The sequence below is a fragment of the Elusimicrobiota bacterium genome (assembly GCA_016788905.1).
GTDB lineage: Bacteria > Elusimicrobiota > Elusimicrobia > FEN-1173 > FEN-1173 > JADKHR01.
This window is the reverse complement of sequence record JAEURZ010000022.1, coordinates 1-48,631: the sequence shown is the minus strand read 5'-3', so window position 1 is coordinate 48,631 and position 48,631 is coordinate 1. Positions and strand designations below refer to the sequence as shown.

General features: G+C 51.3%; 44 protein-coding genes and 1 pseudogene. 26 read left to right on the top strand and 19 right to left on the bottom strand.

Translation table 11 applies throughout. The features are described from left to right. Positions 1-23: 23 nt before the first annotated feature. The 11 genes from JNK54_09350 to JNK54_09300 all read left to right on the top strand — a co-directional run bounded on the left by JNK54_09350 (position 24) and on the right by JNK54_09300 (position 11,218). The gene (locus JNK54_09350; GenBank protein ID MBL8024468.1) at positions 24-1,127 is read left to right on the top strand and encodes an RHS repeat-associated core domain-containing protein; all 1,104 of its coding nucleotides are present in this window, start codon (positions 24-26) and stop codon (positions 1,125-1,127) included. Next, positions 1,124-1,447, top strand: coding sequence for a hypothetical protein (locus JNK54_09345; GenBank protein MBL8024467.1), 324 nt, complete (start codon positions 1,124-1,126; stop codon positions 1,445-1,447). Before JNK54_09350 ends, JNK54_09345 begins: the two co-directional genes overlap by 4 nt. Positions 1,448-1,692: 245 nt before the next feature. Then, a complete protein-coding gene (locus tag JNK54_09340) occupies positions 1,693-2,109 on the top strand; it encodes a hypothetical protein (GenBank protein ID MBL8024466.1) in 417 nt (138 codons plus the stop codon). Between the two features lie 31 nt (positions 2,110-2,140). Continuing rightward, positions 2,141-3,139, top strand: coding sequence for a transposase (locus JNK54_09335; protein ID MBL8024465.1), 999 nt, complete (start codon positions 2,141-2,143; stop codon positions 3,137-3,139). 149 nt (positions 3,140-3,288) lie between these two features. Further along, positions 3,289-5,028, top strand: a complete 1,740-nt coding sequence (gene thrS, locus JNK54_09330; protein MBL8024464.1) for a threonine--tRNA ligase — start codon at positions 3,289-3,291, stop codon at positions 5,026-5,028. 29 nt (positions 5,029-5,057) lie between these two features. Then, the gene (locus JNK54_09325) at positions 5,058-5,666 is read left to right on the top strand and encodes a peroxiredoxin (protein MBL8024463.1); all 609 of its coding nucleotides are present in this window, start codon (positions 5,058-5,060) and stop codon (positions 5,664-5,666) included. A 61-nt stretch (positions 5,667-5,727) separates the two neighbouring features. Next, complete coding sequence (locus JNK54_09320; GenBank protein MBL8024462.1) at positions 5,728-7,161, top strand: FAD-dependent oxidoreductase; 1,434 nt, start codon at positions 5,728-5,730, stop codon at positions 7,159-7,161. After that, positions 7,155-7,847, top strand: a complete 693-nt coding sequence (locus JNK54_09315) for an HAD family phosphatase (GenBank protein MBL8024461.1) — start codon at positions 7,155-7,157, stop codon at positions 7,845-7,847. The genes JNK54_09320 and JNK54_09315 overlap by 7 nt, the downstream gene beginning before the upstream one ends. Then, complete coding sequence (locus JNK54_09310) at positions 7,844-8,677, top strand: transglutaminase family protein (GenBank protein MBL8024460.1); 834 nt, start codon at positions 7,844-7,846, stop codon at positions 8,675-8,677. Before JNK54_09315 ends, JNK54_09310 begins: the two co-directional genes overlap by 4 nt. Before the next feature lie 11 nt (positions 8,678-8,688). After that, positions 8,689-10,392: a dihydroxy-acid dehydratase gene (gene ilvD, locus JNK54_09305; protein MBL8024459.1), complete on the top strand. Its 1,704-nt coding sequence runs from the start codon at positions 8,689-8,691 to the stop codon at positions 10,390-10,392. Between the two features lie 40 nt (positions 10,393-10,432). Further along, positions 10,433-11,218, top strand: a complete 786-nt coding sequence (locus tag JNK54_09300) for a hypothetical protein (GenBank protein MBL8024458.1) — start codon at positions 10,433-10,435, stop codon at positions 11,216-11,218. Positions 11,219-11,249: 31 nt separating this feature from the next. On the opposite strand, the gene JNK54_09295 is transcribed toward JNK54_09300, so the two are convergent. Then, on the bottom strand, positions 11,250-11,798 hold the full coding sequence (locus JNK54_09295; GenBank protein ID MBL8024457.1) for a cob(I)yrinic acid a,c-diamide adenosyltransferase: 549 nt from the start codon (positions 11,796-11,798) through the stop codon (positions 11,250-11,252). A 57-nt stretch (positions 11,799-11,855) separates the two neighbouring features. Between JNK54_09295 and nth the strand changes: the two genes are divergently transcribed. Genes nth through JNK54_09280 form a run of 3 tightly spaced genes read left to right on the top strand, consistent with a single transcriptional unit; the run spans position 11,856 to position 13,496 of the window. Beyond that, a complete protein-coding gene (gene nth / locus JNK54_09290) occupies positions 11,856-12,485 on the top strand; it encodes an endonuclease III (GenBank protein MBL8024456.1) in 630 nt (209 codons plus the stop codon). Then, entirely contained in the window at positions 12,482-12,898 is a 417-nt protein-coding gene (locus JNK54_09285) for a DUF309 domain-containing protein (protein ID MBL8024455.1), read from the top strand. The genes nth and JNK54_09285 overlap by 4 nt, the downstream gene beginning before the upstream one ends. Before the next feature lie 43 nt (positions 12,899-12,941). Next, complete coding sequence (locus tag JNK54_09280; GenBank protein MBL8024454.1) at positions 12,942-13,496, top strand: NUDIX domain-containing protein; 555 nt, start codon at positions 12,942-12,944, stop codon at positions 13,494-13,496. A 300-nt stretch (positions 13,497-13,796) separates the two neighbouring features. On the opposite strand, the gene lexA is transcribed toward JNK54_09280, so the two are convergent. Both lexA and JNK54_09270 read right to left on the bottom strand, forming a co-directional pair. Further along, a complete protein-coding gene (gene lexA, locus JNK54_09275) occupies positions 13,797-14,393 on the bottom strand; it encodes a transcriptional repressor LexA (protein MBL8024453.1) in 597 nt (198 codons plus the stop codon). Positions 14,394-14,418: 25 nt separating this feature from the next. Then, positions 14,419-16,683 (bottom strand): hypothetical protein, encoded by a 2,265-nt coding sequence (locus tag JNK54_09270; GenBank protein ID MBL8024452.1) that lies wholly within the window; start codon positions 16,681-16,683, stop codon positions 14,419-14,421. 73 nt (positions 16,684-16,756) lie between these two features. Here JNK54_09270 and JNK54_09265 point away from each other — a divergent pair, with 73 nt between their 5' ends. Then, positions 16,757-16,939, top strand: coding sequence for a hypothetical protein (locus JNK54_09265; protein MBL8024451.1), 183 nt, complete (start codon positions 16,757-16,759; stop codon positions 16,937-16,939). After that, positions 16,926-17,273, top strand: coding sequence for a type II toxin-antitoxin system PemK/MazF family toxin (locus tag JNK54_09260; protein ID MBL8024450.1), 348 nt, complete (start codon positions 16,926-16,928; stop codon positions 17,271-17,273). The genes JNK54_09265 and JNK54_09260 overlap by 14 nt, the downstream gene beginning before the upstream one ends. Here JNK54_09260 and JNK54_09255 read toward each other — a convergent pair. Together JNK54_09255 and JNK54_09250 are read right to left on the bottom strand one after the other, a co-directional pair. Beyond that, complete coding sequence (locus tag JNK54_09255) at positions 17,270-17,539, bottom strand: hypothetical protein (protein MBL8024449.1); 270 nt, start codon at positions 17,537-17,539, stop codon at positions 17,270-17,272. The genes JNK54_09260 and JNK54_09255 overlap by 4 nt on opposite strands. Continuing rightward, positions 17,539-18,099, bottom strand: coding sequence for a hypothetical protein (locus JNK54_09250; protein ID MBL8024448.1), 561 nt, complete (start codon positions 18,097-18,099; stop codon positions 17,539-17,541). Before JNK54_09250 ends, JNK54_09255 begins: the two co-directional genes overlap by 1 nt. Before the next feature lie 228 nt (positions 18,100-18,327). On the opposite strand from JNK54_09250, the gene JNK54_09245 reads away from it, so the two are divergent. From JNK54_09245 to JNK54_09220, 6 genes and pseudogenes are all read left to right on the top strand, one after another. After that, complete coding sequence (locus tag JNK54_09245) at positions 18,328-19,089, top strand: nucleotidyl transferase AbiEii/AbiGii toxin family protein (protein ID MBL8024447.1); 762 nt, start codon at positions 18,328-18,330, stop codon at positions 19,087-19,089. Continuing rightward, complete coding sequence (locus JNK54_09240; protein MBL8024446.1) at positions 19,086-19,700, top strand: type IV toxin-antitoxin system AbiEi family antitoxin domain-containing protein; 615 nt, start codon at positions 19,086-19,088, stop codon at positions 19,698-19,700. Before JNK54_09245 ends, JNK54_09240 begins: the two co-directional genes overlap by 4 nt. Before the next feature lie 103 nt (positions 19,701-19,803). Then, positions 19,804-19,932 (top strand): annotated as a pseudogene (locus tag JNK54_09235) (VapC toxin family PIN domain ribonuclease). Positions 19,933-20,053: 121 nt separating this feature from the next. After that, positions 20,054-22,432: a carbohydrate binding domain-containing protein gene (locus tag JNK54_09230; protein ID MBL8024445.1), complete on the top strand. Its 2,379-nt coding sequence runs from the start codon at positions 20,054-20,056 to the stop codon at positions 22,430-22,432. A 177-nt stretch (positions 22,433-22,609) separates the two neighbouring features. Further along, a complete protein-coding gene (cysD, locus tag JNK54_09225; protein MBL8024444.1) occupies positions 22,610-23,512 on the top strand; it encodes a sulfate adenylyltransferase subunit CysD in 903 nt (300 codons plus the stop codon). 17 nt (positions 23,513-23,529) lie between these two features. After that, complete coding sequence (locus JNK54_09220) at positions 23,530-25,329, top strand: adenylyl-sulfate kinase (GenBank protein MBL8024443.1); 1,800 nt, start codon at positions 23,530-23,532, stop codon at positions 25,327-25,329. A gap of 60 nt (positions 25,330-25,389) precedes the next feature. On the opposite strand, the gene JNK54_09215 is transcribed toward JNK54_09220, so the two are convergent. Further along, positions 25,390-30,663 (bottom strand): HD domain-containing protein, encoded by a 5,274-nt coding sequence (locus tag JNK54_09215; protein ID MBL8024442.1) that lies wholly within the window; start codon positions 30,661-30,663, stop codon positions 25,390-25,392. A 482-nt stretch (positions 30,664-31,145) separates the two neighbouring features. Here JNK54_09215 and JNK54_09210 point away from each other — a divergent pair, with 482 nt between their 5' ends. Both JNK54_09210 and JNK54_09205 read left to right on the top strand, forming a co-directional pair. Beyond that, entirely contained in the window at positions 31,146-31,655 is a 510-nt protein-coding gene (locus JNK54_09210) for a hypothetical protein (GenBank protein MBL8024441.1), read from the top strand. Positions 31,656-32,115: 460 nt separating this feature from the next. Next, complete coding sequence (locus JNK54_09205) at positions 32,116-32,307, top strand: hypothetical protein (protein MBL8024440.1); 192 nt, start codon at positions 32,116-32,118, stop codon at positions 32,305-32,307. A gap of 2 nt (positions 32,308-32,309) precedes the next feature. On the opposite strand, the gene miaA is transcribed toward JNK54_09205, so the two are convergent. Further along, complete coding sequence (gene miaA, locus JNK54_09200; GenBank protein MBL8024439.1) at positions 32,310-33,305, bottom strand: tRNA (adenosine(37)-N6)-dimethylallyltransferase MiaA; 996 nt, start codon at positions 33,303-33,305, stop codon at positions 32,310-32,312. After that, the gene (locus JNK54_09195; protein MBL8024438.1) at positions 33,302-33,703 is read right to left on the bottom strand and encodes a DUF393 domain-containing protein; all 402 of its coding nucleotides are present in this window, start codon (positions 33,701-33,703) and stop codon (positions 33,302-33,304) included. Before JNK54_09195 ends, miaA begins: the two co-directional genes overlap by 4 nt. A 43-nt stretch (positions 33,704-33,746) precedes the next feature. Here JNK54_09195 and JNK54_09190 point away from each other — a divergent pair, with 43 nt between their 5' ends. Continuing rightward, on the top strand, positions 33,747-33,905 hold the full coding sequence (locus JNK54_09190; GenBank protein ID MBL8024437.1) for a phage DNA packaging protein J: 159 nt from the start codon (positions 33,747-33,749) through the stop codon (positions 33,903-33,905). Positions 33,906-34,326: 421 nt separating this feature from the next. Here the strand turns inward: JNK54_09190 and JNK54_09185 are convergent, their stop codons facing one another. The 4 genes from JNK54_09185 to JNK54_09170 are packed head-to-tail and all read right to left on the bottom strand — an operon-like array spanning position 34,327 to position 39,336. Next, positions 34,327-35,136 (bottom strand): ABC transporter permease, encoded by an 810-nt coding sequence (locus JNK54_09185; protein ID MBL8024436.1) that lies wholly within the window; start codon positions 35,134-35,136, stop codon positions 34,327-34,329. Beyond that, positions 35,126-35,881 carry an ABC transporter ATP-binding protein gene (locus tag JNK54_09180; GenBank protein ID MBL8024435.1) on the bottom strand — a complete coding sequence of 252 codons (756 nt, stop codon included), beginning with the start codon at positions 35,879-35,881 and terminating at the stop codon, positions 35,126-35,128. The genes JNK54_09185 and JNK54_09180 overlap by 11 nt, the downstream gene beginning before the upstream one ends. A gap of 12 nt (positions 35,882-35,893) precedes the next feature. Beyond that, entirely contained in the window at positions 35,894-36,898 is a 1,005-nt protein-coding gene (locus JNK54_09175) for an HD domain-containing protein (GenBank protein ID MBL8024434.1), read from the bottom strand. Further along, the gene (locus tag JNK54_09170; protein MBL8024433.1) at positions 36,895-39,336 is read right to left on the bottom strand and encodes a glycosyl transferase family 36; all 2,442 of its coding nucleotides are present in this window, start codon (positions 39,334-39,336) and stop codon (positions 36,895-36,897) included. The genes JNK54_09175 and JNK54_09170 overlap by 4 nt, the downstream gene beginning before the upstream one ends. A 262-nt stretch (positions 39,337-39,598) precedes the next feature. Here JNK54_09170 and cls point away from each other — a divergent pair, with 262 nt between their 5' ends. Next, positions 39,599-41,023 carry a cardiolipin synthase gene (gene cls, locus JNK54_09165; protein ID MBL8024432.1) on the top strand — a complete coding sequence of 475 codons (1,425 nt, stop codon included), beginning with the start codon at positions 39,599-39,601 and terminating at the stop codon, positions 41,021-41,023. 5 nt (positions 41,024-41,028) lie between these two features. Here the strand turns inward: cls and JNK54_09160 are convergent, their stop codons facing one another. The 7 genes from JNK54_09160 to JNK54_09130 all read right to left on the bottom strand — a co-directional run. Continuing rightward, positions 41,029-41,826 carry a rhomboid family intramembrane serine protease gene (locus JNK54_09160; GenBank protein ID MBL8024431.1) on the bottom strand — a complete coding sequence of 266 codons (798 nt, stop codon included), beginning with the start codon at positions 41,824-41,826 and terminating at the stop codon, positions 41,029-41,031. A 3-nt stretch (positions 41,827-41,829) separates the two neighbouring features. Further along, positions 41,830-42,660: a chemotaxis protein gene (locus JNK54_09155; protein MBL8024430.1), complete on the bottom strand. Its 831-nt coding sequence runs from the start codon at positions 42,658-42,660 to the stop codon at positions 41,830-41,832. An 11-nt stretch (positions 42,661-42,671) separates the two neighbouring features. After that, entirely contained in the window at positions 42,672-44,225 is a 1,554-nt protein-coding gene (locus tag JNK54_09150; protein MBL8024429.1) for a DUF4301 family protein, read from the bottom strand. Between the two features lie 228 nt (positions 44,226-44,453). Next, positions 44,454-44,768: a septum formation initiator family protein gene (locus tag JNK54_09145; GenBank protein ID MBL8024428.1), complete on the bottom strand. Its 315-nt coding sequence runs from the start codon at positions 44,766-44,768 to the stop codon at positions 44,454-44,456. A gap of 2 nt (positions 44,769-44,770) precedes the next feature. Further along, entirely contained in the window at positions 44,771-46,105 is a 1,335-nt protein-coding gene (gene eno / locus JNK54_09140; GenBank protein MBL8024427.1) for a phosphopyruvate hydratase, read from the bottom strand. A 55-nt stretch (positions 46,106-46,160) separates the two neighbouring features. Then, positions 46,161-47,624, bottom strand: coding sequence for a phosphoglucomutase/phosphomannomutase family protein (locus JNK54_09135; GenBank protein ID MBL8024426.1), 1,464 nt, complete (start codon positions 47,622-47,624; stop codon positions 46,161-46,163). A 105-nt stretch (positions 47,625-47,729) separates the two neighbouring features. Beyond that, positions 47,730-48,631: hypothetical protein (locus JNK54_09130; protein MBL8024425.1), on the bottom strand; the 902-nt coding region annotated here is incomplete at its 5' end.

Genomic DNA, 48,631 nt, shown 5'->3' with positions numbered 1-48,631 from the left:
ACCATCTTGGCAGTGTGTCGCTCATGACAAACACGACCGGTGATCAAACACAAAGTATGGAATACCTCCCGTTTGGAGGGCTTTTTAAGAGAGAGGGAACCGCCAGCACCGATTGGCAGTACACGGGCCAAAGGCAAGATGACTCGACAGGTCTATATTTCTACAATGCGCGATATTACGATCCTGGTCTAGGAAAGTTTGTCAGCCCGGATCCCATCATTAGTAACCCTTACAATCCTCAAAACCTAAACCGCTACAGTTATGTCGAGAACAATCCAATCAACTACATCGATCCAACAGGGCATTGGAAGTTCAAGAACTTCTTTAAATCGTTTATTCAGGTCGCCGCTGTCGTCGCTGTGATAGCGATAGGTCCTCAAGCCTCATGGTGGGCTTACGCGGCGGTGGGGGGTGTCACAGCGGCAGCGACAACGGCACTGACGAGTGGATCAAATTTTGGTGATATATTAAAAGCGGGAGCTGTGGGGTTTGCCGCTGGAGCTGCAGCCGGTGTTGTGGCATCTGACTTTAACAGTGCGATTGGTGGCGCCGCATCCAATGCTTTTGGCTCAGGGGTTGGTGGTTTTATGGGGGCAGTTTCAGGTGGTGCTGCGGGAGGATATGCGGCTGGAGTGACGGCGGCTGAATTGTATGGTGGAACTTTTGCGGAGGCAAACAGCCTGGGCCTAAAGGGGGCTGCGATTGGTGCGGCTATGGCAGGGACTGGGAAATTATTTGAATATGCCTACACAGAAATGAGAGGCGGGCCACCTGATCCGCGCCCTGGACTAAACTCGGGAGATGGAACTTACGATTTTCGTGCGAATTCAAATCATCAACCGCCATTTGGAAAGAACGTTTTTGGTTTAAATCAGAAACTCACTGGAAATTATTGGCAAGATTTTGGGTCACAGGGAGGTGCCTTGAGTAGATTTGCAAACCAGATTCCGGGGATGAATGCTGTGGCGGCATTGCATGACGCATGGATGAATAATGTTACTTTCACACTTACCTCGAACCTTACAACAATGCCATTTGCAGCTGCGTATACATACATCCCTCTTCTGGGTGGGGGGTCCACTTCCATCATAAATCAGATGATGGTGGAAGAAGCGGGACGAAAATGAAGAAAATCATTTTTTATATTTTGATCGTTACTATTGTGGGGGTATTGGGGTGCCGGGTTCTTTCCCCACGACAGAACTTCATTGAACACATTGACAGTAAAATTGGCAGAGATATCTCTTCGATTAAAGATTATGAGTTCGGTTATAGGGATGATTTAATTGAGGAGAGAATTCTCCCTAATGGAAATTTAGAGAATAAATATTTGGGGTCAAGCCACTTAGGAGATTGTATTTATATTTTTGAAATTGATCCCAAAACGAACAAAATCCTTTCCTGGCGGATAGAAGGTGATCCAAACGCCTGTATCGTTAATCCATAAAGGGGGATAATAGTCGAGTATCCCCAGCCACGATGGGGGGTATGACAACGGCAGCGACAACGGCACTGACGAAGGGATTGCCGTTCCGGCTCGTGGCGAAAGTTATCTGTTTTCGTCAAATTTTGGATGGAACAATAATTGTACAGCCCGATAGGGTCTTGGTTACAATCACCCGGGAGATTATGTAACGAATAACTCATTCAACTATGGATATTCTTGGACATGGGACTGGTAAGTAGACAAAGATGAAAAAAATACCCGCTATATTGTTCATTGGTTTTTTTTCAATTGTTAATTCTCTGGCGATGGGGAGGGGACCTGATGAACAAGAAAATTTCGATAAAAACGGGGGATTTGACGAAAAGAAAAGTTGGGAGGATGCTTCTTTGGTTGTAGTTGGAACTCTTACTAATATTGTTAAACACCAACAAAACAATGATCCATCAAGGTTTGATTTTATCGAATTCGATTTTAACGTACAAAAGTGTGAAAAGGGGAAGATAAAGGGACCTCTAATTACGCATCTTCGTATTTTTCCGTCAACAATGGAGTGGCCTTCTGATACAGAGGGTTTGTTCAGAGCTTATATTTACAAAGCAATTCTCTACAACAAACCCTATAAAGACGATAGGGGGACGTTCTCAACTAATCAACTAAGTTGACTGTGTGCGTTGAAATGTTTATTATTGGGCCATGCCTCGACGCGCACGCCTTGTGATTCCTGGTGGTCTCTTTCATGTCATTGCGCGGGGAAACGAACGGCGCAAGATATTTCTTGATGCCGCTGATTATTCTGAATTCCTTGAACGTCTGCGAATTGGTTTGGAAAAGTCGAAATGCCGATGTCTCGCCTGGGTCTTGATGCCAAATCATTTTCACCTTCTGATTCAGTCGGGCCCCCAGGGAACCGCTGCCCCCCTGATGCGGAGGCTAATGACTGGGTATGTGGGGTATTTTAACCGGCGGTATCGTCGATCTGGACATCTTTTCCAAAACCGATACAAATCGATTCTTTGCGATCGAGATTCCTACCTCATTGAACTTGTCCGATACATTCATCTGAACCCCGTGCGAGCTGGAATTGTTAAGACCCTGGATAACCTGAAATTATTTCCCTGGGCTGGCCATGGGACCCTGATGGACCACAAACCGCGGAAGTGGCAAGAGGTTGATGATGTTCTTCGAAGCTTTGGTTCGACACGACGTGAGTCACAAAAGCGTTACCTGGCATTTGTCAAAGAAGGCCTTGGTCAAGGGAAAAGGGAAGATCTGATAGGCGGAGGCCTCTTGCGTAGTTTAGGGAGGAAACCAGGACAGTGGGGGGGCCTGCAAAGAGAACCCAAGATGGCCTATGACGATCGAATATTGGGGAGTGGTGATTTTGTGGAATCTGTATTGAAAGAGGCGGAAAAAGAGTCGTTGGTAAAGGTAAATCTAACGATCGAGGACCTTACGGAAAAGGTTGCGAAAGCGATGAATATTGACAAGAGGGACCTGTTGAGAAAAGGGCGCCGCTCAGCCGTGAGCGAAGCGAAGGCCCTATTAATATACCTCGGGACAGGGTATAAGGGTATGTCATGTAAATCCATGGCGGAGATGACTGGAATGAGTGTGCAGGCGGCATCGAAAGCAAAGGAACGAGGAAGAGATTTTCTCGAATCGATCCCAGAGCTCAGTAAGTTGATTAGTTGAGAACGTCCCCCAATACGGTATGCATCCCGAAATTTATGTGCTATATTTGGGAAAGTTAATAAAATTTCCGTGTTTAGCTCCGGGGTGTCCTCAATTTTCGGGCCCAATGAGAGAACCCCACCATTTTTATTCCAAGGAAGATACCGAAAATGTCCACTGAAACCTCGAAAGTTGATATGGACGCCTTGCGTCATTCGACCACTCACGTCATGGCTCAAGCTGTCCAAGAACTTTTCCCAGGGACAAAAATCACCATTGGCCCGCCTGTGGAAGATGGCTTTTATTATGATTTTGATAGTCCCCAATCTTTCACCCCAGAAGACCTACCCAAGATTGAAGCACGCATGCGTGAAATCGTTAAGGGAAACCATCCCTTCATCATGAGCACCCATACCTCCGAAGAAGCGAAAAAGTTTTGGGCCGGGAAAGGCGAAAAATACAAGGTTGAGCTGATTGAGGACCTGGGCTCACCAACCGTCACCTATTGCTCCCATGGTGACTTCACAGATCTTTGCCGTGGTGGCCACGTGGAAACAACGGGATCCATTCGACATTTTAAACTCACAAAGATAGCAGGCTCGTATTGGCGGGGGGATGAAAAACGGGAGCGGTTGCAACGTATTTACGGAACCGCCTGGCCCACCCAAGAAGAACTGGACGCTTACCTGACTCGTGTGGAAGAGGCTAAAAAGAGGGATCACCGGGACCTGGGCCCGAAACTCGGTCTTTTCAGCATTGAACATGAAGAGGGGGGATCTGGGTTTGTTTATTGGCTCCCCAAAGGAGCGGTTCTCCGCCGAATCGTTGAAGACACGCTGAAGGACTATTTGAGCGCCCATGGCTACGATTTTGTTTATACTCCCCACGTGGCTCGCTCGGCTCTTTGGAAAACGTCCGGGCATTTGGATTATTACCGGGACAACATGTACCCGGCCATGGACTTGGAAAACCAAGAGTTTTTGCTCAAACCCATGAACTGTCCGGGCCACATCCTCATTTACAAATCGGCTCTTCATTCTTACCGGGAACTCCCCATACGATACGCTGAATTTGGCACAGTGTATCGGTTCGAACGGAGCGGTGTTCTTCACGGTCTCATGCGCGTCCGTGGTTTTACGCAGGATGATGCCCATATTTTTTGTCGACCGGATCAGGTGGAACAGGAAGTCATTGACACATTAAAGATCATCACAGAAATTCTCTCCATGTTTGGATTCAAAGAATACGAGGTCAAACTCTCGACACGTCCTGATAAATATTCGGGCACCTTAGAGGGATGGGCCCATGCGGAAGGCGCTTTAAAAAAAGCATTAGAAACCGTTGGATTGCCCTACACCATTGATCCGGGTGAGGGAGTCTTTTATGGCCCTAAAATTGATCTCAAAATCAAAGATTCCTTGGGCCGACAATGGCAGTGTTCAACTGTGCAAGTGGACTTTAATAACCCGGAACGATTCCATATTAACTATCGAGACGAAAAGGGTGGGGAAACTCAGGTGTTCATGATCCATCGGGCGCTTTTGGGGTCGCTGGAACGGTTCTTTGGGGTTCTCATCGAGCATTACGCGGGAGCGTTCCCTGCTTGGTTGGCACCGGTCCAAGCCATGGTTCTTCCCATTTCTGATAAGTTTTTGCCTTACGCGGATCAGGTCTATACCGAATTAAAAAAGGCCGGTTTACGGGTTCAAGTCAATACGGCGGCGGATAAGATTGGCGCTAAGATTCGTGAGACGACCCTACAAAAAGTTCCGTTCATGCTTGTGGTCGGGGGACGGGAAGCTGAATCACGATCCGTTTCCGTTCGAACGCGGGAGGGGAAAGATTTAGGTTCCATGCCCCTGGAAGAATTTATGAATCTCATAAAGACCCTCGTTACAGATAAATCTTAAATTTATATTCATTAAAAAAGGAGAATTCCATGAGTGACATCGTTCGAGTTGGTCAGCAGGTTCCAGACTTTGAGATGGAATCATATAACCCCAAGAGCCACGCCTTTGAAAAAGTTTCTTTGGCTGAACTCAAGAAGAAGAAAAAGTGGACTGTGTTGGTGTTCTACCCCGCCGATTACACCTTCGTTTGCCCAACCGAGTTGGCCGACGTGGCCACGAAATACGAAGAAATGGAAAAAGCTGGCGCCGAAATCGTCTCCGTTTCCACAGACACCAAGTTCGTTCATTTGGCTTGGCAACGGGAAGAGAAGCTTTTGGCTGGGTTAAAATTCCCCATGGCCGCGGATCCAACAGGGAAAGTTTCTCGCCTTTTCGGCGTCTACGATGAGGCCACAGGTTTGGCCCTTCGTGGAACGTTCATCATCAGCCCTGATGGCAAGCTGGCTTCCAGTGAAGTCAACTTCTATAACGTGGGCCGGAACGCCGCGGAACTACTCCGAAAAGCCCAAGCCAACGCCTATCTCGCCACCCACCCTGAAGAGGCGTGTCCTGCCAACTGGAGTCAAGGGGGGAAAACCCTGAAAACCGCCAAGAACGAAGCGACCCTCGTCGGCCGCGTGGCGGAAGCGCTGAAGTAGCCTTATTTAATTAAACACCCCCACTCTCCTACACCAAACGGGGAGTGGGGGTGTTTCCATTATGGTGGAAACGAGACGAAAGCAACCAACATTTAATAACACGGCCCACTCCGAAGATTCAGGTGGGGAGCGGTTTCATGCCGTCGTCATCGGGGGAGGATTCGCTGGAGCCAGTGCGGCTTCAGCGCTGGCAGAAGCCGGTGTGGCCGTGACACTCATTGAAGAACGGGCCACCTTGGGTGGTCGGACGTCATCATTTAAAGATGGTGTCACCAAACAGGACGTGGACAATGGCCAACATCTCCTCATGGGGGCCTATCGTGACACCCGGACATTCCTCCGTCGGTTGCGCGTGGAAAACCGAATTCGATTTTCAAAATCATTACGAATACCTTTTATCAATCGGTTAGGAAAAAAGTCTATTTTAGAACCCCGATTATTTTCTGGAAACATCGGATTGGCGGGAGGAGTAGTTTTTTTTAGCGAATTGACAGTGAAAGACCGCCTGTCCTTACTCTGGGGCTTGACGCGCTCGCGCATCGCTTCCACCCGACGTGTAAGCGACTTGACCGTTTCACAATGGCTTTCCTATTTGGGACAAACCCCAGGTGCCCGACGAGCGTTTTGGGACCCTCTCTGCCTAGCGACCTTGAACGAACACACCGATCAGGCCGCGGCCGCTTCCCTGCTCATTGTCTTAAAAGAATGCCTTTTCGCTAAAGGAGATTCCCGATCCCTAGGACACGCCACCCTCTCGCTCAATCGGCTTTGGTCGATGGAATTGGGTCCCTACCTTCAGCGAGCGGAAGGCAGACTGGCCTTGAGACAAAAAGCGACAGGGTTTAACGTTGAGGGGAATCGGGTGACCTCGGTTGGGATTTATGGGGATGAACCTGTGAAGGCTGACATTTTCATCCTCGCCACATCGCTTCACGCCGCGCTGCGAATCATCCCTGTCCCTCTATCCGCTGCTATGGCTCCTTTGATCAATCATCCCCATTCGCCCATTGTGGCGATCAACTTTTGGTTTAAAAAGACGCCTTTTCAAGAACCTCTCATTGGACTCTTGGACCTGAATCTCCAGTGGGTGTTTAACCGCGAAACTCTTTGGGGCCCTACGGCCAGTGGACAGATCTCTGCGGTGATCAGCGCGGCAAATTCCTATGAAAACAGATCTTCGACAGAGTTAATCGAGATGGCCCGGGAAGACCTCCGGCGGGCGTTTCCAGACTTCAAAGAAGAACCGTTTCACGCCTCTGTCCTATGGGAACGACACGCCACCCCGACCCCAACCCCGTTGTTTCATCGCTCCCGTCCCAAGGTCCAAACGTCTTTAACCAATTTTTTTCTTGCTGGAGATTGGGTGGATGTGGGCCTTCCACCCACCATTGAAGCCGCCACACGAAGCGGTCACCAAGCCGCCGCGCTCGCCTTGGCCCACCTGACCCCATCGGGTTCCGCACGACATGAAGCAAAGGAGTGTGTCCCATGTTAAAAGCAATTATTTTTGATTGCGATGGAGTGATTGCCGATTCAGAACATTTGCACTTTTCTCTATTTCAAAAGGTCCTTGAAGAGGAAGGCGTTCCCTTATCACAAACCGAATATGTAGAAAAATATCTGGCCATGGATGATCGCGGCTGTTTTAACGCGGTGTATGCGTCACGGGGGAAACCACTAAGCGAACGGGATCGCGATCGATTGATTGCTAAAAAAACAGCTCTATACAAAAAAACAGCCGCGCAGAATCTCGTAATCCTTCCGGGTGTCGTTGAATTTGTGATGGCGGTTTCTCAAAAGTATCCGCTGGCCATGGCCTCGGGGGCGTTGCGGGAAGAAGTTCTCCTCATGATCGAAGCGGCTGGAATACGGCATTACTTTGACGTGGTGGTGGCCGCTGAAGATGTCCTAAGGGGAAAACCCGCTCCGGACGCGTATCTGAAAGCACTGGAAGGATTGAACCTCAAATACCCCCAAAAAAACATTCAACCGGAAGAATGTTTAGTGGTTGAAGATTCCAAACATGGGCTCCTTTCCGCTCAGGGGGCTGGAATGAAAGTCGTCGCGGTGACAACCACCTACCCCGCAGAGGAATTGGCCACTGCCGATCGCGTGGCCCCTGTCCTAACCGCGCTCCGACTGAAAGATCTCGAGAGTCTCTTTTCCACTTCCATCCCGTGACCGAAACCGGCCGCACCCCACGCGAGGAACTCTCCCACCTGATCAAAGGGAACGAAACCACCATTGATCTAGCTCGAGCGGCCCTGCTCATGGCCCAAGACGAGTATCCCACGCTCGCACCACAACCCTATCTGGACAAGTTGGCCGCCTACTCTTCCCGCGTAACAGAACGCCTCAGCCTCGGGCGTGACCCCATTGGGACCATTGCCGCACTGAACGGAGTCCTCTTTGACGAGGAAGGTTTTAAAGGAAATTCAGAAGAATATTACGATCCACGGAACAGTTTTTTGAACGAAGTGTTGGACAGACGCGTAGGCATTCCCATTACCCTTTCGCTCCTCTATATGGAAGTGGCTCGACGGGCTGACATCCCCCTCGTGGGGATAGGGCTTCCCGGTCATTTTATAACGGGCCTGGTCACGCCTGGACGAACATTTTATGTGGACCCGTTCCACCAAGGCCAGCTTTTGAATGAAAAAGAATGTGCCGAGCGGGTTGCTAAAATCTTCGATGGTAAAATGCCCCTCACGCCAGCTCATTTTACGCCCATTGGCCCGCGCGGGATCCTTTTGCGCGTGCTTATTAATTTAAAGAACATTTATATGGAATCCCGTTCTTTTGCGAAGGGCCACGCGGTCATAGACAAAATGGTCCTTCTCGCGCCCGAGGATTGGTCACAGATTCGTGACCGCGGGTTAGTGCGATATCATCTCAAACACCTCCAACCGGCCTTAGCCGACTTGGAACTCTATTTAAGGAAAGCCCCGAACACCACAGACCGTTCGGAAATTCTAAAATTACAAAAAATTATAATGAAAGAGTTAAAGTGAGGAGAAACCCCATGCCCCCATTATCCCAATCCCAAGATTTGCGAGCTCAAAGTCGTGCCATTACGGAGGGCATTTACCGCGCTCCGAACCGTGCCATGTTGAGAGACGTGGGCTTCACGGACGAGGATTTCAACAAACCCTTGATTGGGGTGGCCAGCACCTGGAGTGAGATTACGCCATGCAACATTCACATCAATAAGCTCGCGGAAAGTGCCAAAGCTGGGGCCAAGGCCGGCGGTGGTTCTCCCCAAATTTTCAATACGATCACCGTATCCGATGGGATATCCATGGGCACCCCTGGAATGAGGTATTCCCTCCCCAGCCGCGAAATTATTGCCGACTCCATTGAAACCGTGGTCGGCGCTCAACGAATGGATGGGTTCGTGGCGATTGGGGGATGCGACAAAAACATGCCTGGGTGCCTCATGGCCATGGGGCGCCTAAATTTACCTTCCGTGTTCGTTTATGGAGGATCGATCCTTCCTGGAAAGTTCCAAGGAAAAGACGTGGACATCGTCAGTATCTTTGAAGCCGTTGGGCAATTCAACAACAATCTCATTGACGAAAAAACCGTAAAGGGGATTGAATGCGCCGCTTGCCCCGGCCCCGGATCCTGTGGCGGAATGTACACCGCAAACACCATGGCCTCCGCCATAGAAACCTTGGGAATGAGTCTTCCTGGAAGCTCCTCCCATCCCGCGGAGTCCAATGAAAAAACCGAAGAATGCAAATCAGCGGGGAAAGCCGTGGTCGACCTGATCAAGAAAGGGATCCGACCCAGGGACATCGTAACGAAAACATCCCTTGAAAACGCCATCGCTCTCGTGATGGTTTTGGGCGGGTCCACCAACGCCGTCCTTCACCTCTTGGCCATTGCCAACGCTTTTGGTCTCAAACTTGAACTGGCGGACTTTAATAGAATTGCCAAACGGACGCCACACCTGGCGGACCTAAAACCCTCCGGTCAGTATGTGATGTACGACCTCCATAAAGCGGGAGGGGTTCCCGCCATATTAAAACTCATGTTGAAACATGGAATGATTGATGGGAAAACCATGACCGTCACTGGAAAAACATTGGCCCAAAACCTGGCCTCTTATCCCAACTTAACGGCGGGGCAAAAAGTTATCCGGGACCCAAAGAATCCCCTCCGACCCACAGGACCACTCGTGGTCTTAAAGGGAAATTTGGCGCCAGAAGGGGCCGTTGCCAAAGTGGGGGGACTGACAAATACACATATCACTGGTCCAGCCAAAGTTTACGATGGAGAAGAAGCGGCGACGGCCGCCGCCCTGAAAGGATCCATTAAACCGGGCGATGTCGTGGTCGTCCGTTACGAAGGCCCCAAGGGTGGTCCGGGAATGAGGGAAATGCTGTCGTTAACAGCGATCCTTTCTGGGAAAGGAATGGGGGACAAGGTCGGCTTGTTAACAGACGGAAGGTTTTCTGGGGGGAGCCACGGCCGCGTGGTGGGTCATGTTTGCCCCGAAGCCGCCGTGGGTGGTCCTATTGCTTTATTAAAGAATGGAGACCTTATAACCATCAATGCTGAAAAACAGGAACTTTCTGTCGCACTCTCCCACAAAGAATTGATGAAACGAAAGAAAGCCTGGAAGCCCCGAAAATCAACAGATAACCCGGGAGGCTGGCTTGCCCGTTACGCCGCCCTGGTCACCTCTGGCTCCGAAGGAGCGGTGCTTCGGGTCCCTCGCTAACCCACCCCCAATGCCCGTCCTTTCAAACCCTCGGACTCCGATGAAAGACGATCGGCGACTGGGAACGGTTTCGGGAATAATTGTTCCCCAATGGCCTGTGGTATTCGAAGGAGAGCTCGACAACCCCTCCGCGGTTCTAAAGTCACTTCGCGAAGTGGGAAAAACCGTTCGCCAAAACAAAGTAGACACGGTCATCGTCCTCTCACCCTTTTGGATCGCCCGTTCAGGGTTCTATGTGGAACCCAGTGCATTTCATTCAGCCCAAAATGATTTTTCCGGTTACCCGGTGGATCTCCGTTACAATTGCCCCGGGGATCCAGCACTGGCCCAACAATTAATTGAGGCGGGGAAAAAGGACGGGCTTCCCGTTCAAGCTTGCCACCATTGGGCCGACGTGGCGGCCGCGGTCCCGCTCAAAGTTCTCTTTCCAAATGGAGAAAAACCAATCGTACCGCTCTCTTCTTCCGAACTCTCTTTAGAAACATGCCTCAAGTGGGGAAGCGTCATTCGCCAAGCCATTGAAAAATCAGGAAAGAACGTGTTGATCCTTGGGGGAGGAGGGCTCTCCCATAACCTCACCGCCTGCCTCCATTTGGAAGACGGAATGGCGGCCGTCATCTTCGACCAAAAAGTGTTGAATTGTTTGCGAGATGGCAAGGGACCTGAGATAAAGAAAATGGACCCCTATTGGATCCGAGTCGGAAACCCCGCCGCCGATTTAAGCGATCTCTACGTCATGCTCGGAGTCCTCGGCCCTACCACCCGCTTCGCCCTCCACGCTTATGATGGAGCCCCCGGCCAAGGCTGGGCCGTCCTGACGACGTAGGAGGCTCCTTTCGTTAGCATCTGTGATTATTTTAAGTTGGTTTCCATATTTTCTCAGGCGAACGAGCCTTTTGGTTCCCGGTCCGGGCCAACAAAAAAAGACAGTCGGAAAGACGATTGAGATAGATTTGAGCGTGTAAAAAAGATTGGTCCCTTTTTAAGAGAACGACTAAACTCCTTTCGGCCCTTCGACAAACCGCCCGGGCGAGATGAAGCAAGGCACCACCCCCGGCCCCCCCAGGAAGAATAAAGTTTCTAAGTTCTGGTAAATGGCGCGAAAGGGTATCCATTTCCCGTTCCAAACGTTCAATCTGAACGGGTCCAATTCGGGGAATTTTCTTGGAGTCAGGGGCATCCCGTGGGGTCGAGAGATCAGCCCCCAAAACAAAAAGCTCTTCTTGAATGATGGAAATGGATCGACGGACGGACAGCGCTTTTGTTTCCGTTTCGGCCCACCCAAGAACAGAGTTCAACTCATCCACCACCCCATAGGCCTTCACACGGGGGGAATCTTTTCGAAGCTTCCGACCTCCAAACAAATAGGTGTCTCCACCGTCGCCAACCTTTGTGTAAATTTTCATGGGATCATTTTACCCTTTCCGACCACTTGATTAAAGCCGAATTGCTAAAATTTCACCATGAGTTTATCTCTCGCGCCGATCCTGCGGTCCCTTAAAAAAGAATATCCAAAACCTCACTGCGCCTTAACCCACGCCAACCCCTTTCAACTGTTAATCGCAACCATTCTTTCGGCCCAGTGCACCGATGAGCGAGTGAACCAAGTGACCCCGAACCTTTTTAAAACGTTCGGATCGCCCGAAGAGCTCGCCCAGGCGTCTCTATCAGAGGTGGAAGAGATTATTCGATCAACGGGCTTCTACCGTCAAAAGGCTAAATCCCTAATCCACTCCTCACGTTTATTGATGGCCCACTATGGAGGAGTTGTTCCTCAAACCATGAACGAATTACTGCAATTGCGCGGGGTGGCCAGAAAAACAGCCAATGTGGTTTTGGGGACAGGGTATGGAATTGCCTGTGGCGTGGTCGTGGATACCCATGTTAAACGACTCTCCAAACGACTGGGACTGACAAAAGAGATCGAGCCGGAAAAGGTTGAAACCGATCTTATGAAAATGATCCCTCAAAAGGATTGGATTTGGTTTTCTCATGCCCTCATTACACACGGCCGGAAGTATTGTAGAGCCCTTCGGCCGGATTGCCCGACCTGCCCCCTGCGAAAATATTGTCCTTCCGTGGGCACCTTATGAGCACCCTGGATCCTCGCTTTGAAATGGGGATTTCCCTCTTTAATCGGGAAGAGTTTTTCGAAGCCCATGAAGTGTGGGAAGAACTTTGGCACGACACCCGCGGGTCGAACAAGGACTTTTTTCAGGGGCTCATTCAGGTCACCAGTGCCATGCACCATCTTCAGATTGGAAACATGCGTGGGGCCCGAATTCTTTATGGCTCCGGGATAGAACTCCTTACTCCCTACGGAACCCACCATCTAGGATTGAACCTGACTCTCCTCCGAACGAAATTCACTCAAGCCTTAACAGGGATATTGGACGCACCCATTGATCAATTAGCTGGAAGAGGCCTTTCAGGTCCAATCAAAATATCCTATTCATCCCAACTTGCTTTCCAGTTAAAACGAGCGAATTCCGATGCCCCCGAATAAACTCAAAACCCCCAAAATAATCACTCCCCGAATTGAACGTGAAATGGAAAAACGTTTCGCGGATGGGGGACTTCCTAAATCCTGGTGGAAAACCTTTTCAAACGATATTCGCCATTGCCTCCGTTGCGGAGAAACGCTCCAATGGACTTATGTTCATATTGAAAGAAGAAAACGATTTGTCTGTGTCGAGTGTAAAGGGATCGCCTACCAAAACCCTAAAATAGTGGGAGCCACCCTCCCCATTCATAACGGGAAAATCTACTTACTAAGAAGGGCCATTGAACCCGCCTACGGCCTTTGGAGTCATCCAGCCGGTTACATGGAAATGGGGGAAACCGTGGAACAAGCGGCCCTGCGAGAAACCTGGGAAGAAATCCGTACTCGGGTCCGCGTTCTGGGACCACCCAAGATTTATTCCTACGAAGATTCTCCAATTGTTACGGTCATTTATCCAACTGAAGTCATTGGTCCCACCCCTTGCCCAGGGGCCGAATCTCTCGAAGTAAAAGCCTTCCTACCCAACGAAATTCCATGGAAAGAACTGGCGTTTCGAAGCACTTTTCATGCTTTAAGAGATTGGGTGTCTGAAACTCAATGATACGATGAGTTAACCCGGAATCCCCAGTTGAGCGCGAGGACCGGCCAGGCTCAGAGAGCCTGGCACTTGAGGCGGCAGAGCCGCTGATGCGAGACGAAAAAAGCGGGCTTTTTTACGAACAAAAAAGTGCAGGTCGTAGGCCGCTCCCACGCGGCACTTCCGCTAGCGCGGTCGCGGGGACTACGGACAAACTTTTTTGGAAAGGAAAAAAGCCCGATTTTTTTGTCGAATCCCGTGATTCAACTGGGGATTTCGGGTTACCAGCGGGGAACTGGATTGATTAAATCCGCGGCAAATCTGTTAAAAATAGGTTCGGATGACGCTTGTCACTTTTCCAATAACAGAAACTTTTCGACCTCGAATGAGGGGATAAGCAGAATTTATCGGTTCCAAAAAGATTTCCCGGTTCACGCGCCGCAATCGTTTGACCGTCGCCTCTTCATCATCCACGGTGGCCACAACAATAGCCCGGTCTTCCGCCACAGTCGTATTTTGAACCAAGACCATATCCCCATCCAAAAGTTCCGGACTCATACTGTCGCCCTTCACACGCAAAACGAAGTTAGCGCGTTTGGCGATGGCCTCATCCACAGCCAAATAATCCTCCACCTCCGCAATCGCTTCAAGGGGAACTCCAGCGGAAACTCGCCCCAGGATGGGGAGTCGGGACTGGGCTTCCACCAACCGCCTGGCCCCCAACAAAAGACCACGAGCCGTCTCTTTAGCCCGACGCAAAACACCTTTTCGTTCCAACGCTGAAATATGATCCTGAATCGCCTTTGGAAAAACATCAAAATGTTTGGCGATCTCCCTTACCGTGGGGGGAATACCACTTTTCTCAATTTGATTGACAATGAACGTATAGATTTCTTTTTGGCGTGCCGTGAGTTGGTCCATAGGAATACTATACAAAAGAATATGCTTATTTTTCAAAAAAATAAAATTCCTGTTGGTGTTCATTTTCAGTTTTTCTGCGCTGAGGGGAAAATGGCGCCGGGATTTCTCGAACCTGAAAGACGGGAGATTCCTCTTCCAAACCCTCCATAATTTCATCCCGACACCGTTGCCAAAGTTCTAGATATTTTTGGGTGTCCACTTCTGGAGCCTCGCTCACGAAGGCCAAGGGCGTCGCACGAAAATCAACCACCTTGTCCCCTGAAGAAGTGATGATGTAGCGCACGGTTTCCCCCGCATGCAAAGGAACTCCAGACGCCGCCAAACGTTTCGCGGCCACGGAGGAAGGTCCATTCGAAACGTATTCCGAGGGGTCCTTTGATAACGTAAAAGTGACGGCCAACTCCACGGCATCCACCCGGCCTTCCGCGATCCGTTCGCGAACCGTATCCGCGATCACGGACACACGTCCGACCCGAGCCCGACATCCCGCCACGTCGTCAGCCTCGGCCAAAACCGCCAACATATTTTTCTGCATTTTCTTAAAGATCTCCGGTGTGTCCCGACGGCGCAGGGCCAACCCCCGTATTTTGAGCTCTCCGTTCGTGAACGCCCCGAAGTAACGGTTCGGCACGCCCGAGAGCGGAACGGTTTTGGAAGGGCAAAACCGTAGCCACTTATAGACGCCTTCCAACCCCACAGAGCAATCGCCTGCCGTTTCGATCTCCCGCCGAAGATGTTCGTAATCCATTCCCGCCTGCCCTTGAACCCAAACACAGTCCACATTTGCATGAAGAACATGAAATCCCCGGCTTTCCACAAAATCCTTGGCTCGCAGGAGAGTCTCACGCCCCCAAGCCGTCACCGACTCATGCGCCTCGATCTTCCCGAACCGCGCGTTCTTGAATCCGAGATAGCCAAAGCTTGTCACTAGGGACCACTTGTGGGCATCGGCGCGAGCCTTGAAAGCGGCGGCTTGGGGATCCCCCGCCTTATAGCGACGTTTGTATTCGACGCGTTTCTTTAAGATCGGCGCTAAAACTTCCGGAACGATTCCTTGGCGACGACGGCAAAGGTGGTGGCCTATTTCTGGGACAGGAAGAACCTCTCGGCAACAATCACAATTCACTGTTTCGGGTGAAATGTTGTGTTTCACCATCAGCGTGGGGTACATGGAGACGAAATCATACTCGGCCACGTTTTCGAACCAGCCGATATCGGGCTCGTAGACCAAACCGCCCTTGTCCGCCACCACCAGCTCTGACGCCGGGCGAAAGTCCTCCGCCTGGGCCTTGTCCATGGGCACCCACAGGCCCCGACGAAGGGCTACGTCCAACTGCATGGAGGACAGGGACGTCCCGATCGTCGTTCGGGCCGCCCGTTGAACTGGAATCTTAGCGATGCGGGCAATTTCGTAGAGGCCCTCCCAGCCACATTCCTTAAAATAGAAACTGTTCTTCAGATCCAGATGCCAACGACCGAAAAGATATTGGGCACCCGATTGATAGATCATTTGGCCGTAAGTCATGAAGCTCCGGCCCTGTTGACCGCTCACCCCACGAGCGTGATCCCGGGACAGAGAAAGGGGGTGTCTCGTTTTGATCGACCACTCCAAAAGGTGCGGAATCAAATAACTGTCACCCCAGTCAGTCGAGAGGACGTCGGGATCCCACTCCCGAATCCGCCGATCCAAACTCTCCATTTGCTGAGCGGGGTCCCCTTCCAACACATGGGTCAATCCTTCATACTGTAAAACCAGTCCACCACGGGACGCGTGGGTGGGATTCACCGCACCGGAAAATTCGGACCCCGCGAGAGCCACATGCAAGAACCGAAGGGGGGGAAGTGAAAAATCCACAGACCAAGGATCGTCTTGGAGCGAAAACGAGGTCAATCGATCACCGTCAAAATCAAACATGCCAAAGGCCAGGGGGAAATGACGCCGCTCGTAGTGATAATGTTGAACAAGATGAAAGTCCGCGTTGTAAAGGAGAACCCCCGCCCGCTTTAATTTTTTGACCAGGGGACCATGAACCGGCGGGGCAACGCGAACTTCCCACCCCGGTCGACATTTTTCGGAATAAAGGTCCGCTCCTTGTCGGGGAGAGATCTCTAGGGGGGTATGCGACGAGACCAAGAGAGGGCGAGCCCGACCCCAAGAATCCCCGTCCACGATAAAAGGGGCCCGCCAGGGGTCAACAAAGGTGACCCGCCGCCCATCCACCAACACCGCCCACACCCGAATTCCTTCAAAAACAGGATACGCGTCAAAGATCCATCCGTTGCAGTGCATAAGATCCCTCATTCACTAAAAACGCCGTCGAAAAACCCTTGATTTCCTCCCTCCGCCTAAGTAGACTATCCCCATGACACTCAAAACTCTTAAAAAATGTGTCCGGGCCCTGAAACCGGAAGATCAGAGAAAATTTCTCCGGGATCTACCCGCACTCATTCGCCTTCCCAAAGAAGATTGGGCTCGCCTCAAAGTAGCGGAAACCTCTTTTGCTTTTTGGAATAACTCACAAGACGATATATATGACAACCTTTAAGCGAGGCGACGTCGTTCTCATTGCTTTCCCGTTTACGGATTTAACAACAACAAAAATGCGCCCAGCGCTGATCCTGTCGTCGAACACATTCAATCAAACCCATTTAGATGTGGTTTTAGTCGCCATAACGTCTCAAGTTTCAAAAAAAGTCCCTCGCTACGATCATCTTCTGTCCCAGGAGGATCAAAAGTCGGCTGGTCTTCCGAAACCATCCCTCGTGAAACTTGGGAAAATCGTGACAATCGATCAACGCTTAATCCGAAAAAAACTGGGGCATATTTCAAACCCAACCCTCGGATACTTGACCACCGAACTCCACAAAATCCTTTCTTAACGCCCTTCACTGACAGAATCCCGCACCTCCAAACGTCTTTCCAGTTCCTGAACGCGCGCGGCAAGGCCAAGGAGCATGGCCAGGGTGATTCCCTCCATAGGGACGGGCCGGCTGGCCATGGAAAGCGGTGCCGCATGCCGACGGGCAAATCGCCACAACGTGTCTAAAACCTCCTGATCCTCTTTGCGAAGCGCCCGGCGGAAATCTTTCCACAGGGCTTCTTCCTGGTGAAGCGTTTGAACGATGGTGGGGAGCGTCCGGCCCATTAGTTTTCCAAGGCCACAGGTCCCACCCGGGTGACACTTTGGGCCAATTTCAAAAATCCCTGGGAAAAACATTTGCGGCCTGGAGGCAACGGGCGATCCACCACCAAAGCCAGGACCGGACCGGAAACATCGGCCAATCCCAAACAGAACCGCTGAAAGGCACGCTGTGCATCTTCCAGCGCCAACTCTTCATCAAGAAAGGGCGCCAGAGGGTCGGCCAACACCACAGGCCCCGGAGCGAGCCGGGGCAATTTTCCGGTCACCAGTGCGGCCAGTTGAAAAGCGTTAAAGGTCCGGGCCAATTGGATTTTGGATAACACCGCCCGGGGATCCATCCGATACCCTTGAGCCGTCTTGGCCAGGGCGTGGGCGTCAAAACGGTTCGCCGCGTCGACCCAGTAAATTTTTGTTGGCCCCTCCAACAAGGGGCAGAGTGCCTCCACTGTCCACCGAGAAATCCCCCGGGGGCCGCACAACACATGAAAAGACCGCCCCCGCCCCGAAGGCCACCCCAACTTCTCCGAAATCAATCGACTGGGTGGGGGGAGGAAAAGGCTCATTCGCATACTATACGTTTGTATATATAATAAATCAAGTGGAAAAGAAATTGCGGACCAGGGGGGGGGCCACCACACATACGGCCCAGTCACCTGACACTTTATACCCCCACTCTTTGGATTGAAACCTACCAGAAAGAGAGGTCGCTCCAGCCTTTTAGACAGAAGCAACCCAATGCATTATTAATGTTAGATATTGACAAATAAGTAAATTACGTACATTATCAACTTATGGACCCTTCTTTTCGCGTTCGCGAACTGTTTCACTTGCATGCCCTGCGGCAGTTGGCCTCCCGACTGGCCCTCCGGCCCTATGCTGTGAAGGGAGGAATTTGCCTTCGCTTTTTCCATCGTTCGCCCCGACTTTCGGAAGACATGGACATCGACGTTTCCCCGCGACTTCCCGTGCGTACACTTCGACATGCGGTCGACCACATACTGGGGGGGCCAGCCCTTACCGCCGGGCTTCGCCCTCAGGGCGTCATCGGCCTGCAGTTTTCGGCCCCTAAACAAACGGAGACAACCCAACGATGGAAAATCCTATTGACAGTGATGGGAGGCACCCGACTTTCAACCCGGCTGGAATTCAGCCGACGCACCCCGGACATCGCAGCGGATCGGGCAACCCCAACCCCTGAAATTTTAGAAATGGCCTTCCTTCCGCCGTTCGTGGCCGCCCACTATGGGCCCAAAGAAATGATCGCCCAAAAGATCCGCGCCTTAGGATCGCCTTCCCGCGTTGCCGCTCGGGACCTGTTTGACCTCCATCACTTGTATTCTCAATTTCCAAGGACACCGTTTCAAAAATTCGACGATCTCACTTCGGAAGAGAGGGAGAGGGCGGTGAACAAGGCGAACGGTTTTTCTCTGGGCGATTTCCGCGAACAAGTGCTTCCGTTCCTTCCAGAAGACTTAGAAACCCTCTACGGCAATCCAGCGGGATTTCAGATGATGAAAGAAACCGTTGAGCGACATCTGGCGGAGTCACTATGAAAACACTCCCAGCCACGGACATTTTACGGCTTATTAAAAGTCAGGGGTTGCGGTTTTTCAGAACGTCCGACATTCTCACACTCACGGGACTTAAACCTGCGGCAACGACCCACGCGCTCCAACGGCTCGCTGGTAAAAAACTGTTGACCCAACTCAAAAGGGGCGTGTGGGCCAACCGACTGGACGATCCGCTGGACCCTGCAGAAGCCGTCCAACACCTCACTTTTCCCTCGCCCAGTTACATTTCTCTTTACACCGCGCTTTCCAGGCAGGGTGCCATCGACGAAGTCCCCCGGGCGGTGTATGCCGTCACCACAGGCCGCCCCGCCCGGCTCCATACGTCTTTGGCCGATTTTCATATCCACCACCTCCCGGCCCGCCTGTTTTGGGGTTTTCAGCAAAGCCACTCAAACAAAGGGACCTTCCCCATGGCCGAAAAAGAAAAAGCCTTTCTGGATCTGGCCTACCTGGGGCTCGTTCCACGGTCCCCCTTGGGCGTTCCGTATTCCCGCAATAAAAAATGGGATTTGGATTCCCAAAAAATCAGGGAATACGCCACTCGATTCGCCTTTCCAGCGCTCACCCAATACCTCAAAAAAATAGGCTTCTGATAAACGCCTTCGCACGAGATTGACAAATAGCTGCATTCGCTACGAGACACATGCTCTTAAAATAAAATTACATGTGATTGGAGAAAATGACATGCAATCGACCCGGCTTTCCGTTGCCGACGCCTGGATTGCCGCGACCGCACTGAGTCTCGGGGCTATTCTGGTCCACAAAGACCCCGAATACGAGCCGCTCAAAAATAAAATCCGGCAACAAATCCTTCCTTACAAGTAACGGAACCCACAACAAGAAACATGTTCTTTGCTCAGAACACAAATTTCTCCTGCACCTGGAGCGACTTGTTTAAAATCAAAGATCCTCATATAATGGGGAAGGAACGCTGGAGAAATCCCAAATGAATTTCAAAAATGCGGCTTTTGGATTTGCCATTGGAGTATTATGTTGGGGAACCACAATGGCGACCGAAGTGGTCGTATTGGACTTCAATAAAATCAGTTCCGCCACGACTCTGTTTGGATCGAACGCTCAGGTCAACGACAACCAAAAAGTTCAAAACCGCCTTTTTGACGAACGGATCCTCGATCGTGGGTTCGAGTGGTCCCTAGATCAAAAGTGGACCTCCGTTATCCAAACGGCCACTGCCTCCATTTCCCAAGATTGCACGGAAAGATATGGGGATAGATGTTCCGCCAAAACCGTCATTAACACCTTTCTCTCCGGGAGCATTGTGGCAATGGTCCAAACCGCGGTCTGGGTGGAGTCGGGACAAACCTACACATATTCATTCTGGGCAAAACAATCCAGCTACGGGGGAAACATCACGGTTTCAATGATCGATCCCAATACCCTTTATTCCATCGTTTCAAATTCAGGAATTCACCCTTCCATTGCTTCCAGCTGGACCCAATATTCAGGGTCCTTCACCGTCACAGACAGTCAAGTCAACGGTCTTTTTCTTCTTCAATTTAACGGAACAGGAACAGTTTGGATTGATAACTTAAGTCTTATCCCCACGGTCACCCAAAGTGGCCTCTCTCCTGCCCTATTCAATGCCTTTGGAGAATTGGGGATGAAAACCATGCGCTTCGGTTCTGGGAGTGAGGCCAACGCTTACGACTGGAAAAAAGCTGTGGGCCCTCGAGATTTGAGAAAATCAAATGTGAGCGTGTTTCACTATTACACTCAAACCGCCGGAGATGGCTTCGATAAAAAACCCTATTACAATGATTTTGGTGTGGACGAATTTCTCCAAATGTCCGAGGCCCAAGGATGGACGCCTGTCTTTATCGTCAATTTAGCCTCTGGACCTACCATCGCAGCCCAGTGGGTCGAATATTGCAACGGATCACCATCGACTCCTTTCGGCGCCCAACGCGCAGCCAACGGTCGATCGACCCCTTACCATGTCAAATATTGGGAGGTGGGAAACGAAATTTGGAACCAAATCGCTCCCGAACCGGGATCTTTGCCCAACCCCGGGGGATACACTCAACCGAACACAGACAATTACATCAATGCCTTTCGAGATTTCTCTGACGCCATGAAAGCGGTAGACCCCACCATTTTTGTCGGTGCTGTAGGAGGGCACAAACCGTCGGATGGGTATATGACAGGGATTGTGGATCCCAACTGGAATCAAGATCTTCTCGCTGGGGCCGCGACCCAAATGGATTTTTTATCGATTCATGTTTATGCCACGGGACGCGATAATCGTATGCTCGATGAAACAACCGTTTATAACGCGCTCATGGGGTCCCCTCTCTTTTTTGAGGAAGAAATTATCAGTTTAAAATCCCTCATTGCCGAGTCGGGAAACCCTCAGATCCAAATCGCGGTTACTGAATACGCGGCACAGACCACCACAACGACAGGGAATAGTAATTTTTTCTTCCCACAAAATCTCCAATCCACGCTTTTCATGGCTTCCATGAAAAACACCTTTCTCCGCCAGGGCATTCGATTGGTCAACCAGTTCGATCTGTTAAACGAAAGTTCATCCCTCGTGGAGTTTACTCTCACTGCCGGATTTAACGCCACCCTTATTCGTCATGGTCCCTTTTATGTGGAGACGCTTTACAAAGATTACCTCAAACCCACACTCGTGGACGTCCAAGTGACCGGGACAACGTTCACGTCTGAACCTGTGGGGTGGATGCCTGGAGAAACCTCTATCCCAACGGTCGACGCCTTGGCCACTCTCGACTCTGCCAATAAAGAAATCTCACTCCTGATGGTGAACCGAAACAAAGACAACAGCGTCTCCGTTAATCTTGATTTCGATAATTTCAGTTTCCCTTTAACCTTTGAGCAGGGGAGCGTGATTTCGGGCTCCGCGATTGATTCTCGCAACACGGTGGCCACACCAAACGAAATCCAACGGTCCGGGTTCAATAGCTCCGACGTTTCTTCTCTTCTCCCCTCGACAAAAGGGGAACCCCGATTCCAGGTGACACTCCCGAAGCTGTCAGTTACAGCCCTTCAATTTTCCTTCACTGAGGGGTCACTTCAAGACGTTCGAGCCTATCCTAACCCATTTCAGCCCAACCTCCATCCCAGAGGGATTTTTTTTTCCTCCATTCCTCTGGATGCCCACGTTCGGGTCTTTACGATTACGGGTGCCCTCGTTCGCGAATTATCTATCAATGAACAAAATGGGGAAACCGTCTGGGATGGCCGCAATATAGAGGGCCAGAGGGTCGCCAGCGGCGTCTACCTCGTTTTGATCAAAAGTAACTTAAGGAGTAAAACGTTAAAGGTCGTGGTCCAGAACTAACGATGTAGCTTCCAAAACTTCCCATTTCAACCAGCCAACCCATTACAGAGATCCCCTGCCCGCAGAAAGGGATGGATCCTTCTCCGGAATGTTTCCCCACGCCAAACACGACCAGATCTAATTTTGTAAAATATCCTTGTTCAATCTGAAGGCCAACATTTAGGACTCCCTTCGCCCATGAATCATTTGGATCAGTTGGAACAACAGAGTGTCTATATCTTCCGAGAGGCGTTCCGTCATTTTGAACGTCTCTGCATGCTGTGGTCCATTGGGAAAGATTCCACGGTCTTGCTTTGGCTCGCGCGCAAAGCTTTTTTTGGACATGTCCCCTTTCCTTTGGTTCACATCGACACCAGTTATAAACTTCCAGAGATGATTGCCTATCGGGAACGATTGGCCCTGGAATATAAACTGACCATGATCGTCGGCCAGAATGTTGAAGCCATTAAGGCCGGTCGAACGTTTCCGGCCACCCAACATCTTCCGGAGGGCCATCCCGATAAATTGTCTCGAGTGGAATGTTGTGGCCTTTTGAAAAAAGACGCCCTGGCCAACACGCTGAATGGCACTTGGCCAAGACAAAAACTTAACCACACCTCAGGTCAATACGAAATAGATCCCGATCGGGCCCCGTACCATGGCGTCATTGTGGGTGCCCGAGCCGATGAAGAAGGAAGCCGCTCGAAAGAGCGCTATTTCTCTCCCCGGGACAAAAACAGCGCCTGGGATGTGGGGGAACAACCCCCGGAATTTTGGAATCAGTTTAAAACCGATTTCGCCCCAGGCACCCACGTTCGCATTCACCCCTTATTGGATTGGACCGAGCTTCATATCTGGGAATACATTAAACGGGAAAATATCCCCACCGTATCCCTTTATTACGATCAGGGGGCGGGAACGCGTTACCGAAGTTTGGGCTGTGGCCCCTGCCAAGCCCCCATCGAAAGCCAAGCCCGGAACGTGGACGATATTATTACGGAACTGAAAAGCGGAAAACTTAAAAACGTTGCGGAACGCTCGGGCCGGTTGCAAGACGGCAAACACGGTCTCGAAGAACTGCGCCGCGAAGGGTACATGTGACGACCTCTTTGCCTGGGGTGGACACCCGAGAACAGATGAGCATTGTCATCGTGGGTCATGTGGACCACGGGAAGAGCACCGTCGTGGGCCGGCTGTTCGCCGACACGGGTTCGCTCCCGGAAGGGAAATTGGAATCGGTACGCAAAGAATGTTCCCGCACGGGAAAACCCTTCGAGTATGCCTTTCTCTTAGACGCCTTGACGGACGAACAGGACCAAGGCATTACCATTGATACCGCCCGATCCTTTTTCAAAACAGACAAACGGGACTATATTCTTATTGATGCCCCCGGCCATATCGAGTTTCTCAAGAACATGATTTCCGGCGCCGCTCGGGCCGAGGCAGCCGTGTTGGTTATCGACGCCAAAGAAGGGGTTCGAGAGAACAGCCGGCGCCATGGGTATTTGCTTTCCATGTTGGGAGTGAGACAAATCCTAGTGGTTGTGAATAAAATGGATCTGGTGAACCGCGATCAAACTCTCTTTTTAAAAATCGAACAAGAGTTTCGCTCTTTTTTAAAGGGAATTGGGGCCCCTGACCCCGATTGTTTTATCCCCGCCAGCGCTTTAAATGGTGAAAATCTTACGATCCGAAGCCAAGAGATGGGTTGGTATAAGGGCCCCACTCTCTTGGAAGCCCTGGACGAATTCCAAAAAGCGCCTCCCCATCTTGACCGCCCCCTTCGTTTTCCTGTACAGGCCATTTATAAGTTCACCAGCCAGGGCGACGATCGTCGGATCATCGCGGGGCGCGTGGAATCCGGTCGGGTGAAGGTGGGGGATCCTGTTTTCTTTTCTCCCTCCAATAAATCCAGTGTCATCAAGAGCATTGAAGCCTTTAATGCAACACCCCGCCAAGAAATTGGCGCGGGGTGGTCAACGGGGTTTACCTTAAACGAAGAAATTTACATCACCCGTGGCGAACTCATGAGCCACACCGCGGCCCCACCCCTCGTCAGTACCCGATTCCGCGCCAACATGATATGGCTGGGCAAGAAGCCCTTTATCAAAGGCCGGGACTACAAACTCAAAATCCATACCCAGGCGGTTCCGGTTCACCTTCATGAAATCAAAAAAGTGGTGGACGCCTCTGACGCCGGGAAAGTTTTAGAAATTCACGAAGTCGGGCGTCATGACGTGGCGGATGTTGTTCTCGAAACGAAACAGCCCATCGCCTTTGACGACATCACCCAAGGAGAAGCAACAGCCCGTTTCGTTTTGGTGGATGGTTACGACATCGCGGGGGGGGGAATCATTATTTCCGCGGAACGGGACGATCAGGAAGAACTCCGGGAAGAAGCCCGTCTGCGTGATTTCCATTGGATTAAAGGGGGTGTCTCCCCCCAAGAACGGTCACAACGGTTCGGGCACCGGGCGGCGTTGGTCATGTTTGTTGGCAAGTCCGGTGTCGGAAAACATCGCTACGCCCGCACTCTTGAAAAAGATCTCTTCCAGGATGGCCACGCCACCTATATGTTGGATGGGACCAATGTCCTTCTTGGCGTTGACAGCGACATGATTTGGACCCAGTCGACCCAACAGGAACTCGTTCGTCGGTTCGCCGAAGTGGCCCACATTCTCCTGGACGCAGGGCTCTTGGTGGTGTCCACCACCAACGCCATCGGGCTCGCCGATGTCGCCGCGGTCCAAGCGCTTATTCCCGATTTCCCTGTCTTGGCTATCGAGATCTGTTCAGGGGAAAGCGCGCTTTCCTCGGCGGATCTACGACTGACAGGTCAGGAACAAAATCCCGACGCGGCGTCAAAACTCGTTGGACTTCTCACCCGCCACAACATCCTCTTTCCTAAAAAAAAGTAGTCTCTTTTTCTCCGTTAAATTTTCCCAAACCAGTCTTACAACAAACCCGAATGGGATCGACTAGGCTTGAATCAAGACCGCCACCAGGTGCGTTAACTGATCTCCCGTGACTTTTTGAACATCGTAATACAAATCCCCATAAAACAGGGAAAGGAGCTGGGCGAGACGTGGGTCTATGGCCCATTCGTTCGCATCGTGAAAAAATAACATCATGGGCCTCAACTCGGAAACAGTGGTAACACCTTGAACCTTTTTCATCAATTTCTCCACCGAATATTTCGACTCGGCGTTTAAGAGCTCTCTTGTCTTTGAAACCATGGAATACTTCAAATCGACTCGAATTCCTTGCCGTTCCAAAAAGGAGGAAACATCGGTATTCGAAATGTTTTCGGGGACTATCAGCGTGAGGGGAATATTCTTGGATTCACTCAACAAGGAGACCAAACGCAACTGATCTCGCGTCGCAATATCTTGAGGGTTCAAATAAGCTTGGCGATCGGCCTTAAAGAGGGATGCTGAGACCTCTATTCCAAGTTCTTTATCATGTTTAAGCGCGGACTCCACGGCCTCGGAGAAAGACAAAAGGCCCATCTCCCTATTGTAGCCTTCCCCCATCTCACGAAGTGCAAAAGACAGATTCATCTTCAAATTTTTCTCAAAAGCCGCCACTTCCAAGGCCAAGGATTGGAGATCGACTCGTCTTTGTTCTTGGGATACATTTTCGGCCCGATGCCTTACGGCCAAAGACGAACCGAACGAACGAGAGGAAATCATCGCCCCGAGATATTGACGATCGGATTCTCTTCTGCGTGTTTCAGTTGAGACGCGCTCCCGAATTTCATTGACATCAATGGAAAAAATCAACCGAGTGGGTGGGGGGATAATTTCGGGTTCTGGTCTTCCAAGAAACATATTGAGAAGATGTCGGCCCCAATGGGGTTTCGAAAACGCAATGTAAGCATCCACACTCGATTGAAATAGAGTTGTCATCGTTACCGCGCCCAAGAAAACAGGGGACGAAACGAGCGCCATCACCTGATTTAGAACCGCTAAGTTTTCCAGGGGAATATAAAACCCAACACTGAGAAATACAACGGAAACAAGAAAACTTGCAGGGATCTTATAGAGAGCATCAGTCCATGTCAAAGTTTGAACTTTCTTATGGGGGAAGAAGTTTCGCAAAAACAGGTTCATGATTTTATGGGTTAGGGCCCAGAGAATGACTCCGCCTCCCACATAGGCCACATAAAAAGACCCCAAGGCCCCCACCCCTGCCCAGAGGGCAAGGGAATAGAAACCGGCGATGTAGGCCACCCGAAGTGAATTTTCAAATACCACAGCCCCACCCAGATGCAACCAGGGTCGATTTTTAATCTTTTCCGAAGAATGCCCCACAAACATATTGAGTAAAGAATTGAACCGAGTCGGCTTAATTCCCAGGTGCTTCATGGTGATCTCAGAAAACAAATCAAAGACAGGTCCTCCCGCTCGGAGTTCTGGAACACCGGCCACAATTTGGTTCATCGCCTTCTCCATTGATTTTTTCGAGGCGCGATGGGGGTTCAAGAAAATCGTTGTTTGGTCCTCATACCGAACGGCTTGCATGGGCCCGGATAAGCTCGTATTGACCATCAGATGAATGTTAAGATATCGAATTTTCTCCCACTCAAACATCTTTTCCAGCCACCCCCCAACCGTTTCAATGTCTGCTTTGGACACATGCCAGGCGGCAAAGTCATCGGTTGAAAAGGGAACAACAAGTTCAAGCGAAAACTTATTCTCTGAGATTGAAGGGGGGGGCAAGAGCGCTGTCGGAATATCCCTGCCCTTGAAGTTTCTTCCTGAAAGAGGAAAGACTTGCCCCTCCTTTGAGTCAAAAGACGTGAGGGGGGATAGTGCCGTCACTCCCCTTAATTCAAACACCCTATTCCCATCTATATTCCGAGCCCTTACTGTGACAGGATGGCCAGGTTTTGAAAGGCTTATTCCTTGTTTAACAAAACGAGTTAAAGCCCACCCTAACTTTTCGAAATCCAAATACCGATGATCTTTAAACAGGGACTCTAAATCATCGACCAACGCACTGGAATGGGTTTCCGGGTCAGGATAGGTTTCCTGAAAAGAAAAGGACATCATCTGACGAGTTAAAAACCGTAGGTCAAGGACTTGGGAATGGGAAATGGTTTCTCCTGAATTCTCGAGAAACCCCAGTAACGTTTGAAGGATTTCTCCCCGGGATTCCAACCCCTCATTTCCTTGAAGCCAAACAGATTCCACGACCGAACGCCACCAGAGCTCCATAGGTGTATCCCGAGAAAATAGATCAAATTTAGCGATATCCGAAACCACCGTTTGAAAAGAATGTTCAGTTAAGGACACGTCCCCACCCTTATTTTGATCGGTTGCTCTTAATGCGATGAATTCAAAGAGGGTCTTTTCAGTGGCGATTCGAAACCATGTCTTTTTTAAGAGCTCATCATATTTGCGATCGGCCCACTCAGAAAGATCATGACGGTAGGGTCTACGGGTCTCTCTTAATTTATTGGAATATCTTTGGAATTCTCTCCGAAGTTGTTCCGCCGTTGGAAATCCTTCATTGTTTGTAATGACACGGGTTTGGATATAGGGACGATGCATGTCACGGTACCCGTCCGACACGTCAATCATGGCGAGCAAAAGAGCCAATCGGATGTGCCGGTCTGTCACCCCCGGAATAGTCGCTAATTGCTCGTTTGAGCGGGGACCAAGGGCACTGTGCACTTTTAGAATACGCGCAACGTTCTCTGTTATTGGCAATTCCTCTCTCTCCATCATTTCAAAAACGACGGATTCATGTTTTTGAAGTTCCTCTTGAACATCCGCGGTTGGCCCAAAGATCGCGCGGCTGGCAATACTGTGCACACAATCAGGATGGAATTTCCCTGTATCATGAATGATCGCGGCCAAGCGAAGGTCATTTCGATCGCCAGAGCTTAAATTTAAGTCGCGGGAAATACGGTTTGCCAACTCCCGTGATCGTCGCATGTGGGCGGCAATTCCGTTCAAAACGGTTGCGGGTACTCCCAGAGCGATTGCCCGCTGAATAAAGGCGTCGTGCGCTTCCTCCATACGCGCTTCCGTTTTGACTTCCCAAGAAGGGTAAAGAAGTCCCCCCAAAAGACGGGGAACAAAGCGTCGAATCGCACGGCGGTTTGAAATCCAGAAATCCGGAATATACTCCCGCGCCCAAGAGACAGGGCCAAATTCCATGGGTCCAAACCAATTAAAATCGTACAGAGATACCATCGTTGAAATTTCATCAAGTAAAAAAGGGCTCTGATAGAGCGGATTTTTCGGTAAATCAACCACATATTTGCTGCCTTGCGGCTCAGACACGATAAGGAATTCTTGTTCAGTCCCGTTTCTTTTCCTGACTCTCACGGCCATGGCCGAACGCCCCTTGAACTCGAAAACGCGAGAAGAAACGCCAACAATCGTTTTAAACGGGCTCGCAAAGGATTCGAATTGCTCTAAATTGTCCCCTTGGAATCCCCGTTTCAATTTTTCCAAAAAATACCGAAGGGAAGACCAAAGAACATGGGACGTTTCCTGACGTAGGAATCCATCCGCTCTCGTTGAGACTAAATTGGCGGCTTCGGTCCCCGCTTGGGTTTGAAGGGGGAAATTCAAATGGATGACGTCACCCGCTAATAGTTTTTCCAAGGGGCGTGGTTGTCGACTAAACACATCCAAGGGACTGCCTCCCTCTGGGACCCTGGATAACCGCGGGGTCACCACAACAAACGAAACCCCCTTTTGCCTCAGCAGACGAACCATTCCCTCTGTATGGAAACCTCCGGCCACAAGGACCCCTGATGAACGACCCTCTGATTTCATTTTCTCCAAAAGATTTTCCACAAGGGACTTGTTCCGATCCAAGGCTCGCTCACAGAATTTTTCAAATGGAGCGAGGCTCTCCAGCGTTAGGCTATTCACCCCATCAAGGGGACGTCCAAGAAGTAACGAAAGTTCACCCGGAATCTTTTCCAAAAACTTCCGGTCTTTCTGGTAGCGGTACCACTCGGAGGGGGAAAGTTTGTGAGAAATCAGTTGATCCACCCGACCCAAAGATCGGCGGGCGGCTACCAGGAATTTCTGTTCAGGAGTTCTGGCAAGAAGAGAGTCCGCGGCGAGGTCTAGGGATTCCAATTCATCAATAAGGGCTTCCCTCTGGATCCGTTCCGCCAAAAGAACGTATGAAATGTAGTTATTAAAGTTGGTGTACGACGCAACCGAAATCCCGTTGGCAAGGCAAAACGGCTGGAGGAACCTATAATAAGCACCGTAAGGAAGTGATCCTTTCCGGTAATCCGCACTTTTTTGAATTAAGACAACCAGAGCCGCCTCTGGGACCTTACGGGTGATTTCCTTAACAAACTCCGCTCTTTCCTTTTCAACAATTTTTAAGTCCAGTTTTTTCTCCCAATCCATGGAACGGAGGAGGAGTGAAATATTGGGGAAATCTATTTCATTAAACGTCCCCACCCTCCAAAGGTGGTCAACAAAAGACGTCAAGGGTTCACGATTAGACTGATAGGCCTTCCGGTGGTTTTCCAGGGCCCGGAGTTCAGGAGAATAGAACCGTTCCTGAGCTTCGTTCAAGTCAAAAGATACCCGATTGAAAGACTCCCTAAGGGATGACCGATGATCTTCAGACTCCTGGAACGCCTTAATATGATCCCCATACAACCCTAAATCTTCCACACCCCAAAGAAATGGAACTTTTTTTGCGGTAATAGCGGCAACTTCAGGCCCGGATAAATACCCCAGTTTCAAAAAGGCATCCGCCATGGTTTTGGTCACATCCGGGAAAGGGGAGGCCCGGTAAGGTTCGAGATGAAAGGGACCAACAGCCCCTTCCAGTCCCACAAAATCCACCCCACCCTCTCGCTGCAATGCGTCCAAGATCCCCGCGAGATTACGCTGAGCTTCTTCAATATCATGAATATCCTGCAAATGAATAACCATGGGGGCCGCAGGATTTGAGGATTGAAAAACTTCCCGAATGTCCCCGTACGCCGCAAGGGAAGAAGTGATCCATTCAATTTTTTCCGATTTCCCTGAAGAGAGACCGCCTAAACCAGAACTCGAACGATAAGACCGCTCCGATGGTCCTAAAAACAGCGGGGAGGAGAAACGTCCCGGGACGAGATCGCCAGCGGAAGAGACGAACGAAGTGGACGCCAGGAATGGGGTGGGGGGGGATTTGAGCCTTTCAGAAGAACGCGAACGTCGATCCTGCCAAAAATTAGATTCAACAGCATACGCCCCTGGAACATGGAGCAAGAAAAACATGGCGCCCAGAAGAACGCGAAAACCTGAGCCGCACATGGGGGAGAAAAGGTGGCGGGATACGCGGAAGCTAATTGGAATTACAATCGCAAGAATTTAAAGATTTCTCATTGGGGTTAACTGCTTCATTGATCACCCAACGTCCTTCCTGGTTGGAATCCTTCGCCCAAAGAAAGGCAACTCGTTCACCGGCACAATGCACACAGACACCTTCAGAATGAATCGATCGCTCCATAGGGCCTCCCTTCTCTCGCATGGTTTCCATAGCCCTATCCTACGAATTGGGCCTTAAGATCCCCTAAAGAAGTTGTAAATTTATTGTAAACGACCAGAAGCTTTCTTTGACGACAAAATCTCGCCCAGACGAAATCATGACAAGGCGGCCCCTATTCGACGACGGTGCGTAATAGTACAATACGTGTTCAATAAATACGAAACATCGCATTTTTCTGGCCTCAGCGTGCGCAGAAAAACGGGGGATAACGGTGGATAATCTACGGGTCAAGATCAAGATCGGGGAGCGGGAATTCGAAGCAGAGGGAACTAGAGAAGCGGTCGAGGCCAGGCTAGAGGAAGCTAAGATTTGGCTACTCAAAGAGTCGGCAATGGAGACCAGGCGCATTCCCGGCCCACAAAATCCAGAAAAGGCCGAAACAGAACACCCCGTCTACGATGTAGACCGGGGTCAAAGGACAGTCCGTTTGCGGGTCCTGCCACCCCGAGGCGAGGTTCTTCAGCGCCTTTCCAATGCCCTCCTGCTCCTCCTTTACGGCTACAACAGCCTTCTTGGTCGATCCGAAGTACCGGTGACCCGAATGGCCGAAGACCTCCGAATGTCGGGATTCGCTGGACTTCGAAGGCTTTCCAGATCGTTCGAGCGCCTTGAAAGAGAAGGATTAGCTTCGCGATCCGGCTCAGGAAAAGGAACCCAATACCGAGCCACGCTGCCGGGTCTTGAATCAGGAAAGACGCTCGCCAAATCTTTCTCGAAATAGAATTAACGATCTGATTCTATCCACAAAAACAGAGCAAATCACTCCTATTTATTATGTCCGATAATATATATTATGTTAAATAATAAGGCACGGACACCAAAAATATAACAAGAATAATAAGAATCACATTAAATATCAAAGTAGTTAATAATCAGTGTTTTTAATTTCAAATCTAACCATGTTTATCAAATAAATCATTTTTCTTGGCGTTGTGTTTATTTTGATGTTTTTTATACCCAACGTGTCACCCTATTTCATGAAAAAGTGTTCGTCCAATTTTTTGATTTAGGGGGTGCCTATCATCGCATCTGATTTTTCGGCTAATTTTTTGTAGTGTTCTTACGTAGAGATGACAATGGCTGTGAAGTTGCATTTTCCCCATATGACAGGGATCATTGCAATGAATGCCGGAGCTGAGATAGAGTAGGGTTACGACAACTTCAATGGGAAGGAGACTTCATTGTTCACAATTGGCGAATTCAAAGGAAACGTAGTGATCAGTCTTAAAACAAGCGAGGAGGATCGGTTTGGCATGACCTTTGGCTTAACCAAAGCCAAGCTGATCCTGGATAACGTAGACAACATTCGTAAATTTTATGAAGACAACAAAGATAAAATAAAGAGAAAAATAGAGACCCCACCAAACGAATAACCTCAGCCCTCCCTGATCGGGTGACGTATTCTCTGATCAGAGAGCAATCGTTCCGCGAGCTTCCTTGGCTCGAAGGGGGAGTCCACGTCCAGCCAGGTGATCCCTGGTTCACTGCGAAACCAGGTGTTCTGGCGCTTAACATAGGAACGGGTCTGTTTATATAAACATTGGCTAAACGCCTCCCGCGAAAGGTCTCCTTTGATGTGGGCCATGGCGTCTCGGTATCCTAATGACTGAAAAGCGGGGGCAGACAAGGGTATTCCGCTCGTCAAGAGGGTCCTGGTTTCAGCCAATATCCCCTCCTCCATCCCCGCGCAACGGATTTTGAGTCTCTTATCGTAGATCTGAGGATTCCAACGAAGTCCAAACCAAAGGTAGTCTAAAGGGGAAGGGTGCGTTCCTTCTTTTTGGAGATCCGAAAGAGGCCTTCCGGTAATCAAATACACTTCAAGAGCACGAATAACCCGCTGGATGTTATTGGGCGGGATCAGATGGGCCGCCGCCGGATCCACTCGGGCAAGCTCCCGATGCAGAGCCTCGCGCCCCCCCAGACTTGCCTGATTGTTAAGTTTTTTTCTTATTATGGGGTCGCCCGGGGGTAGGGGGGCTAATCCGCGCACCAGGCCCCTAAAATAGAGCCCTGTTCCCCCCACCATCACCACAGGTATTTCACGCCGAACCAGCTCGGTAAGAACACCAGACGCTTCTTGAGCGAACCGTCCGGCCGTGTAAGGCTCCGCTGGGGACACGTGGTCAATTAAATGATGAACTATCCCCTGAACGATGAAACGGGGCCCTTGTGGGGTTTGAATCCATTCCCCTTCCGGTTTAGCGGTACCGATACTTAATCCCCGATAAACCTGACGGGAATCCACGGAGATAACCTCGGCCGCTAACCGCCGAGCCACTTCCACCGCCACATCCGATTTTCCTGACCCCGTGGGTCCCACGATCAAAAGGATCGGCAATTTTGCGGGATGAAAGGGAGAATCACTCATAAATCCTCCGGCGGTGGGCCCAACAAAACATCCAAAACTTTGGAAATAAATGGCCTCAAGACCGCCAGGATTCGATAGAGCCTTTCACTCCCCCACCTAAAAACCCCAGACGATCGAGACAAGTTCCAAAGAAAAGGCGTCCCCCATAAAGCGAAAATTTTAAATAAAACACCCATGCCTTGATGAAAGGATCCATTCGCATCCAAGAGGATGACCGAAGTGGAGAGAGGCGTAGGGGGGTGCAAGTCCGGGAACTTCTGAACAGCCGTTTTATTGCGAAGATAAATAATGCGGTCCCCTGCCCGTCCGCGAATCCACCCAACCACACGCCGACAAAGACCACAATCCCCATCGTAAAGGAGAACAGGTTTATCTCCATCCACCGGAAGGCACCCCACCGGGGGGCATTCCCCCCCCATTACTCACTTTTGGATTCGCTAATTGACCCTTGAACATTTCCGGAATCAGTGGCAACAGCGGGCGTCGGCACGGCCGGGAGAGCCCAATAGTCTCGATGAACGGGAAGGCGCCCGGAAAGGGGTCCGAATTTACGTGACCACAGAACCTTCCCAGTTGAATCAAATACAGTTACAAAAATAGTGTTCTTCTCGGCTTCCCGATGGTCTCCCTCCTTCAATTCAAGAGGGTCCCCGGTCGGAACATCCGGTTGGGGAGGCATGGCAATGACTTGTTCTTGCAGAACGAGAAGGCGCCCCCCGTCCAAGGGAGTGGCGGAAATATCCTTGGCGGTCAGACGTGTGAATCGGACTCCGCGCTGCATGGCTTTCTTTTTCCGTTTCCGTTCCCGAACCTTCTCATAGGCCACAGGGGCATATTCCCGAACCCTTTCGATTGAAATCTCTTTCAAAACTATTTTGGACTCCGTTTGCAGTTGCGCTTTCTCCTTGCCCGTGGTCTTATCCAATACCACAGCCCAACGCCCTTCCGCGGCCATTGAAACAACGGCCGAGAGAATGACAACACCCAAAACGCCCACCATTTTTTTCATCGGACCTCCAGGTCAGTAATGTCCAAGCGATCCATCGGCGCGCGCGCGACGAATGGAACGACCAAAAACCAATATCCCAATGGGCCACAACACCACAACAAACAGGGCGAGAGCCATTAATTGGGGAGCCACGTCAGTCCATCCCGCCCCCATTAAAAGAGCCTTCCGAAGGCCTTCCAAGGCATGTGTCATAGGGATGAATTGAGCCGCTGTTTGTAGGCCTACGGGAAGAGCCACCAACGGGAAAAACACTCCCCCCAACAAGTTACTGGCGGCTTCCATAAACCACGGCACAGGGTTCCCTCTCTTAAACCGCATGATAAAGGCGGCCGAAAAAACACCCAGACCCATGAAAGCGAAAAGGGTAAGAGCCAACACCACGAGAGCGGGCCCCCAGCGAGCGTTCGTCATTCGAAACCCGAAAAACAGAGCGCCCAACCCCAGATAGAGCCCCACCCGCACCGTGGCATAGAGGAAGTCCCAAAGGGAAGACCCCAACAAAAAACGTGGGGTGTTTACCGGAGTCATGAGAAGGGGTTCCAACGTGTTCAGAAACTGCTCTTGGCGGAGGGACTGGGAAAAGGAGTTCAACCCCACGTTTTGATAAGCCGCAAACGCCACACCAATTAAGACAAAAGCAAAATAATCCCCCCCGTATTTTTCCAGAAACGGTGACGCCGCGGAACCAAACACCCGCGAGACGAAATAATAGGTGGCCGCCGTAAAAAAGACTCCTCCCAAGTCCACAAAAAAACCCACTTTATACGACGTGTGTATCAGGGCGTCTCGCCGAAAAAAGGCCCAAAGAGTCCTAGCGGGCAAGGCTGGTTTCCGTTAAAGAGTTGAAGAATTTTTCCAAATCCAAATGGGACGCATTGGAGCGTGCTTCCGCCAGAGATCCCGAAAACCGAACTTTTCCATCCCCCAAAACAACCCAATGGTCAGAAATCTTTTGGGCGTCCTCCAAATGATGGGTGGAGACCAAAACCGTTTTCTTTTTCCGATGCACCCATTCCTCCTGAATCACCTTTCTCAATCGGGTAGAAAATCGCGGATCCAGATTCTGGTGTGGTTCATCCAAAATCAACACAGAAGGGTCGTGAAGGTCCGCCCGAGCCAAGAGGAACCGTTGTTTTTGTCCACTGGATAACTCGCGAAAGGGTTGTTCCAACCCACCCGACAGATCCAGTAAATCCACCAAATAGTCTAATCGCTGTGCAAAAAGACGCTCGGAAAGACCATACATCTGTCCATAAAACCAAAGATTCATCCGTGCCGACAGGCGGCCATAAAAAGATTGATCTTCGGTGGAGGCAAACCCAATTAACCGCTTCGCTTTTCCGGTATTTTTATGAACGTCGATGTCCCCCACCCGGACGACACCGGTCTCCGGGATTAATAAGGTCACGATCGTTTTCAATAGGGTGGTTTTCCCCGACCCGTTCGGGCCCAAAAGACATGTGAGCCCCCCTTCGGGAACAGAAAAAGAAACATCACACAGAACAGGACGTGACCCTCCGGCCGATGGAAACGATTTAGAAACGTGGGAGATGAGGAGAGAAGACACTTCGACCAAAGCTTAGTCGTCTTTGAGCCACCAACGTTGCGCGCGAAGTTCTAAGGCTAAGCGGGGGTCGGTGGTTTTTATCGTGGTTTCGTTCACAGCCTCTTGAACGAAAAGGGTGGGTCTCGTGACAAGAGAATAAGCCAGCGGGCGTTCCAACCGATGACCCATCGTGTCCATAAAAATCCAAACCTGGGGGCGCAACGGCAATCCCGGTTCAGGACGGGTGACGCGCCCAATTTCACCGGAATTAAGGCGAACAAAACTTCCGGGAGGGTAAAAACCTAAACATTCCACCAAGGACCGAACCAACATCGAATCGAATTCGTCCCTGTTCTCCTCAATCATTTGGCGCAACACATCATGGGGCAACGTTGGTGAACGCCAAGGCCGGGGATGCGTCATAGCTTCGTACGTGTCAGCGAGTCCAACAATTCGGGCGAAAAGGTGAATAGCGTCCTTTTTGAGCCCCCCCGGATACCCCTTACCACCACTACGTTCATGGCATTGGCCTATCACCTCGCGGATCGTGGCCTTCATGGCACTCTCGGGAAGTGGGAACATGTCCAGCAATTTTTTCCCCTCCTCCACATGGCCGCGTAAAAGACGAAATTCTTCATCTGTTAATTTAGTCGGTTTCGCCGCCAATTCAAGGAGTGGAGCCAAACCCAATTCACTTAAAAAAGCCGCCAACCCCAACGTCACAGAGTCCTCCTCTTCAAGCCCAACCTCCAAACCCAGTCGAAGGGAAAGGAGGGTGATATTGGGAACATGACCGAACAAGAAATGATCCGGAACGGACCGAAGAGTAAGGGCGAGCAATTCAGAATTGTCGTTACGCAGATGCAACAACATCTTCCGAACAATGTTTTCCGGCCAGAAAAGGGCCGCGGTTTGTTTCTGTTCTGGCTCCAACACGCGATAAATCTCCCGAGCCGCGTGAACGGCCTCTCCGTAAACGGTCCAGGCCCGCTGTCGAGCGGAAGGAGCGTCCGGAATGATGAGTTCGGGTGAACTCATTCCTTCCCCGCGGGCCCCACGCGCACGTTCACCTCGTTTTGCATCCCGGGCGATGGGGGAACCAGGTCACCCGAAAGATCCCGGTTATTAAACGTGACCCGGTGGGTACCGGCAGGAAGTTTCGGGTCTCGTTGAAATTTAATCTGGTAAACCCCACCTCGGAATTGGCGTGTGGCTTCCGCAACTTTCCAATGGGGTGGTAAACACGGCCGAATGATCAGACCATCCCAGGTGGGGCGGATACCCAAAATCCACTCTGTTGAAATTCGGTAGAGCCAAGCGGCGGACCCCGTATACCAAGTCCATCCCGCCCGCCCCGGAGTGGGCGAGCCGGGGCCATCCACATTTCCGGGGGTCACGTAAGGCTCGGCGCGATACAATTCAGGATCTTTCGCGTTCCGCAAAACCGGGGAAAGTTTTTCATAGAGTTCCCAGGCCTTTTTCGCCCGGCCGAGGGAACATTCCATCTGGAGCGCCCAGACAGCGGCGTGGGTGTAAATCCCACCGTTCTCACGTGTGGTGGGGGAGTACCGCGTGAGATACCCCACTCGTTCGTCCGGCGTGGTGTAGGGAGGGGTGAGCAACAACGGCCCATGGGGCCCATAAAGATTCTTCTCAATCGATTTCAATAACACTTTCCGCCGGGGACCCGCGGGAACCACGTCGTTCAACACAGCCCAGGTTTGGGCGTTCAAAAAAATCTTTCCTTCCTTTGATTTCTTTGACCCTAAAACAGTGCCATCATCCGTTGTCGCGCGCCAATACCATTCCCCGTCCCAACCGAAACGGTTTACGGCAATTTTCAACCGGTCGGCTGCCTTTCGGTAACGAACCGCCCTTCCCTTCTCACGCGAGGGGAGTCCTCTGGCCGCCACGGCCCGCTCCGTCATATCTGCCCAGTCCCGCAATAATCCAATGAGGAAATGGGCCATCCACACGCTTTCCCCTTTCCCGCCCCTCCCCGCGGCGGAGAGTCCGTCGTTCCAATCGGCCTCCCCAAGCAGAGGAAGTCCTCGAGACGAAAGGCGTGTTAACGACTTTTCAATGGCACGAACCGCGTGATCGTGAAGGGTTCCTGTCTCTTGAGCCTTACTGCCTGGACGCGCCGCAAAAGGAGCCATTTCCGCAAGAAGCGCCCAGTAACCCGTCTCTTTTAAATAATTCATCATGACAAACGGAAGCCACAAGAGATCGTCCGAATAACCGGAAGGGTGCCCTTCCTCAGAGAGCGGATGCCACCAATGATAAACGGTGCCATCCGTGAACTGGTGGGCCGCGTGCAAATGGATCTGTTTTCGTGTCCCTTCCGCATCCAAAGGAAGAAAAACCTGGCTGTCTTGGAGTTGATCACGGAACCCATAGGCGCCGCCCGTTTGATAATAAGCGGTGCGGCCCCAAAGGCGACAGGACAGAGCTTGATATTTCAGCCAAGTATTGGTGAGTAAATCGAAAGAACGGTCGGGTGTTTTTATGGGAAAAGCCGCCAAATACCTGTCCCAAAAAGATTCCGTACGACCCCACCCACTGTCCACCTGGGAAAAGTCCATAAACCGTTTCGCCTTGACCAAAGCCTGACTCTGGGAATCGGCGCCTCCAATCGTTGAAAGAATACTTTTCTCTTCCCCGGCTTTCAGAGGGAGTTCAACGCAGAAGCTGGCAATGCTATCGTCCCATTTGTGCGTGGTTGGCCCCACATATTTCCCCGCTTTCAATGCCGCCGGATTATCCGTTGAACCATAATTCCCCAGGAACGCCTGTTTGTCACACGAAAAACTTTTCGTCGGTAAACTGATCGCGTGCCAGGCCACGTGATCCCAATTCCGGTTCCACAATTGTCCTTTAGAATTCCGGAGTGGCGAAAGCCGTTTCTTCGCTAACAAAATCGTGTTCCCCTCGTGAGCCGACGTTTCAATGAACGTTTTGTGGAACTCCCGATGACTGTCCGGGGACTCGCCCAAATTCCATTCCAAATAACTCCAAAGCGTTAATTTCCGAGGTCGCTTTGTGGTGTTTTTAATGCGAAGCCGCCAGACCTCCAGGGGCTCGTCATGGGGAACAAACACCAGCCACTGGGCCTGAATTCCCTCGTTGCGTGAGTTGATGATGGTGAACCCCACCCCATGAATCACCTCATAGGATTCCGGTTTCGCGCGCACCGGTTGCCAGGCCACGGACCAAAACTTTCCGGTTTCTTCGTCTCTCATGTATAAAAAACGGCCGCCGTTGTCCTGGATCAAGTCTTGATTCCATCGGGTAATACGATTTAAAGAAGCGTGATGAAGCCAACTGTATCCCGACCCAGCTTGACTCATCGCCACCCCGTAAGTCCCGGAGGACATCACATTGATCCAGGGCCGAGGGGTGTCGGGCCGGCGGATCAGGTAACTGGCGCCATCTTCCGCGAATTCTCCAAAAGGCGTTTTATACGGAAATTTCATTTGAGACATAGGGATCTCCCTTCACGAAAACGATGTCCTGCCTGATTACCGCTCCCAATCAAACAGGTCTAAATTAAATCCACGCTGAACAAGCTCGCTTCCTAATCTTCGAGCCCGAATCCATCCCAGAGGACAGATTTACATTAGCAAAGAACGTTGAAATCCGGAAGCACACCCGTTGTTTTGATAGAATCATTTCTCATATGCCGCCCGTGCGCCAGCCCCCCCTGAACCACTCTTGGACTCATCCCTTGCCTTGCCTATGATCGACTTTGTCCTCTCCGGTTGGGGTCTCCTCACGCTCCTGGACATGACCCTTGCGCTCCTTTTTTCTTTCTTCGTTATTTCAAGAAAACGCGATGCCGCCGTTACCCTCGCCTGGGTTCTGGGCTTCTTCCTGATTCCCTTCCTCGGGGTCACTCTCTACTCGTTTTTTGGTTTTCAACGCTTCCGCCTTCGACGGCGACGCGTGCCCAAGCCCTCCCACCGCCTTTTTCAACGGGAGGACCCCTCCCATCTAAAGGAAAGTCTTCCCCACGCCCTTCAAAACGTGGCGCTCCTGGCCTCCAAACTCACGGAATACCCTGTCGTCGGAGGCAACCGGGTGACGCTCTTTGATCGCGCCACCGAAACCGATACAGCCCTCGCCCAATCGATTCGGCAGGCCAAACATCACGTTCACATGTGTTATTACAATGTGGAACCCGACCAAACCGGACTCTTTTTCCGGGACCTTTTGATCGAACAGGCCCGACGAGGAATAGTATGCCGCCTGCTGATCGATGCGGTAGGATCCTTTCGCATCGGACGGTCTTTCCTGAAACCTCTTCAAGAAGCCGGAGTTCACACCGCCGTCTTTTCCCCGTTCCGAACCTTTCGTCGCCCCTGGTCCTTTAATTTCAGGAACCACCGGAAGCTCACCGTCATCGATGGAAGTTCAGGGTTTATGGGCAGCCAAAACATTGGACATCATTTCTGGCGAGTGGGTTCCCGGCGCTTGCATTGGCGTGAAACGGACGTTCGTCTGGAGGGCCCCGCCGCGGAAGGACTCCAAGCTGTTTTTGTGGAGGATTGGAATTTTGTTACCGGTGAACATCTGTCCGGAGAAAACTATTTTCCCCTTCCGAGCCAAAAAGGGTCAACCCTGGTCCAAGTTCTTCCCACCGGGCCTGACCGCCAGGAAAACGCCCTGGGCATGATCTTTCTGGAAGCCATTCACGCCGCCCGCGAACGGGTGACCATCACCACCCCTTACTTTATTCCGACGCCTCCGGTCGCCCTGGCGCTAAAAATCGCTGCGCGCAAAGGGGTTCGGGTGGAGTTGCTTCTCCCGAAGAAAACGGACCACCCCGTCGTGGATTTGGCCAGCCGAAGCTGGTTTAAAGAGTTTCTCCAAAGCGGGGTTCACCTTTATCAACTTCGGGAAGGTTTCTTGCATTCCAAAGTGGTAACGGTGGATGGACAATTGGCCCTGGTGGGATCAGCCAACATGGACACAAGAAGTTTTTTAATTAACTTTGAACTGAGTCTCTTGCTCTATGATCGGGAAGTCGCCGGACATCTCCTTCACGTGTTCGACCGCATGACCGACCACGCCACGGTCGTAAAACACGACGAACTTTCCGACCTATCGTTCACCCGCCAATTCACAGAGGGATTTTGTCGGGCCCTCTCCCCACTTTTGTAAATCCTCTACCGCTTCATTCGCGAGTAGCGTTCCAACAATTCTCGCTCCTCCCGGGTAAGGCTGGAACGTCCTTTAAGAGAAATCTTCTCTAAAATACGATCGACTTCTTGGCCCAGCTCATGGAATTCGATCTTGGGTTTGGACGTCTTTCGTTGTCGAGACCAGTCCCCGAAACGTCCTTTCCAAAACCGAAAATCGAGCCGCCAAACACGGCTTTTTAGATAGATAAACCCGGTAGCCATTCCGCCCAAATGGGCAATGTTCGCGATGTTCGAGGCGTTAGCGTTCATGCTGAACATCAATTCCAAGAGAGCGAAGAAAACAACCGCGTGTTTCGCTTTCAACGGCACGATAAACATCACAAGGAACACGGCGTCGGGATACATCATGGCAAACGCCACCAGAAGGCCGTAAATCGCTCCAGAGGCCCCGATAACGGGGGTCATGGCATGGGGTTCCACTAAGACATTGACCACCGCCGCGCCCACGCCGCAGAGGAAATAATAAAAGAGGAAAGACCGTGTTCCCCACTGAACCTCAACGACCTTCCCTAGCGCCCACAACATGTAACAGTTGAAGAGAAGGTGAAAGGCTCCCCCATGGAAAAACATGTAGGTCACCGTTTGCCAAATCATGAACCGTCCCGTCACTTCGCCGGGAGTCAACCCGAAATAACTCACCAGATTCGGCCCTTGTATCACCGAAAAGAACCATTGCAAAACGAAAAGGCTAACGGTTGCGGTGATCAGCCCCTTTACGGCCGGGGGAAGGGATCGATAGGAAAGGGGTTGATCAAAAGCCATGGGTTATCTTTGAAACTGTTTTGAGAGCGCGATGAACTCTTCGGTGAGAGGAGTCAGGACATCGTGATCCGTCCAATATTCCGTGTGCGACGTGGGGTTCCAGGAGGACAAAAGCCCACCCACGTTTACCGGGCGATCTTCTTTGACCGCACGTTGATAGGCGGCATTGATGGTGCGAAGGGGATACCCGATCACATCGTCCTGATCATAAATATTGACCCAGCCGCCTTTGATCCGAGGATGATGTTTCCCTAAATGCCGAGACGGGACTTGAATCGGTTTTCCAAAACCCTGATACCGAAGACTCCAGAGAGCGAGGGGGCTTCCCAGGGTAAAGAGGAGGGAAAGGGTTTCCCCCCGATCCAAAGGTGACTTTCCGGAGTTTCTCAAAACGGATTTGGGCACGATCTGGCGTTTCTCCTGAGATTGAAGATCGTAGAGGAAGTTGGAGGCGATGACCGTTCCCAAACTGTGTGCAATCACAACCAGCGGAGCGGTGGGACCCGCCAAAACACTTAAATCTTTAAGTGTTTTGGCCAAAACCTGATGAACGCCTTCATAGATGGCCCGTTCACGGGGCGCCGGCTGATACGCGATAGCGTCCCCGGCAAAATCCATCATAAAGCGTCGAAGTTTAACGAAATCCATGGGCCCCCCCGCCCCCAACCGACGCCACAATTCGTTCTCGGCTTTTTGAAGAACCGGTGCCCAATAGGCCGGTTTGATCACCAGCTCGTCCGCCCCCGCCGTGGCCTTACGAAAATTCTTCGTCAAGGCGGCTATCATTCCATCCGCGAAGGTCGGGTCAGGTCGCCCCACCCCGTGGATCATCATGACCGCGATTTTCATCGCGTGCCCATACTTTTTTTTCGTGAACAATGGCCGGGGCGAAGGAGATCGTTGATTGTTTTGACCGGATGAAAAAGGTCGGCGGGGATTTCCACAAAAACAGTGTTCCAATGGGCCATCCCACCGTTCCACAGGCCCGGATGTTCTAAAGTCCGAATCTCACGCCCTTCAAAGCGTTTTCGGCCAACAATCACTTGGGAGAGATCGGCAAACCGATCAAGAGAATAGGGATGACCTTCCCCATCGCGTAACCCGACGACCATATCGACCGGGTTAAAATGCGTGGATTTTTTCAAGAGTTTCTTCTGATGAACCCCTAATTGTGCCACTTCCAAAATCTGTCGGGAATCCCCCCAGGGGCTTTTAACCCAAAAGGGCCCTCCTCCAGGTTCTCCGGTATTGGGCACCATCCCACACACGCGCCAGGGACGATTTAACAGGTGGAGCATCCAAGCAATTCTTTTGGGCAAAGGGACAGAGCGGGGAATCACCCGACCCAGCGTCACTTGAATGAATTCTTCCGCTTCGATCCGTTCGGAACGAGAGGCCCCTCCCCGATCGAGAACACGAGCCCATGCGTTCCCTCTCGTCTGGACTTCGATCAAACGGCCCGCCAACGCCTGGCGCCACACGTTCCCTTCCGCCTGAAATGAGGAAACAGGAACGTTATCAATATTCTTCATGAAGACAATGTCACCCAGGGTTTTTTCCAGATTTTTCAATAGGGCCCCGTGTCCCCCCGGACGAAGAAGCAGTCGACCGTCCAATCCACGAACAAGTCCTTTCCCCCTCTCCAAAGCCAGGGTATCCGTTTCCGAGTTTTGGAGACTAAACGTGAGACGCACGGTGATGCCAAAATGTTTTTTAATGAACCGAATCCTCTCTTGTCCAAGCTTTTTTATTTCCGATAAGAAATCCCGTGCCACCGTAAAATGGACCCGAACCGAACGGTTTTTATCTCTCAGTGGAAGAGCTTCCCGGAGATGTTCTTCAAAAGCACTGACCACTTTCCGGCCTACCCAATGAAAAGGGATGAGGCCTTTGGGCCGGCGTGTCACATTCATCCCTTTTCGGTGAATCAAAGCATCCAAAATAGGGTCATAGTTTTGGGCGGCCAAAAGTCGCGCCACGTTCAAGCGCTGATCACCCAACAACCGCCGAAGGGGTTCATAAAGAGCAAACCGGGGAAGCGAAGCGAAAAAATGGGCAGAAGACCGCGCAAACGAATTTTGATTGGTTTTCAGGATAGAACGGATATTATTTCCTGAGGTTTTCCTTTCTTGATCCAACTGAAGGAGGTCGCTAAAGAGCCGGGTCGCCGCACCGGAAGCTGGCACAAACCGAGAAAACCGGCCCGCGCGCAGGGCGTCGCCAGCGAGTCGGGCCAAGCGACGGCGATCTGAAAGGGTCAGCCGTTCTATTCCGTCCCCCGCGGTGCAAGGACGAATTACAAAGGGAGGTGGGGGTGGGTTTCGAAGCAACTGAAACTGCCGCATCGCTTCGGAGGGCTGTACCCCCCGGGCCCCAAGCTCGCGCCGATCCCGTAACAACAGGTGGGGTCCCCTTCCATCCACCCCCGAAGGAAAACTACGCTTCAACGGGAAGGGGGAGGATATCGATCGAATTGGTCCAAAGACTTCGGCAGATAGAACACTCGAAATATTTCAAATCAACCCCTTTGTCTGACCGGGATTGTTTCACCTTTACATGGCCTTTGGCGTTGCACTTCGGACAGAGGGTTTCAGACATGGGGGTTCTCCTTTCCAGCAAGGGAGTCTTTAACGTTTTCCCGCTTTTGAAGCAGCTGTGGACGTTGGGGAGACGAAACGATACTCGATTTCGTTTTTACCTATAAGCCCCAGCTCTCGTCGGGCCACCGTTTCTATAAATTCAGCGTCCTGTTCCGCTCGCAGGCGACGGGCTTCCAGAGACCGAACCCGCACTTGAGAATCAACACGTCGCCGCTCCAGATCTTTCAATTCCTGGCTACGCCACCAATAAAGCCGAATAGCTCCCCCCGAAATTAACGCTGAAACAGCGATGGCACCCAACAAGATCCATAGCGCGCGCCGGCGCAGGATCCCACGGAGCACGTTTAGGCCCGTTGAAAAGCCGAGGCACCAGGGAAGGAGGCCCGTTTACCCAGGGACTCTTCCAAGCGGAGCAATTGGTTGTATTTGGCAATCCGTTCCGATCGTGAGGCAGAACCGGTTTTAATTTGGCCGGCGTTCAAGGCCACCGCCAAGTCCGCGATAAAGGCGTCTTCTGTTTCACCCGAACGGTGGGAAATGATGGCTCCATAACCCGCTTTCTGAGCCATTTGAACGGCTTCCACTGTTTCCGAAAGACTCCCGATCTGGTTCACTTTCACCAAGATGGCGTTCCCCACATTCCGACGAATCCCTTCGGCCAGACGGGTGGGATTGGTCACAAAGAGGTCATCCCCAACGATCTGAATCTTATGACCCATTTTATCGGTCATTCTCTTCCAGCCGGACCAATCGTCCTCGGCCAACCCATCTTCAATTGAGACGATGGGATACTGGCTGACCCACTTGGAGTAGACATCGATCATCTCATCTGCCGATCGATCTCGAATCGCAATTTCGCCCTCCAACCGATAGCGTCCGTTGGAATGGAATTCGTTGGCCGCGCAATCCAAAGCCAAAAAGATGTCCTTTCCCGCTTTGTATCCGGCGTTTTTAATGGCCGTTAAAATCACTTGCACAGCTTCTTCATTGGATTTTAAGTTGGGAGCAAACCCGCCTTCGTCACCAACGCTGGTGTTGTGTTTTCCTTCTTTCAAAACTTTTTTTAAAGCGTGAAACACTTCCGCCCCCGCCCGCAGCGATTCGCGGAACGTCCCTCCCACCACGGGAACAATCATGAACTCCTGCATATCAATGTTGTTGTCCGCGTGTGCCCCTCCGTTCAAGATATTCATCAGGGGAACAGGCAACACAAATTGTTTGCTCTTGATATTGAATGTTTCCCGAAGGTGCACGTGGAGAGGAATTTTCTTCGAAACGGAGGAAGCCCGTGCGGCGGCCATCGATACGCCCAGGATGGCGTTGGCTCCTAATTTCGACTTGGTTTCTGTTCCATCAGCGGCCAAGAGCGCTTTATCTAAAGCCTGTTGATCCGCCGGGTCCATGCCTCGCAGAACCCGGGCCAAAACCTTATTCACATTTTCGACCGCTTTGAGGACCCCCTTCCCGACGAAACGTCCCTTGTCCCCATCCCTCAACTCCAAGGCTTCATGGGCTCCCGTGGATGCCCCTGAGGGGACAGCCGCGCGTCCGCACGATCCATCGGAAAGCAAAACATCCACTTCGACCGTTGGGTTTCCCCGGGAATCCAAAATTTCTCGAGCATGAACCGACGCTACGCGGACCCCTTTTGGTCCTGTCCCTAGACCTTTGGCCTTCATTCTCTTAACGGGGGCGATTTTTTTCTTTGCCATAGAGTTCTCCCAAAGGATTATATTATTTAAAATTCGGCGAAAGGCCAATCAACACGCGGCCGGCTTTTTCGAGTGCTTTCATTTTCAACGGATCTTGGGTTTCTATATAAACCCGAACCACGGGCTCCGTTCCCGACAGGCGAACCCCGATCCAACTTCCATCGGTTAGGATGAATTTATGGCCATCCGTTTCCACAATTCGGCGAACGGGAAACTCGTTTAATCGAGTGGGGGGCTTGTGATTCAGTTTGTCCCTCAGCTCATTCATCTTTTCAATGGGCAGATGGAAATTCAGTCGCAGGGTGTGAAAAGTCCCCACTTCTTTTTGAAGCATTTCAATGGATTTCCGCAAAGGACGTTTCGTGGCGGCCACAATTTCCGCCGCCAGTAGACAAGCTAAAATACCGTCTTTCTCCGGTACATGTCCACGAATGGTTAGCCCCCCAGATTCTTCACCACCCAAAACGAAGTTTCCACCACGAGAGGGATACACGGAGTTTTCATGAACCATCACATCCCCAATGTATTTGAACCCAACAGCTGTTTCCTGAACGGTTAAGCCATATTTTTTAGCCACCGCGTCTAAAAAATGGGAGGTCATTACGCTCCGAGCCACCACCCCCTTCCATTTCCTTGTTTTGATTAAATGGTCCAAGAGAAGGGGAAGAAACTCGTTAGGACTTAACAAACTTCCATCAACATCCATGATTCCGAACCGATCCGCGTCGCCATCCGTGGCCAGCCCCAGGTGAGCCTTCTGTTGGGTCAGGGTGGCGCTTAATTCTTTCAGATTTTCCAGATCGGGAGATGGGCTATGGCCCCCAAAAAGGACATCCCGGTGGTTATGGATCGATGTCACGTGAACCCCCGAGCGAGATAAAAATTCGTCCAAATAGCCTCGGCCAGTTCCCCAAAGGGAATCCACCACCACGCGAATCTTTCCTTTCTTCAAAAGATTGCGATCCACAAGACTTTCCAGCTGTTTCAAGTAGCCGGGCATCGGGTCATGGGGAACAATCAATCGTTTTTTTAACCCCACAGCTTCTCGCCCCGTTTTAGGTTGCGCTTCCCCCGCCAAATAGGGGTCACAAGCAACTTCAATACGATGTGTGGTTTCCGGAAGTGCCGGCCCCCCCCACGTGGAGTTAAACTTCAAGCCTGAATACGTGGGTGGGTTGTGGCTAGCCGTGATCGTAACCCCCCCCGCGGCCTTTTGATGCAAGACTTCGAACGCCACGACAGGGGTTGGTGTGTCCCGAACACACAAAAGGGATTCCATACCGTTCGCGGCCAAAACACTTGCGGCGGTCCGGGCCAAATCTTCCGAGAGGAAACGCGTGTCGTATCCGATCACCACACGACGATTGTGCAATTTCTCTTCCCGAAGATAATCCGCGATGGCTTGAACCAAAACGCGTAACCGGGGAAAGGTCACCTCGTCAGCTAAAATGCCCCGCCAACCGGACGTGCCGAATTTTATACTCATGGGTTGTAAACGCCTCTGTTTTTCATCGAAAATGAGTGAAGTGTGGGGATGGTAGCACAGGGGAAAGGCCCTGTCAATCCGCCGAATTGAGCAGCGGGTTTTATATCAAGGCGCTAGTGCCGTCACCTGAACTTTTATGGTTTGCTGGGCCACGGTCGTGGTCGTGGTGGGGAAATCCATCCGAATCCACAAGGTTCGACTTTCTCCCTTGGGCACCGAGGCCCCCGTGGCGGACCCGTCCACCGTAAAGACCGTCCCCGAGCTGGATTGGCCTGTTCCATACATCACATCTTCCACCCCATAATCCCCCGACACCGGCGCCGCCCCGTGGAACGCCCCGTAAATCACCAACTGATCAGGGCCCGCCGGCGGGGCACTTTGCACGCTCCAGGGGCTCCCTAAAGTCTGCGTCGAGGCCGTGAAACTGTAGGTGTTCGCCACGTTCCCATCGTTTAAGAGCACTGTCCCCGTGGATCCCACCACCGTTGACCCCAGGTTCACCGCCCCCCAATCCTGTGCCCCGCCGCTCGTAAGGACCACCGACCGATTCGTCAGAAACGGCACCACCGACGCCGTCGCCGATACGACTGACCAGTTGTTCACCTCATCTTTCGTCCAAATCACGAAATACCAGGTCTGAATCAGCCCCACCACCACGGAGGTCGATTGCGTCACCCCCGGCGTCACGTTGGTGGTGGAAATCGTCAACGTATACGCCCCGCTGGGCGTAGAACTGGTGCTCCAAGGAGTGGCCGCCGTGGTGGCGTATTGAATCCGATAGTCCCCTGTCAGGTTTCCATACATCCCATCATCCCCCGCGGACGCCCAAGACAAGGCCACTCCGCCGTCCACTGACCCCTCCACCGCCACCAACGTCGACGTGGACGGCGCAATAAAGTCCTCACCCGCGATCATCCGGATTTTGTTGTTGAAGTCTGCCAAATACGCCATATGGTCCGGTCCGGGAAAAACACTATAGGGAAGACTAATATTCTTCCCTGTGGCAA

What these genes read in the sequence shown, in the direction of transcription:
- JNK54_09155 (MBL8024430.1), bottom strand. Translation starts at nt 42,660, where the DNA reads ATGATGATCCACGGGGTGGGGCGACCTGACCCGACCTTCGCGGATGGA.
- JNK54_09265 (MBL8024451.1), top strand. Translation starts at nt 16,757, where the DNA reads ATGACACTCAAAACTCTTAAAAAATGTGTCCGGGCCCTGAAACCGGAA.
- JNK54_09135 (MBL8024426.1), bottom strand. Translation starts at nt 47,624, where the DNA reads ATGAGTATAAAATTCGGCACGTCCGGTTGGCGGGGCATTTTAGCTGAC.
- JNK54_09315 (MBL8024461.1), top strand. Translation starts at nt 7,155, where the DNA reads ATGTTAAAAGCAATTATTTTTGATTGCGATGGAGTGATTGCCGATTCA.
- JNK54_09285 (MBL8024455.1), top strand. Translation starts at nt 12,482, where the DNA reads ATGAGCACCCTGGATCCTCGCTTTGAAATGGGGATTTCCCTCTTTAAT.
- JNK54_09250 (MBL8024448.1), bottom strand. Translation starts at nt 18,099, where the DNA reads ATGAGCCTTTTCCTCCCCCCACCCAGTCGATTGATTTCGGAGAAGTTG.
- JNK54_09160 (MBL8024431.1), bottom strand. Translation starts at nt 41,826, where the DNA reads ATGGCTTTTGATCAACCCCTTTCCTATCGATCCCTTCCCCCGGCCGTA.
- JNK54_09320 (MBL8024462.1), top strand. Translation starts at nt 5,728, where the DNA reads ATGGTGGAAACGAGACGAAAGCAACCAACATTTAATAACACGGCCCAC.
- lexA (MBL8024453.1), bottom strand. Translation starts at nt 14,393, where the DNA reads ATGGACCAACTCACGGCACGCCAAAAAGAAATCTATACGTTCATTGTC.
- cls (MBL8024432.1), top strand. Translation starts at nt 39,599, where the DNA reads ATGATCGACTTTGTCCTCTCCGGTTGGGGTCTCCTCACGCTCCTGGAC.
- JNK54_09215 (MBL8024442.1), bottom strand. Translation starts at nt 30,663, where the DNA reads ATGTTTTTCTTGCTCCATGTTCCAGGGGCGTATGCTGTTGAATCTAAT.
- JNK54_09340 (MBL8024466.1), top strand. Translation starts at nt 1,693, where the DNA reads ATGAAAAAAATACCCGCTATATTGTTCATTGGTTTTTTTTCAATTGTT.
- JNK54_09300 (MBL8024458.1), top strand. Translation starts at nt 10,433, where the DNA reads ATGAAAGACGATCGGCGACTGGGAACGGTTTCGGGAATAATTGTTCCC.
- JNK54_09295 (MBL8024457.1), bottom strand. Translation starts at nt 11,798, where the DNA reads ATGAAAATTTACACAAAGGTTGGCGACGGTGGAGACACCTATTTGTTT.
- eno (MBL8024427.1), bottom strand. Translation starts at nt 46,105, where the DNA reads ATGAAGGCCAAAGGTCTAGGGACAGGACCAAAAGGGGTCCGCGTAGCG.
- JNK54_09260 (MBL8024450.1), top strand. Translation starts at nt 16,926, where the DNA reads ATGACAACCTTTAAGCGAGGCGACGTCGTTCTCATTGCTTTCCCGTTT.
- cysD (MBL8024444.1), top strand. Translation starts at nt 22,610, where the DNA reads ATGAATCATTTGGATCAGTTGGAACAACAGAGTGTCTATATCTTCCGA.
- JNK54_09240 (MBL8024446.1), top strand. Translation starts at nt 19,086, where the DNA reads ATGAAAACACTCCCAGCCACGGACATTTTACGGCTTATTAAAAGTCAG.
- thrS (MBL8024464.1), top strand. Translation starts at nt 3,289, where the DNA reads ATGTCCACTGAAACCTCGAAAGTTGATATGGACGCCTTGCGTCATTCG.
- JNK54_09255 (MBL8024449.1), bottom strand. Translation starts at nt 17,539, where the DNA reads ATGGGCCGGACGCTCCCCACCATCGTTCAAACGCTTCACCAGGAAGAA.
- JNK54_09335 (MBL8024465.1), top strand. Translation starts at nt 2,141, where the DNA reads ATGCCTCGACGCGCACGCCTTGTGATTCCTGGTGGTCTCTTTCATGTC.
- ilvD (MBL8024459.1), top strand. Translation starts at nt 8,689, where the DNA reads ATGCCCCCATTATCCCAATCCCAAGATTTGCGAGCTCAAAGTCGTGCC.
- JNK54_09170 (MBL8024433.1), bottom strand. Translation starts at nt 39,336, where the DNA reads ATGAAATTTCCGTATAAAACGCCTTTTGGAGAATTCGCGGAAGATGGC.
- JNK54_09325 (MBL8024463.1), top strand. Translation starts at nt 5,058, where the DNA reads ATGAGTGACATCGTTCGAGTTGGTCAGCAGGTTCCAGACTTTGAGATG.
- JNK54_09270 (MBL8024452.1), bottom strand. Translation starts at nt 16,683, where the DNA reads ATGCACTGCAACGGATGGATCTTTGACGCGTATCCTGTTTTTGAAGGA.
- nth (MBL8024456.1), top strand. Translation starts at nt 11,856, where the DNA reads ATGAGTTTATCTCTCGCGCCGATCCTGCGGTCCCTTAAAAAAGAATAT.
- JNK54_09175 (MBL8024434.1), bottom strand. Translation starts at nt 36,898, where the DNA reads ATGAGTTCACCCGAACTCATCATTCCGGACGCTCCTTCCGCTCGACAG.
- miaA (MBL8024439.1), bottom strand. Translation starts at nt 33,305, where the DNA reads ATGAGTGATTCTCCCTTTCATCCCGCAAAATTGCCGATCCTTTTGATC.
- JNK54_09230 (MBL8024445.1), top strand. Translation starts at nt 20,054, where the DNA reads ATGAATTTCAAAAATGCGGCTTTTGGATTTGCCATTGGAGTATTATGT.
- JNK54_09345 (MBL8024467.1), top strand. Translation starts at nt 1,124, where the DNA reads ATGAAGAAAATCATTTTTTATATTTTGATCGTTACTATTGTGGGGGTA.
- JNK54_09350 (MBL8024468.1), top strand. Translation starts at nt 24, where the DNA reads ATGACAAACACGACCGGTGATCAAACACAAAGTATGGAATACCTCCCG.
- JNK54_09245 (MBL8024447.1), top strand. Translation starts at nt 18,328, where the DNA reads ATGGACCCTTCTTTTCGCGTTCGCGAACTGTTTCACTTGCATGCCCTG.
- JNK54_09280 (MBL8024454.1), top strand. Translation starts at nt 12,942, where the DNA reads ATGGAAAAACGTTTCGCGGATGGGGGACTTCCTAAATCCTGGTGGAAA.